Raw genomic sequence first — 45,818 nt, 5'->3', positions numbered from 1 at the left:
AAGGACAATTTGGCATAAATGGAAGGGATAGATGTAGGACACAAATACACAAATGTGTGCGTTTTTAAAGTGTCTACTTGACAGGGGCATGTTCACCCGAGGAAGACGCAGTCACCGCTCATAAGGACGCAGTCCCGCATCCCAAGACGCAATGCGCCGCGAAAACGACGCAGAACTCCCCGAGGAAGACGCAGTCACCGCCCACGAAGACGCAGACCCGCATCCCAAGACGCAATGCGCCGCGAAAACGACGCAGAACTCCCCGAGGAAGACGCAGTCATCGCTCATAAGGACGCAGTCCCTATGTCCAAGACGCAATCCCCGGTGAAAAGGACGCAGAACTCCCCGAGGAAGACGCAGTCACCGCTCATAAGGACGCAGTCCCCATGTCCAAGACGCAATCCCCGGCGAAAAGGACGCAGAATTCTCCGAAAAGGACGCAGTCATCGCTCATAAGGACGCAGTCCCCATGTCCAAGACGCAATGCACCGCGAAAACGACGCAGAACTCCCCGAGGAAGACGCAGTCACCGCTCATAAGGACGCAGTCCCCATGTCCAAGACGCAATCCCCGGCGAAAAGGACGCAGAACTCCCCGAGGAAGACGCAGTCACCGCTCAGGAGGACGCAGTCCCCATGTCCAAGACGCAATCCCCGGCGAAAAGGACGCAGAATTCTCCGAAAAGGACGCAGTCATCGCTCATAAGGACGCAGTCCCCATGTTCAAGACGCAATCCCCGGCGAAAAAGACGCAGTCATCGCTCATAAGGACGCAGTCCCCATGTCCAAGACGCAATCCTCGGTGAAAAGGACGCAGAATTCTCCGAAAAGGACGCAGTCACCACCCACGAAGACGCAGACCCATATCCCAAGACGCAATGCGCTGCAAAAAAGCCGCCATCCCCAATTAAATGGGAAGGGCGGCCAGTATATACAAAATCCTAAAATTTTAAGCTCCGATGTGCTGTTCTCCGTCTACGGATGTGTACACACCCGAATCTAATTCTTTGGTAACCTTACTTGTAAGCAGTCCTGCGGTCATGCTTCCGCTGACATTCAAGGTGGTTCGGCCCATATCAATGAGCGGTTCAATTGAGACGAGCAATCCCACTAGTGCGACGGGCAGGTTCATTGTTGATAAAACAATCAACGCTGCGAAGGTTGCGCCGCCGCCGACACCTGCGACACCTAATGAACTCAGAGCGACGACAACGATCAATGTTAGAATAAATGACGGTGTTAACGGATCGATTCCCGCTGTTGGTGCTGCCATAACAGCAAGCATGGCCGGGTAGATGCCGGCGCAGCCGTTTTGGCCAACCGATAATCCGAACGATCCTGCGAAGTTCGCAATCCCCTCAGGAACACCAAATTTCTTTGTTTGTGTACTTATGTTTAACGGTAAGGTACCTGCGCTAGATCGGGATGTGAAGGCGAATGATAACGTCGGCAATGCCTTCTTAACATAAGTCAGCGCACTTAAGCCTGTTCCTTTAATGATAAGTAAATGAACAATGAACATAACGATTAAGGCAACATAAGAGGCAATCACAAATTTGCCCAATTGCCAGATAGCATGGAGATCACTTGTCGCCCCGATCTTTGCCATTAAGGCCAAGATACCAAATGGCGTTAATCGCAGGATCAATGTTACGACTCTCATAACAACGGCGTAGACCGCATCAATCATCTTAGTAAAAGTCTCCGCTTGTTCGGGCTGCTTTCGCCTGACGCCGAGAAAGGCAACCCCCAGGATAACGGCAAAAATAACAACAGCAATAGTCGAGGTCGGGCGAGCACCAGTGAGGTCTAAGAATGGGTTGCCTGGAAGCAATTCCAAAATCTTTTGCGGCGCCGTCATATCCTTGATGTCGTTCAGCGATTGATCAACATCTTTAATTCGCAGCATCTCGGCATCACCCTTGTGCAGATCAATACCGTCTAGATTGAACAAGAATGCAGAACTAATACCGATGGCCGCAGCAATAGCCGTTGTGACAAGAAGCGTCCCGATCACCAATCCGCCAACTTTGCCCAAATTTTTCGACAGCTTTGTTTTTATAAATGCTGTTAGAATTGAAATGAATACGAGCGGCATCACAATCATCTGCAATAATTTCACATAGCCATAACCGACAAGATTAAACCAATCGGTGGAATGGCTGATAATATCAGATGTCGGACCGTAAATCAATTGCAGAATAAGCCCGAAGACAAGACCGATGCCTAATGCGGAAAAGACACGTTTAGAAAAAGAAATGTGCTTTTTTTGCATGACATATAAAGCAATGATAAATAAGAGCAAAATAACAATGTTTAATATAACTAATAGTGTCAACATTTTCTTCTCTCCCTTCGTTTTATAAAATATATTTTAACTATTCCTATGTGTCAAGTAGGAATTTGGTGAATTAATGCAGTGAACAGAATTTTTTGTAATCTTAGCCGGCTAAGGTTCATCATATGCTATTCTTATTAATGCCGAAATATTCCAACCGTTTAAAGCTTAAGCCAAAGTCATTCCTTTTTTCAAACAGCATATTTTTTATAAATTTATTTTGTACATCGGCCCAAGGTTCCTGCCCTTTTTGCTCCATCCGGGGCATTTAATTTTTGTTAGGAACAAGCTATAATAGTGTCATGCTATGACAGGATGTGAAAAATAAATGGCCAACAGGTTGACAAAACTTGACGAAGAAAAAGTGTTTAAAGACCCCGTTCATCGCTACATCCATGTCAAAGACGGCTTGATTTGGGAGCTGATTGGCACGGCGGAGTTTCAGCGGCTGAGGCGAATTAAGCAGCTTGGAACAACGTACCTGACCTTTCACGGGGCCGAGCACAGCAGGTTTGGCCATTCGCTCGGGGTTTATGAAATTACCAGAAGAATCATTGATGTCTTTGACGATCATCCTCATTGGGATCCTGATGAGCGGCTGCTTTGTTTGTGTTCGGCACTCTTGCATGATGTCGGCCATGGGCCATTCTCGCATTCCTTTGAAAAGGTTTTTGACACCGATCATGAGCTGTTCACCCGTGATATTATTTTGGGAGACACCGAAATAAATGCGGTTTTGAAGAAGGTAGATCCAGCCTTTCCGAAAAAGGTCGCTGAAGTGATTGGCAAAACCTATGAAAATAAACTCGTTGTCAGTCTCATTTCCAGCCAAATTGATGCTGATCGGATGGATTATTTGCTAAGGGATGCTTATTTTACAGGAGTCAGCTACGGCCAATTTGATTTGGAGCGGATCTGGCGGGTCATGAGGCCAAGGGATGACCAAGTTGTTATAAAACACAGCGGGATGCATGCCGTCGAGGATTATATTATGAGCCGCTATCAAATGTACTGGCAGGTCTATTTTCATCCTGTTACGAGAAGCGCGGAAGTTATTTTATCCAAGATTTTACATAGAGCGAAAGCATTGTATAAAGCGGGCTACAACTTTGAACATCAGCCGCTTCCGCTCCTCCCATTATTCAATGGGAAGCTCTCATTAGAAGATTTTCTTAGGCTTGATGAAGCGGTTTTTCTCTTCTATTTCCAAATATGGCAGCAGGAAGATGATGCTATTCTAAGTGATTTATGCAGTCGTTTTGTTAATCGCCGTCTGTTCAAATACATAGAATTCAGCCCGAATACGAATTTCAATCTTTACTCCGACTTGCGCGAGGCTTTTAAGGACGCGGATATTGACCCGGAGTATTATCTTTCCGTAGACTCATCTTCGGATTTGCCGTATGACTTTTACCGTCCCGGAGAAGAGGAGGAGCGGCTGCCGATTCATTTGCTCATGCCCGGCGGAGGCTTGAGGGAGTTGTCGAGGGAGTCGGCTGTTGTTGAGGCGATTTCAGGAAAAAAGCGAACAGACCACAAGCTTTATTTTCCAAAGGATTTTATTACAGATTTGTCCATAAACAAAGCTGCAAAGGAAAAAATCAGGAAGCTGTTAAAATTTGAAGGAGGAAGCGGCCATGCTTGAAGATCATGCCAAACTCGTATCTTTGTTTAAGCAGGCAGGCGTTGTTGTCGGCAGAAAGAAGCTGCAAAAGATCATTTATATATTAAAAAAGATGGATATGCCTTTTCAGGAAAAATATCATTTTCATTTTTACGGGCCTTATTCTGAAGAATTAACATTAAGAGTTGAAGAGCTTTGCAATCTTGGTTTTATTAATGAAGTGAAGGAGGACAAGGGGGGCTATCACCAATACCGCTATACTCTGACTGGAGACGGTGAGACCTTCTTGTCCCATTTTGACGTTATTTTGCCTGAATGCGATTCGCTCATTACCGATTTGAATGAGCAGAATTCAAAATTTCTCGAGCTCGTTTCAACGATTCTTTACTTTGATGATTTAACGAAGGATGACATCATAGCTAAAGTCCAAGTTGTTAAAAAGAAACAGAATTACAGTGAAGAGGACATTCTTCAGGCTTTTAGATATATTGAGACATTGCAACAGGCAAAACAAGTTAATTAACGAAAAATAGAAGCACGAACATCAATGGCATTTACTGTGCACAAGATTAGCTTACAGTGATGCCATTTTTGTATATAAGAATAGGGGGAAAATAGAAGATGTTCACATTTGAAATCGATAATGAAATAGAACTGAAACTGCTGGAAAGGGATGATGCAAAACCCCTGTTTGCATTGGTTGACAAGGATAGGGCCTATTTGCGCGAATGGCTGCCATGGGTCGATAAGTCGACATCAGAAGAAGGCTACCATCCCATTATCGACAGCTGGCTAAAGCAATTCATGGATCATGATGGTTTTCAGGCTGGCATTTAAGTTAGTGGTATAAAGTGGATTTGACAATCATTTAATATGCACTTATACTTAAACGCACAAAAGCATAAAAGTATAAAAGTGATGAGGTATACGAAGTAGCATGTCGCAGGATCAGCAACAAGAGACTTAGTGGTTGGTGAAAACTAAGGATGCGCGTTATGTGAATTACATATACTGAACTGGAGTGTTCCCGGCCAAACCGTTATCTGCTAGAGTGAATCATGAGTGAGATGTGATTAATTTTGGGTGGTACCGCGACAAAGTTCGTCCCGATCGATTAGGATCGGGGCTTTTTTAGTTTTAGAAGCTTCTTAGAAGGGGAGAACATCATGAAGAAAATGCCAAAGGTTTGGTCTGTTGCATTGTTAATGGTTATATTGCTTGGGGTGCTGATGACATGTTTAATTTTTCTGAAAGTACAGCCGCATATTCCATTAATCGGATGTACAGTCATTTTAGTTTTGTTTGCGTTAATGCATGGGGCACGCTGGCTTGATATAGAAGGTGGATTGGTTGAAGGGATCCATAAAGGGCTCAAGCCAATTATGATTTTGGCTTTGGTCGGGGTTGTCATCGGGGTTTGGATGGCAAGCGGAACGGTACCGTATCTTGTTTTCATTGGTTTTGAACTCATCAATCCAAAGTGGTTCTTAGTTACCGCACTCATTTCGACAATGATCGTCTCAACATTCACCGGAAGCTCTTTTACAACGATCGGTACGGTTGGGGCAGCTCTTATGGGGATCGGTATGGGGTTTGGAATTGATCCCGCTGTATGTGCCGGGGCAGTGATATGCGGCGCATGCTTTGGTGATAAGATGAGCCCGTTGTCTGACACAACGAATTTCTCGCCGGCCGTAGCAGGTGTTGATATATTTACCCACATTCGTCATATGATGTGGACGACGGTTCCAGCGGTTCTGGTAACGTTTATTATCTTCGTATTTTTAGGCCGAAATACCGCAGCTGACGTCTCAATGGCGGATATTACGGCGGCCAAACATGCACTTGAGAGCAGTTTTAATCTCAGCTGGCTTGTGATGGTGTCACCGCTTATAGTTGTAATCATGGCTTTCCTTAAGAAACCGATCATTCCCGTTCTTATTACGGGGATTGTGACGGGAGCAATTACGGCGCTCTTCATGCAGAATGGCATGACCGTTTCATCTCTAATTAAAACAATGCAAAACGGTTTTCATTTGAAAACAAGCAATGATCTCGTCTCGAACATCGTCAATCGGGGCGGCCTGCAATCGATGATGTCATCGATTTCGTTAATCTTTATTGCTTTAGGTTTCGGTGGTATTGCGCAAAAGGTCGGTTTGATTGATATCATGATTCAATGCGTTATCAAAAAGATTCACAGGAAAGGACACTATGTGACAGCCGCGGCATTATCGTCAATCGGCGTCAATATTATGACCGGTGAACAATATTTATCGATCCTTCTGCCGGGACAGGCTTACCAGAAAGTATTTGACAAAAAGGCGATACCGAGAAAAACGTTGTCACGTACACTAGAAGATGGCGGAACGCTCGTTAACCCGCTCATTCCTTGGGGGGTAAGCGGAGCATTCTTCACCCAGGCCCTTGGCGTTCATGTCACTGAATACTTGCCTTTTGTCTTTTTCTTATATCTCTCACCGTTGTTCACGATTGCAATGGCCTACTTGCCAAAGCTGAGAAACGTCACGCTAAACCATCAATTGGAAAAGGTATCCTAGTTAAAATGAAAGGGGCCAGGCCCGGGACTAAAGCCCCAGGTCTGGCCCCTTAAAATTAATTATAATAAAGATATTTACAGAAATGAGGGGATATCATGAAAGTAACAGTCGTAGGTGCCGGTGCACTCGGAGGCTATTTTGGTTTAAGGCTTCTTGAGGCGGGTAATGATGTTAACTTTTTGGTTAGGGAAAGACGTGGCGGGCAATTAGAAGAAGAAGGCCTTGGTCTAATAAGTCCATATGGAGACTATAAGGCCGATCATTTGCAAATTTATACTAATGCAGACCAAATCAAAGAATGTGACCTCGTCTTTTTGTCAGTGAAGGGTTACCATTTGCAGGGTGTTTTGCCGCAACTGAAAATTTTAGCTGCCAAAGGAGCGTATATCCTGCCGGTTTTAAATGGTATTGAGCACCTCTCTATTCTGCAAGAAGCCTGCGGCGAAGATAAAGTGCTTGGCGGGCTAGCCTTTATCATTGCCACACTTGATGATAAAGGGCATGTTTGTCACACGAGCAGTCAGCATGATTTTATTATCGGCGGGCTTGATGAGAAGCAAAGGGCAGTCTGTGATCGTCTTGCAAAGGCTGCAGAGCAGGCCAACATTAACGTAGCTGTCAGCGCAACGATTTTAACTGAGCTTTGGAAAAAGTATACATTCATTACTGCCTTCTCGGGTATAACAACAGCGAGCCGTTTGACGATCGGGCCTATTCGGGAAAACGAGGCCCTCACAAATTTGAGCATCGAGGTTTTACAAGAAATGACCCAGCTTGCCAAAGCTTATCATGTTGATTTGACGGATATCATGCCTCAAGCAGGGGCGGAGCAGATTAAATCCTTCCCTGATGAGGCAACATCCTCCATGCATCAGGACTTCCGCAAAGGCCTGCCTTTAGAAGTGGATCACTTGCTAGGCGGGGCATTGCGCCTGGCAAATAAGCGCAGCCTTAAGATCCCGCATATCGAAACCATCCATGCCCTGCTAAAGCCTTATGAGCATGGCCGTCAAGAAAGGACTGCTATAGATATTTAAAGTCAAATTAGCGAAGGAGAAGGGACCTGCTTGGGCCGTCACCTGAGCAGGCCTTTTCCTTTTTGATAAAAGCGGTCCATGCCGCCTTCGGGCACAAGGTTTCCCCCTGTTGACCAGGCGATATGGGCAGATTTGCCCATTTTATCATCTAAACGGTGTTTTTTTATAAAGCTTGCGCCGGCAAGTTTTGCCGGTCCCATGAGTCCTGCTGCGGCGGACGGTTCAACACGAATCCCTTCAGAATCAGCGAGTATCGCCAGAAGCTTATATAGGTCATCATCCTCAATCGTGAAAATACCACTTATGAGATGACGGCTGATTTCTGATGCAAAGCTTGATGGCCGGCCGACAGCAAGGCCATCCGCTTCCGTGCGATTATCAATGCCAAAGTCTTGAACGGATACCTTATCTTCTTCGCCGGTCATTAACCCAATCAAGACTGACGGTGAATGGGTGGGTTCAACAAAAATACAATAGACATAATCACCAAAGATTTGCTTTAGCCCAAATGCAATTCCCCCTGGAGAACCGCCAACACCGCATGGCAGATAGACAAATAGCGGGTGGTCGCGGTCAACCTTAACGCCTTGTCCCAAAAGCTGTTCCTTAAGGCGTAAAGCGGCGACACTATATCCGAGGAACAGGTCTTTTGAATGCTCATCATCAATAAAGTAGCCATTTGGGTCTTCCAATGTCTGCTTTCTTCCTTCAGTAATTGCTTCGCTAAAGTCTCCATTATATTCATAAACGTTAACGCCTTTACTGCGAAGAAGCTCCTTCTTCCATTGTTTTGCATCACCGGACATATGGACGTTAACATTGAATCCCAACTTCGCACTGATCGTGCCAATGCTTAAGGCAAGGTTGCCGGTTGATCCGACACCGATTGAATACTGGCTGAAAAAGGATGTGAAAGCTGGATCAGTAAAGATCTCATAGTTATCATCCTTCTTTAACAAGCCGTTCGCAATCGCGAGATCTTCCGCATGCTTTAAAACCTCATAAACCCCGCCGCGAGCCTTAATGGAGCCTGCTACAGGCAGTTCATTATCACATTTTAAATAAAGATTCCCTTGGAAAGGCTCATTGTAATAATCCTTAAGCCTTTTCTTCATATGGGGGATATGGCGTAAAGGAGATTCAATTAATCCTTTAGCCGCTTTTGTTTCAGGAAAGGCTTTTTCAAAAAACGGGGCAAAGCGCTTCCAGCGTTTATCCGCCTCGATAATGTCCTCACGTGTTACTGGCAATGGCGGAACTTCCTTCATTGGCAGCTGTTTGCCATTCGTCCAAAAGACAGGATGTAAATCCATAATGTTTTTTAAAAGAGGGAATTCAGCTTGCCATTCCGTTAGCGATTTCCCATGTACGTTTTGTTTCAAAAAAATACCTCCTTTAAAAACAGCTAATCTTTGTTTTCCCCATCCAGATCATGATTACACATTTTCAGGCGATAGACCGGATAGACCTGCTCAAGAAGAGGGGACTTCTTTTATGCACTTTAGCATATAATATGCAGTTTTTCATAATGGTGTAAGCAGAAAGTCAGGTTTTGCAAAGTGGGATCAGACTCATCTAGCACTATAAAAAGGTTATGATTTAAAGCAAAACAATGCTTTCAGTAAGTTGTATCGAGAAAATTGAATGGTTTTATAAAGTTGGCATTGTCCTTGCATTAAGTTTCAATGGTAGCCTAAAAAGTTGAGAGGTGATGTAGGGATGAATAGCTAAGGGGGGTCATTCATGAGTTTATGCTGTCAATTAAAAAGTGCGGTTATAATTATCCGAATATTATGAAATAATATTTGCAAAAGGAGAGATGATAGTGTCGGAAAAAAACACGCTTAAGCGCTCATTGGGACTTTGGGCAATAGTTGGATTGGGATTGGGCTATATGACTCCGACGGTTGTATTCGATACGTTTGGCATTGTTTCAGAAGAAACAAATGGCGTTGTTCCGCTTGCTTACCTTGCTGCACTGGTAGTGATGCTGTTTACGGCCATAAGTTACGGAAAGATGGTGAATGTTTTTCCTAGTGCGGGTTCAGCTTATACGTATACAAGGGAAACCATGAATCCATACCTGGGATTTATGGTCGGCTGGGCGGCGCTTCTCGATTACTTGCTTCTCCCAATGGTCAATGCTTTAATCATACGGATTTACATGGTGTCTATATTCCCGGATGCTCCCGCTTGGATTTGGGTTGTCGGTTATGTCGTCATCATCACTGCTATTAACTTATGGAGCATGAATTCAACTTCCAACTTGAATTCGCTGCTTGTTATTTTTGAAATTGTCTTGATCGCAGTTTTTCTTGTATTGGCTTTTGTTAAATTCACCCAAGGCATGGGGCAGGGGACCATCTTGACCACGGAACCGCTTTTTCATTCGAATGTCCATTTTTCTGCCATTTTAACAGGTGCCACTGTGGTATGCTTCTCATTTATTGGGTTTGATGCGGTGACAATGTACACTGAAGAAGCTGTTGACCAAAAGACGATGCCGAGAGCAATTATCCTGACAGCTCTTATTGGCGGATGCATTTTCTTTATAGCTAGTTATTTCGCACAGGCTTTGTTTCCTGATGTATCACATTTTAAAATGACCGATGATACACTCCCTGAAATAGGATTGTATGTCGGCGGAACGGTTTTTAAACTTATTTTCATCGCAGGCGCTTTTGCAGCTACGGTCGCTTCGGGGCTGGCATCTCATGCAAGTGTATCTCGCTTGTTATATGTCATGGGACGTAATGGGGTCCTTCCGAGAAAATTCTTCGGCTACATCCATCCGCGCTTTCGGACGCCAGCCTTTAATGTCGTACTTGTCGGAGTGGTTTCGCTGCTCGCCATTTCTCCTAGCCTCGAATTGATTTCTTCAGTCATCAACTTTGGCGCATTAATCGCCTTTACATTTGTGAACTTATCGGTTATTGCTCATTTTGTGTTCCGAAAGAAAAGGTATAAAACAACAAAGGATCTTTTTTCTTACTTAATAATGCCACTAATAGGAGCTGGTTTGACAGGGATTTTGTGGTACAACTTGCAAGGTGATGCACTCATTGGCGGCCTTGTATGGAGTGCGGTTGGATTTATCTATATGCTTTTTCTAACAAAATTCTTTCGAACCAAAATATCTCATTTCGAATTTGAAAAAGCCGATGTACCAACTGAATTGAATGGGTAATGAAAGGTTTACTAAAAAAAGGAGAAGGGAACAAAGGTTCGTTTTTACTATTTAAAAAATGGAGAATTGTGTTATCATAAAAGTCACAGCGACTTCTTAGACATTAAGCGGCAGTAGGATCCCCCAAGGGAAAGGGGGTGTGACTTACGCCATGACGGCTTATGAAACGTTAATCCTTATGATCAGCTTTGGATCTCTCATCGTTATCCTTATGAAGGACAATAGAAAAAAGTAACCCCCGTCCAACACCAAGTCGGACAAGGGTTACGTAACTCGCATTGCTCCTTAAGAAGCGCTGTAAATCAGCCATGGCGTGCCAGCGCTCTGGCTGTATTTTTATTATTTTCCCATACATTAAATTATATCATATTCAATTCCCTGAACAACAGTGCGAAGTATATCACTTCCCATTTCTCTAGGGAATTTTGTATGATAAAAATAGCATATGGTAAACTATGACGAGGAGGGGTTAACGTGGATATTTTTGAAAACAACAAGAAAGGTTCGGGTTTTAATATCCTTGGCGGGGACTCGACATCCGGTCACGGCGGCTATGGTGTCGGTGTAATTAATCTTGATAATATATCTCCGATCATTGTGGACCCTGAAGAAGGGGAAGCGTTTGTCGATATGGGAGCGCTTCATGCAAGAAGCCAAGTGGAAAGAAGAATTCGTTTCAAACCGGATAAGGCCAATGTGGAAGGTGGAGGCAAGCTATATTGGCTTGTTTGGCTAAACACTGAGCGAGGCACTGACGGACCATTCTACTCAGGTGCCGGTGCGGCAGACATGATTATCAATCGTGAAATTCGCCGGGGCTATAAGGTTCTTCCCGATCATGTGAATAAAATGGATAAGGCATTAAAAGGAAAAGTTGAAGTGGGACATATGGATGATAAATCCAAGGGAATTCTGCGTGGCTTTCTGAAAAGTCACGATGAAGGAATGTGGGAGCGTGCCAATGAGGAATTGAAAAGGCAGCTTGACGAATAAAAAGCTAGGCGCAAAAAATATGAATGAATTATGAATCTTTTGTGACTATTTTTTGATCAACTTGTGTCATGCTCTAAAAAAATTTAAAATAATATTAAACACACATGTATTACTAGGATAAGGCAAATGCCCCGGGAAGCGGCCCGGGGCGTTTGTTGTGTTTTCTTGAGGGTTCAAGCAGAAATGGCACGTGCCCCACTCGGAGCCCCGGCTTCTAATCAAATAAATTCAGGAGCCTGTTAAAGAAGCCGCCTTTGTCTTTGCTGTTGTCCTTATGCTGATCTTTTTTGTGGCTATGCTCGCCTTTGTGTTTGTCGCAGTATTCTTGAGGCTCGGTGCCTTTTAAATAATATGTCATTCTGGCGTTTGGGCACGCCTTAGTTGCAAGCTTTCCGGTATCAGGGTCAACGAGCACGCCGACGACGCCTTTTGGCGGCTTGAAACCATTCTTCGGTGCGCCTTCTAAGGCTGCCTCCATAAAGTGGGTCCAAATCAGCTTGGAATACCCTGTCTCAGGATAGGTGCTTAATGATTTACCTTTGTCATAACCGATCCATACTGCCGAAACAAGCTTAGGTGTGAAGCCGACCATCCAGCTGTCTGCGGCAGTTGAGCCTGTTTTTGCCGCCATTTTATGCGTGAGCATCTTGCTTACCGTAGAGCCAGTTACTTTAGAGTAATCATTTAGCTTAGAATCAAAGACCCCGGTCATCAACTGTGACAGGACAAATGTTGTCGGTTTGTCCAGCACCTGCTTTTTCTTCGGCTCCCACTCGTAGATGACCTCACCTTTTTGGTTCACAATCTTTGATATATAATGCGGTGTGACCCTTGCACCGCCGTTGGCAATCGCGGAATAGCCCCTCGCCATCTCCGCCACGCTGACGGGCTTTGTTCCCAATGCCAGCGATGGGATTTTACCAAGCGGACTAGTAATCCCGACCTTTTTGGCTGTTTTAACCAACTTGTCCATCCCAATTGAAAGATGGGTTTTCACAGCATAAATGTTGTCGGACAATGCCAGTGCCTGGGCAAGTGTAATAGGTCCATAGGCGTAGTAGCCGCCGAAGTTGCTCGGTGAATATTTTTCCTTACCGTCATCAAAGCGAAAAGTTGTCGGTTCACTTTTGAGAGCGGTGGAAGGCGTGAAGCCATTGCGAAGCGCCGCATAATATAAAAAGGGCTTAAACGACGAACCAGGTGAGCGCTTTGCTTGAACCGCACGGTTATAAGAGCTTTTTTTATAATTGCGTCCGCCGATCATCGCTTCCACAGCACCGCTTTTTGGATTCATCGCAACCATTGCTGTTTGAATGTCTGACTTCGGATCAATAACTTGCTTGACCCAATACTCCGCCTTTTTCTGCATATCGGAATGGAGTGTCGTATACACTTTCAGCCCTCCGGTTGCCAGAGTCTTTTCATCTATATGCAGCTTATGCTTCAGAACATATTCCACGGTATCTTGGAAATAAGGTGCTACCCTTTTTGGCGTTTTATGTTTTTTCACAAGATGGATGGGTTGTTCAAAGGCGTTGTCAGCCTGCTGCTTCGTAATATAGCCGCTTGACACCATCGAATTTAGAACAATGCGCTGGCGGTGCTTTGCCTTGTCAAAGTCATTATATGGCGAATAATAGCTTGGACCTTTTGGCACGCCGGCAAGCATGCTCGCTTCAGCAAGTGACAAATCATCGGCATCTTTATTAAAATAGTACTTGGAGGCTGCTTCAATGCCGTATGCACCACGTCCGTAATAGATAGTATTAAGATAGCCTTCTAAAATCTCGTCTTTTGAATAATTCATTTCGAGTCTCATCGTATAAAATGCCTCGGCTAGCTTTCTGGTCCATGTCTTATCATTGGTAAGAAAGAGATTCCGGGCGTATTGCATTGTAATTGTACTTGCGCCTTGTTCCTTTGACATTGACTTGATATCGGCAACGACAGCTCCGGCCAAACGGCGCAGATCAAAACCATGATGCTTATAAAATCGTTTGTCCTCTACGGCAACCGTCGCTTGTTTCAGCGGGTCAGCGATATCATCCAGCTTGACCCAATAGCGGTTTTGGTTCTGATGTTCCATTTTCCCGATTTGATGACCATCCGCATCATAGAATCTTGTTGTTTGCGGGACTTTCACGGGCGGCGGCCCCTGAATTTTTGCAAATACCCATAGACTTAAGATAAAGAAGGCCATCAGCAGCAAAAATAATAGAGACAGCTTTAGAAGCAAACGTACGACTTTTCCTTTCTTTTGGTATCGCGTTGCCGGATCCATGGGCACACCCCCCTCAGTTTTATCTATCATTAGTATGGTGAATTTGTGTCTCTTCTAAACATAATTTCAGTCAATCGGCAGGCAAATTTGCCTCTTGCATTTTCAAAGTATTCCACTATACTTTTTTTGTATGTATTTATTATTGTTAAAGTCTCACAAAAGTCTTGGTTTAAATCATATAATCGAAAGAGATACTTGTTTTAACAGGGCGTTTGGAATGACTGCCCCTAGCCAACCGGCGTTATAGAAAGGATGTTAGAAATGGATTTATGGTATACAGAAAAACAAACTGATCATTTTGGTATAACAGCGAAAATAAAACGTTCATTACATACAGAACAGACACCGTTTCAAAAGCTGGACATGCTTGAGACAGAGGAATTCGGCAATATGCTGACGCTTGATGGCATGGTCATGACAACGGAACGCGATGAATTTGTCTATCACGAAATGGTTGCTCATGTCCCTCTGTTCACTCACCCAAATCCGAAGCATGTGCTCGTTGTCGGCGGCGGTGACGGCGGGGTTTTAAGGGAAATTATTAAGCACCCAAGTGTCGAAAAGGCAACGCTCGTTGAAATTGATGGGAAGGTTATAGAGTACTCGAAAAAATATTTGCCTACCATCGCATCAGCTTTTGATGATGACAGGGTTGAGGTGATTGTTGGCGATGGTTTCATGCATATCGCCGAAAGCCGTGATGCTTATGATGTTATTATGGTTGATTCGACTGAACCAGTCGGGCCTGCTGTGAAGCTTTTTGAAAAAGGCTTCTATGAGGGAATCTCAAAGGCTTTGAAAGAGGATGGCTTATTCATTGCCCAAACCGACAACCCGTGGTTTAAATCCGATTTGATCGCAAAGGTTTACAAGGATGTTAAAGAAATTTTCCCTGTGACAAGTCTGTATACAGCTAATGTCCCAACTTACCCAAGCGGTCTCTGGACCTTCACAATCGGCTCGAAAAAATACGATCCGCTTGCAGTGGCTGAAGAACGCTTCCACCCGATCGATACGAAGTATTATACAAAGGAATTGCACAAGGCATCGTTTGCTCTTCCGAAATTTGTTTCTGATATTATTAAATAAGGGAAGGGTGAAAGTGGATGACATTTGATGAAGCTTACTCAGGTAAAGTCTTTATCATGAGCAGAAAGGATTATGATGCTGCAGATGTTGTGATCTACGGGATGCCGATGGATTATACCGTCAGCTTCCGGCCCGGCTCACGGTTTGGTCCGAATCGGATTCGCGAAGCCTCAATCGGCCTTGAGGAATATTCACCGTATATGGACAAGCATTTGGAAGAAGTCAATTATGTTGATGTCGGCGATATGCTCTTCCCATTTGGCAATGCGGGCAAAAGTCTTGATATTATCGAAAAATATATCGATAAGCTGCTTGCGGACGGCAAGTTTCCGCTCGGCCTTGGCGGGGAACATCTCGTTACATGGCCTGTCATAAAGGCCATGCACAAGAAGTATCCAGACATGGCTCTCATTCATATTGATGCTCATGCTGATCTCCGTGAGCAGTACGAAGGTGAAGTGCTGTCACATTCTACACCTGTCCGGAAAGCCTGTGATCTAATCGGCCCTGAAAATGTCTATTCTTTCGGGATACGTTCAGGCATGCGTGAGGAATTTGAGTTTGCAAAACAGTCAGGCATGACAATGGAAAAGTTCAATGTTGCCGAGCCGCTGAAAAAGCATTTACCGAAGCTTGCCGGCAGACATGTCTACGTGACCATTGATATCGATGTGCTTGATCCTGCCTTTGCACCTGGCACAGGTACAGCTGAAGCCGGCGGCATTACATCTAAGGAGCTGCTCGAAGCTATTATGCAGATTGCCAAAGCGGATTTAAAAGTTATTGGTGCGGATCTTGTTGAAGTCGCTCCGGCTTATGACCCGACTGAACAAACATCTATTGCAGCAAGTAAATTTATAAGAGAAATCCTCTTGGGCTGGACGACGTAAAAAAAGGGGTTAAAAAAGGGGTCTGACCCCTCGGGGTCAGACCCCTAAAAAAACAAAGGTGATTAATATGCAAGACGTGATGATACATTTCCAAAGCAGAATGATTTATAAAGAGGATCAAAGTGTGGAAGAGCAGAAGGCAACGTTCCAGGGGCAGGCTGCAATCAAGAATGGGTCTTTATTCTTGCGTTATCAAGAGGTCATGGAGGAGCTTGGCGAGGTAAGCCATACGATTAAGATCATGGGTGACCAGGCCACGATCTTGCGTCAGGGGCCGATAACAATGAGGCAGCCTTTGGAACAGGGTGCCAGAACAGAAGGGACCTACCGAAGTCCATACGGCCGAATGGCAACAACGACGAAAACGAATGTGCTTCGCAGCTCTTGGAACCCGGAAATCCCGTCAGGCAGCATTTACATAGAATATGAATTAGCGATGCAAGGTCAAGAGGTCGGGCTTTGTCAACTAACGTATAATTTAACAGGAGGTTTATCATGACAGTTGTTGAAAAGGTCAAACAGCATTTAAAAAGAGAAATAGCACATGCGGTCGTTAAAGCAAATATAGCTCGGGAGTCGGAACTGCCTGAAGTCATTTTAGAGTTGCCCAAGGATAAAGCCCACGGTGACTTTGCAACAAATATGGCGATGCAGCTTGCAAGGATCGCCAAAAAGGCTCCGAGGCAAATCGCTGAAGAAATGGTCAAACATATTGACCGGGAGAAAGCCCATATTAAAGACATTGAGATTGCAGGTCCGGGCTTCATTAACTTTTTTCTAGATAACAGTTATTTAACCGACCTCATTCCAATGATTCTGAGTGATGCTGATGGGTATGGCGCTACGCAATATGGCAGCGGCAGGAAGGTGCAGATTGAGTTCGTTTCCGCAAACCCGACTGGCAGCCTCCACCTTGGGCATGCACGGGGTGCGGCAGTTGGCGATACGCTGATCCGCATTCTTAACAAAGCCGGCTACAACGCGAGTCCGGAATATTACATTAACGATGCAGGTAATCAGATAGATAATTTGGCACGGTCGATCGAGGCGAGATACTTTCAGGCATTAGGTATTGACAAGGAAATGCCGGCAGACGGCTACCAAGGCAAAGATATCATTGCTTTAGGCCAGCAGCTTGCAGGTGAACATGGTGAGGCTCTGACTCAAAAGGATAGTGATGAACGCATTACATTCTTCAGGAATCTGGGTGTCAATCAATTGATTGAGAAGATTAAAACGGATTTAAGCGATTTCCGCGTCACATTTGATGAATGGTTTTCCGAAACATCATTGTATAAATCCGGTGAAATTGATAAGGTACTGGAAAAGCTTAAAGGAAACGGCCATACCTATGAGAAAGAGGGAGCGCTCTGGTTTGCTTCAACTAAGTTCGGTGATGACAAAGATCGTGTGCTGATCAAAAGCGACGGTTCTTATACGTACCTCACACCAGATATCGCCTACCATTTAAATAAGCTTGAGCGCGGCTTCGACCAATTGATCAATATATGGGGTGCGGATCACCACGGTTACATCCCTAGAATGAAAGCAGCGATCGAAGCGCTGGGATTTGAACGGGACCGCCTGGAAGTTCAGATTATCCAATTGGTTAATCTGTTTAAAGACGGTGAGAAGGTTAAGATGAGCAAGCGGACAGGCAAGGCTGTGACACTCCGTGAGCTAATGGAGGAAGTCGGCGTTGATGCCATGAGGTATTTCTTTGCGATGCGCTCTTCCGACAGTCACCTTGACTTTGATATTGACCTGGCAGTGTCACACTCGAATGAAAATCCCGTCTACTATGTACAATACGCCCATGCACGGATTTGCAGCATGTTAAGGCGGGCGGGGGATTATGATACTCAGTCTAGCGATAATCTCGATTTCAGCACGATTCAGACTGAAAAAGAGATTGATCTGCTTAAGAAAATAGGAGAGTTCCCGGAAGCTGTTGCAGATGCTGCGGATAGACTTGCCGTTCAACGTGTGACAACTTACGTTTTCGAACTCGCATCCACCTTGCACAGCTTCTATAATGCGGAAAAAGTGCTTGATGAGACGAATCTGGAATTAAGCAAGGCCCGCGTCGCATTGATGAAGTCTGTTAAGGCGACCTTGAAAAACGCTTTGACACTAATCGGTGTTTCTGCACCGGAAAAAATGTAATGAGTAGCCAAAACCTCTGTCCCTCTTTTGGGATAGAGGTTTTTTTGTATGGTACGCACCCTTTTTGATGACAATAAGAATAGAAGGGGGGCAGGTTATGAAAGTTATACTTCTCGCCGTATTAACTGGATTAATTGTGGGGTTTATCTTTTCTTTGTTAAGATTGCCCATACCAGCACCGCCTGCTTTCCCTGGAATCGCAGGGATTGTCGGGATCTATCTTGGATTCAAATTATACAATTGGATCGCTCAGTGGTTATTTGGATAAAAATTTTAGTTTGTTTGGAGGGAATGGTGTGGCCTGCTTTGAAACAAACTCAGGGGTTAAACTTTTTTACGAAAAATCCGGTGAAGGGCGGCCGATCATATTTGTCCATCCCCCATTGATGGGCCATGTGGTCTTTCGTTACCAACAAGAGTTAAGCCGCGGCCATCAGGTTATCTTTTATGATTGCCGGGGCCACGGGCAAAGTACATATAACAAGCCGGAAGATGTGATTGAAACACATGTGGCTGATCTCCGGGAATTGATCTTACATTTAAAATTGGAAAAACCGATTGTTGCTGGATATTCAAACGGCGGAGAAATAGCGCTGTCATACGCTCTCGCCTATCCAAACGACATTGGCGCCCTCATCCTATCCGGGGGCTACCCAAAAGTATCAACCTGGGTGTTACAACAGGAATACAATGCAGGGATATGGCTGATGAAGCGGGACATGAAGGGATTCTTAAGCGGTGTCCTTGCCAAAACCCATAAAGTAACCGAAAGCGATGAGCGATTGCTTTATGATTACATGCTAAAAGCACGTACAGAAGCCGTTCTCGAACTTTACGAAGCAGGAAAAGCTTTTGATGTGCTGGCTGATTTGGCCAAAATCAAGGAGCTGCCAACTTTGGTTTTGTACGGTACAAAATCAAATTATATTAATAAATATTGTAAAATATTTGAGGCGCATCTTCCCAAGGCCCAAATTGCTTTCATCGATGGCGGGACACACCAGCTGCCAACGCGTTATCATAAGCCATTCAACAGCGTTATCACCGAGTTTTTAAAGGGACCAGGCCCTGGACTTTAGCCCAGGGCCTGGCCCAAATTCTATAACAGCGGTGAAAACATCGAGGACAATGGAGTCTTTACCTTCTCAAACCAGGATCGATTATTTAGATCCTTTAATGTCATTTCTGTAGATCGGTTCTCCAAATCAAGTCTGACCATCTCTTTAACTTTCTGCGTAAAAATCGGATCCTCAATAAAGCCGCTGAGCTCGTCATTCCAAAACAAACTCCGCTTGTCAAAATTGGCGGTGCCAATGTAGCAGCTGCTATCATCAATAATGAATGCCTTGGCGTGATAAAAGCCTTCATAAAAGTGAAAGAGGCGGCAGCCTTTTTCAAGCAGAGGTTTTAAATATTTATAGGAAGCCGGTTTCACAAGAGGATGATCCTTTTTCATCGGAAGCAAAATGGTGATTTTTACGCCGGCATCCAGTCGGTTAAGAAGGGCTTCTTGGAGCCGTTCACTTGGGATAAAATACGGCGAGCCGATGATTAATGTTTTGTTAGCCTTATTAATATGATCTATGAAAGGCTGTTCCAAGTGCTTGCCGTTGGTTGACACCAATGTCATGTCGAAGCTGCCTGTTGTTGCCGAAGGAAATAAGCCATCCTGTTGAATATTTTCCTTCGTCGCACGCTTCCAGTCATTCAAAAATTGCTCTTGAAGCGTGTGGACATTTTCCCCAATCAGCCTCAAATGATAATCGCGCCAAACACCTAGTTCAGCTTTCTTACCCAAATATTCATCACCAACATTGTACCCGCCGAAATAACCGATTGTCCCGTCAATGACAGTGATTTTTCTATGATTGCGCCGGTTAAGGTGATAAAAATAGAAGGGGAAAGAGGGCTTTGCTGTCCAAGCAAAGTGCACGCCCGCAGCCTCTAATTTCTGGATCTCCTTTTTCGGAAGCTCGCGGCTTCCGACGGCATCAACAAGAAGCCGAACCGTCACACCTGACTGAGCCTTTTCCTTAAGAAGCTTAAGGAAGGCTTTCCCTAATTGGTCATCTCTGAATATAAAAAATAAGATGTGAACATGATTCTTGGCCTGCTGGATATCCTCCTTTAAAGCTTTAAAAAAAGGCCGGCCATCCATAAAACATTCCATATCGCTTCTGCCAGTCTTAGGTTCAAAGACTGGTATACTTTGGTGTTTCGTTTTATAACCAAAATAGAGATCAAGAAGGCCCCCTATAATAAGTACGAACAGCAATATAACGATAATCATTATTATCCAAAAAATAACCATGCCTATAGTACCCCTTTCGGAAACATACCTGCAAATTAGCTTGCCCAAAAATATTCAATTTAGCAAGTTGGACACTCAAGAAAAATTTTAAAAATTCACCCGACTGAATGCTCACTCATTTTCAAATTGTGTTATAATTAAAAACAGAAAATTAATCCCATTCAGAAATGTAATGGCTTTCAAAGATTTTAGAGAGGAGTGGAATAATGAATCCTTTACTTTTAATTAACTGGCTGGCATTTTTGGCTGTAACCGCTTACGGCATTTATTTATTTTATCATGTGGTGAGAACCCGGTATGAATTTATCAAATTGGGCAAAAAAGCTGATTGGGATCAAACGGTTAAAGAAAGATTGCAAAATGTATGGATCAATGTCTTCGGACAAAAGAAGCTGTTAAAGGACAAGAAAAGCGGCGCAATTCACGTCATGATGTTTTATGGCTTCCTTCTTGTGCAATTTGGTGCAATTGATCTGATTTGGAAGGGGCTCGCACCCGGATCACACTTGCCCCTGGGGCCAGTCTACCCGATTTTTAAATTTTTCCAAGAGATTGTTACCTTTATGATACTCGTAGCTGTTGTCTGGTCTTTCTACCGCAGATATGTAGAAAAGCTTGTCCGGCTGAAACGGGGATTTAAAGCGGGGCTTGTGCTTATTTTTATAGGCGGACTGATGTTATCCGTTCTCGTTGCCAACGGTATGGAGATCATTTATCAGCATGCCGATTATTCAGGCTGGGAACCGCTGGCAAGTATTGTAGCCTTTATTTTTCAGTGGCTGCCTGATGGCGGCGCCCATGCGATTTTCTATGTCGCTTGGTGGGCTCACCTATTGTTTTTACTGACATTCCTTGTGTATGTCCCACAATCTAAGCATGCACACTTAATTTTTGGTCCGACCAACGTCTACTTGGGGCGTACACATGAGGTTGGCCGTTTGAAACCCATTGATTTTGAAGACGAATCGGCGGAAACATTTGGTGTGAACAGCATCGAGGAGTTCACACAAAAGCAGTTGGTTGATTTGTACGCTTGTGTAGAATGCGGACGCTGCACCAATATGTGCCCGGCAACAGGGACGGGTAAAATGCTGTCACCGATGGATTTGATCATAAAATTGAGAGATCATTTGACAGAACATGGCGCTGCGGTTACGTCCAGAACACCTTGGATGCCTGCGTTTGCATTCTCCAATACGGCAGCCAACCAAATCGCATTCAATGCTGCGGGGCAAGGCCAGAAGGAATCAGCGGCGGCTGGAGCACCGGCAAGTGAAATCATCGGCAACGTTATAACCGAAGAAGAGCTTTGGGCTTGTACAACTTGCCGAAATTGTGAAGATCAATGTCCGGTTATGAATGAACATGTCGATAAGATCATCGATTTGCGCCGGTATCTTGTTCTTACAGAAGGGAAAATGGATCAAGATGCGCAAAGAGCGATAACAAATATAGAGCGCCAAGGCAACCCTTGGGGACTTAATCGCAAAGAGCGTGAAATTTGGCGTGACGGCCGCGATGATATCGAAGTTAAGACGGTTAAGGAAATGGAAAAAGCGGATGAATCTTTTGAATACCTGTTCTGGGTCGGTTCCATGGGCTCATATGACAACCGGAGCCAAAAAATAGCCCAGTCTCTTGCCAAGGTGATGAATGAGGCAGGTGTGAGTTTCGCGATTTTGGGCAACAAGGAAAAGAACTCCGGTGATACACCGCGGAGAATTGGCAATGAATTCTTATTCCAGGAGCTTGCTCAAAAGAACATTGACACCTTCAATAAGCATGGCATTAAGAAGATTATTACAGCTGATCCGCATGCTTACAATACATTCAAAAATGAATATCCCGAATTCGGCTTGGAGGGTGTGGAGGTTTACCACCATACCGAGCTGATCTATCGATGGATTCAGGAAGGCAAGATAAAGCCGACATATGAGGTTAAAGAACGGATTACGTACCATGATTCATGTTATCTCGGCCGTTACAATACGGTATACGATCCGCCGAGGGAAATTCTTAAGTCGATTCCTGGTGTGGAACTGATCGAAATGGAGAGGAATCGGGAAACCGGCATGTGCTGCGGCGCCGGCGGCGGTATGATGTGGATGGAAGAGCGGACCGGCAACAGGATGAACGTAGCCAGGACCGAACAGGCCTTGGCTGTCAATCCAACAATCATCAGCAGTGGATGCCCTTACTGCCTAACAATGATGAGCGATGGCACGAAGGCAAAAGAGGTAGAGGATACCGTTAATACTTTTGATATCGCTGAGCTTGTTGAAAGGTCGATTACAGCGCCAAACGAAGAAAAGGCGAGCTAACTAAAGCGGTGCCAGAAAAATAAGTCTGGCACCATTATACCGACATAAAACCGAGCGAGCGTTCAATCAAAACAGGGGTCTGACCCCTTGGGGTCAGACCCCTTAAAAACAAAAGGGGGAGAATCAAATGGCAAGAACGGTGATTGTCAGCAGTGCCAGAACACCCTTTGGGAAATTTGGCGGGGGCTTGAAGACGCTGACTGCAATGGAACTTGGGGGAAAGGCGATAAAAGAAGCCTTGAAACGCAGTGGAACAGCGCCTGAACGGGTCGATGAACTCCTAATGGGAATGGTGCTCCAAGGCGGGCAAGGACAAATTCCATCGCGTCAAGCAGCGCGTCATGCAGGGCTTCCATGGTCTGTTAGAACGGAAACGATCAATAAAGTCTGTGCTTCGGGCCTCAGAAGTGTAACCATTGGCGACCAAATCATTCGGGCGGGTGATGCTGAAGTCATTGTAGGCGGCGGCATGGAATCTATGAGCAAGGCACCTTATTTTATGCCAAAGGCAAGGTGGGGCAACAAAATGGGCGATACACCGCTTGTTGATTTAATGATACATGATGGTCTGACGTGTACATTTAATCATATTCATATGGGTGTCTATGGCAGTGATACAGCCAAGAATTACGGCATATCGAGAGAAGCGCAGGACGAATGGTCACTTCGCAGTCACCGGCGGGCAGGAGCTGCCATTGATCAAGGTAAATTTGCTGAAGAAATTGTTGCTGTTGACATTCCGCAGCGTAACGACGGCTCCATTACGATTGACACAGATGAATCCGTGCGCAGAAATACCACACTCGATAAGCTTGCAGCCCTCAAACCGGCCTTTAGCCCGGATGGAACAATCACTGCGGGTAATGCCCCAGGTGTTAATGATGGTGCCTGTGCCCTAGTGCTAATGGAAGAAAGCGCAGCGGAAAAAGCAGGCAAAGCACCACTCGCCTCAATTATTGCCCATACGGCTATAGGCGTCGAAGCCAAAGACTTTCCAGAAACACCTGGCCTTGTTATTAAAGAGCTGCTAAAAAAGGCAGACAAAAAAGTGGAGGACATTGACCTTTTCGAAATCAATGAGGCCTTTGCAGCTGTGGCACTTACCAGCAAGAAGCTAGCCGGCATTGATCCTGAGAAGATTAATGTTAACGGGGGGGCTGTGGCGCTTGGTCACCCGATTGGCGCCAGTGGAGCACGGATTTTGATGACGCTCATTTATGAATTAAAGCGCCGGGGCGGAGGCCTTGGCATTGCCTCAATCTGCAGCGGCGGCGGCCAAGGTGACGCGATTTTAGTTGAAGTATAAAATGTCGAAAATGCGAGTGAAATAGGGGAGGAGAATCTGTATGACAATAAATAAAGTGATGGTGATCGGAGCCGGACAAATGGGTGCCGGCATTGCTCAGGTGTTCGCTGTTTCAGGCTATGATGTGCTCTTGCATGACGCAAACGATGAGGCGCTTGACCGGGGAATTAAAGGGATTGAAAGGCGTTTGGCCCGTGATGTTGATAAGGGACGCATGACTGAAGATGAAAAAAATGCTTCAACTCTAAAGATAAAAAAGTCAACAAAGTTAGATGATGCCGGAGCTGCTGACTTAGTTATTGAAGCGGTGATCGAAAATATGGATGTGAAAACAAGTATCTTCCGTGAGCTTGATAAAATAGCACCGGAGCACGCTATTCTCGCGTCTAATACATCATCATTGCCAATTACCGAAATTGCGGCGGTTACGAATCGTCCGGAAAAAGTGATCGGCATGCACTTTATGAATCCGGTTCCGGTTATGAAGCTTGTTGAAGTCATTAGAGGTCTGGCGACTGCAGACGACGTTTTTGAGACGGTCAAAGAGACAGCGGAGTCGCTTAAGAAGACGGCCGTAGAAGTCAATGATTTTCCGGGCTTTGTATCTAACAGGATCCTGATGCCGATGATAAATGAAGCTATCTATACCCTTTTCGAAGGTGTTGCCGAACCTGAAGCGATCGATGAAGTAATGAAGCTTGGCATGAATCATCCGATGGGACCACTGACTTTGGCTGATTTCATTGGATTGGATACATGCTTATATATCATGGAAACGCTGCATGAGGGTTTTGGGGACGACAAATATCGTCCATGTCCGTTGCTAAGAAAATATGTAAAAGCCGGATGGCTTGGCAAAAAGTCGGGCAGAGGCTTTTATCAATATAACTAGGGGGACGAGTGCTGCATGAACGTTCATTTTACAGAAGAACAAGACATGATGCGGCGAATGGTCCGGGACTTTGCCGAGAAGGAAATTGCGCCGGCTGTTGAAAAAATCGATCGGGAAGATGTCTTTCCATTAGAGATTATTAAGAAAATGGGCGGACTCGGATTGATGGGCATCCCAATTCCAGAAAGCTATGGCGGTTCTGGCATGGACTTTACGTCCTATGTCATCGCCATTCACGAGATAGCAAAAGTCAGTGCGACAGTCGGCGTGATTTTATCTGTCCACACGTCAGTCGGCACTAACCCGATTCTCTACTTTGGTACAGAAGAACAGAAACAAAAATACGTGCCGAAACTGGCATCGGGCGAATACATCGGCGCCTTCGGCTTGACTGAACCAGGTGCGGGCTCTGATGCGGCAAGCTTAAAAACGAGAGCTGTCAGAAAAGGCGGTCATTATGTGTTGAACGGCTCAAAAATATTTATTACAAACGGGGAAGCCGCAGACACTTTTATCGTCTTTGCGTCAACAGACACGAGCAAAGGCAAGGATGGCATTACCGCTTTTATTGTTGAGAAAGATACTGAAGGCTTTTCGGTCGGCAAATCAGAGAGAAAAATGGGGCTGCATGGCTCAAGCAGTGTGCCGTTGCAATTCGACGAAGCCAAAGTTCCGCTCGCAAACCGGCTGGGTGCGGAAGGCCAAGGCTTTAAAATTGCCATGGCTAATTTAAATAACGGCCGGATAGGCATTGCTGCCCAAGCGCTGGGCATTGCTGAAGGCGCTTTCAACCATGCCAGGCGCTATGCTAATGAACGGGTTCAATTTGGCAAGCCTATCGGGCTGCAGCAAGGTGTTGGGTTCAAGCTGGCTGATATGGCGACTAGTGTTGAGGCGTCAAAGCTATTAGTCTATCAGGCGGCTAACCTCGTTCAAAGCGGCAAGCCTTGCATTAAGGAAGCCTCGATGGCAAAGCTGTTCGCTTCCCGCACCGCCGTTAATACAGCAATCGAGGCAGTCCAGATCTTTGGGGGGTACGGCTATACAAAGGACTGCCCGGTTGAACGCTACTTTCGTGATGCGAAAATATGCGAAATTTATGAGGGAACAAGCGAGATCCAACATCTTGTTATCAGCAAACAGCTGATGAAGAATTAGAGATATAGAAACGTCGTTCATAGTGTTGATGAAAGCCCAAAGGCGGTAAAAAATCGTGCTTGAGGTCGTTCATAGGGTATAGATTCCAGAGATGGATTGATGGGGAGAAACAGAAACCGTACGGAGAGAGAATTAAAAAAGAGAAACCAAACTAGATGCGGAAGGAAGAATCACATGAATTTTCAACTGTCTGAAGAACATGCCATGCTAAGAAAAATGGTCCGTGATTTTGCAAAGAAAGAGGTCGAACCGACAGCAGCAGAGCGGGATGAGTCAGAACGATTTGACCGGGGTATTTTTAATAAAATGGCTGAGCTCGGTTTAACGGGCATTCCTTGGCCTGAGGAATACGGCGGCATCGGGGCTGACTATTTGAGCTATGTCATCGCAGTCGAAGAGCTTTCCCGAGTTTGTGCATCAACGGGTGTAACGCTGTCTGCCCATACGTCGCTTGCCGGTTGGCCGATTTATAAATTTGGTTCCGAGGAGCAAAAACAAAAGTTTCTGAGACCAATGGCGGAAGGCGAAAAGCTTGGTGCTTATGGCCTGACTGAACCAAGCTCAGGTTCTGATGCCGGCGCGATGAAAACAACTGCCAAGAAAGACGGCGATGATTACATTCTTAACGGTACGAAAATTTTTACAACAAATGGCGGCGAAGCGGAAATCTATGTTGTGTTTGCCCTGACAGATCCGGAGTCCAAACATAAAGGGACAAGCGCCTTCATTGTTGAAAAGGGAACACATGGGTTCTCATTCGGGAAAAAGGAAAAGAAACTCGGTATTCGCTCATCCCCGACGCTGGAATTGATTTTCGACAATTGCCGCGTGCCAAAAGAAAACCTTCTTGGAAAAGAAGGTGAAGGATTCAAAATTGCCATGATGACTTTAGACGGCGGCAGGAATGGCATTGCAGCTCAGGCAGTTGGCATAGCTCAGGGGGCGCTCGATGCAGCTGTCAGCTATGCAAAAGGCCGTGTCCAATTCGGTAAGCCGATCGGTGCGCAGCAAGGGATCGGGTTTAAGCTCGCGGATATGGCGACGAAAGTTGAAGCGGCCAGACTTTTAACTTATCAGGCGGCATGGCTAGAGGGTGAAGGCGAGCCATACGGCAAAGCTTCAGCGATGTCGAAGCTGTTTGCCGGTGATGCCGCCATGGAAGTGACAACTGAAGCTGTTCAGGTGTTTGGCGGTTACGGTTACACAAAAGATTATCCTGTTGAACGTTATATGCGTGATGCAAAAATTACACAAATCTATGAGGGCACAAATGAGATTCAAAGAATGGTCATTTCAAGATATTTAACAAAAGATTGAGGCTTTAAAAGGAGGGCTTTAGCATGCACCCCCTGGCAGAACGGATAGCAAAACAGGATATTAGAGCATTGGCAAGGGCGATCACTTATGTTGAAAGTGACCATGAAGAAAAGCTTGATTTGCTTCAGTCAATATACCCAATGACAGGGGGCGCGCATTATATCGGCATCACGGGTGCACCAGGTGCCGGCAAGAGCTCACTTGTGAATCGGCTCATCGACTTTTTAAGGAAAAAGGACCTTCTCGTAGGCGTTGCCGCAGTTGATCCGACAAGCCCATTTAGCGGGGGGGCAATACTTGGAGACCGTGTAAGGATGAGCCGCCATTTTACCGACCCGGGGGTCTTTATTCGAAGTATGGGCACACGCGGCAGTCTTGGCGGTCTCTCTCGTACGACGAAGGAGGCGGTTCGGCTGATGGATGCTTTTGGCTTCGATGTCATTCTCGTCGAAACGGTCGGAGTCGGACAATCAGAACTTGATATTATGAAAATCGCCGATACAACGGCGGTTGTTCTCAACCCCGGCAGCGGCGATGTCGTCCAGGTATTTAAGGCAGGGATCATGGAAATTGCTGATTTATTTATCATCAATAAGGCGGATCTGCCGGGTGTCGGGAAGTTGAATGGCCAGATTAACAGTTTGCTTGATTTAATCAAGCAGTCGAAGCCATGGCGCCCGCCGATTGTTCGGGTCACTGCTACGAAAAATGAAGGTCTGTCTGAATTATGGGACGCTGTGACCAGCCATCGTGACTTCTTAAGGCGAACGGGGGATAAAGAACAGCTTAGACTTGAGCGGTTCAAAAATGAGGTGCTGGAAATTGTCCATTATGAACTGATGACCAGATTAAGTGAACAAATAGAATCAGGTGAAGAGTGGTCAAGGGATAGGGCAGCGGCAGACCCGTATACAACAGCCAAGGCGATCATCGAGAGGCGGCTCCCTTCGATGAAGAACGGCGTAAAGGGGGGGATGAACGATGGATAAAAAGAGTGTTGAAACGTCCGTTAAAAATGAAGAGCTTATAAGAAAAAGACGTGACCAAATGGTTAAAGCCGCTGTAAAGCTTTTTACAGAAAAGGGTTTCCATAGGACAACAACGCGTGAAATTGCCAAAGCGTCAGGCTTCAGTATAGGGACGCTTTATGAATATATCCGGTCGAAGGATGACGTCTTGTATCTTGTCTGTGATGACATCTATCGTCAAGTTAACACGAGGATTAAAGAGAAGATTGATGTCAAAGGGGACGGTTTGGCATGCTTAAAGGACGCGATAGCGACTTACATCAAAATTGTTGATGAGATGCGAAGCGAAATGCTCGTTATGTACCAGGAGGCAAAATCATTATCCAAGGAATCACTGCCTTATGTCTTAAATAAAGAATTAGAAATGGCCGGTGTCTTTGAAGATATTTTAGGGCTATGTGTTCAGTCTGGACAGATTGGGCTTGCCGAACCGGAAGTTCGCTTTTTCGCCCAACACATCATCGTCCAATGCCAAATGTGGACTTTCAGACGGTGGGCGCTGCGCGGCTATACCTTAGAGGAGTTCACCCAAATGCAAATTAATGCCATTATGGGCGGCCTAACGTCTATTAATAAGGCGGAACTTTCGGTTTAGTTAATAAGAAAGTATAAACTTTCTGACGCACATAAGGGCACTGGCTAAAGACGTAACATCCTGTTACAACGCCAGTACTAGCACGCCTGTGCGTCGCAACTAAGCCTCTGGCTACGCCTATTAAAGGCTTGCCAATCGGCAAGTTTTCTTTAGAAAGGAGTAAAACAATGGCGGAAAAACTATATAAACCCAAAAATCATGTCCGGTTTGTGACAGCATCAAGTCTTTTCGACGGGCATGATGCTTCCATTAACATTATGAGAAGGATTCTGCAATCCGGTGGTGCCGAAGTCATTCATCTTGGGCATAACCGGTCGGTGGAAGAAGTCGTTCAAGCGGCGATCCAGGAGGATGTTCAGGGTATCGCTATTTCTTCTTATCAGGGCGGACACGTAGAATATTTTAAATACATGTACGATTTGCTTGAGGAAAGAGGCGCATCACACATTCGCCTCTATGGGGGCGGCGGCGGTGTCATCATCCCAAAAGAAATTAAGGAGCTCCACGATTATGGGATCGCGAGAATTTTTTCTCCTGATGATGGAAGAGATCTTGGCCTTCAAGGCATGATCAGTGTCATGCTCGAGGAATGTGATTTCCCGACTGTGACAGAGTTGCAGGATGATATTGAACGGGCAAAAAAAGGTGATTATCAGGCGATTGCCCGGCTTATTACTGTTGTGGAAGAGAGCCATCATGTCCCTGAAGAGGTTTCCGCAACACTTGAATCGGTTAAAGCGGCCGTTCAAAACACAGAAGAACACAGGGTGCCTGTTATTGGTATAACCGGAACAGGCGGCGCGGGTAAAAGTTCATTAACCGACGAATTGGTCCGTCGTTTTATCAATCAGTACCCGGATAAGTTGCTCGCGATCCTCTCTGTTGACCCCACAAAGCAAAAAACCGGCGGGGCGCTGCTAGGTGACCGAATCAGAATGAATGCCATTCATCATCCGAACATCTATATACGTTCCTTAGCAACAAGGAAATCAAAGACGGAACTGTCATTAGCTATTCGCGACTGTCTGCAAATTGTGAAGGCCGCGCCATTTGATTTGATCATCGTCGAAACGAGCGGGATTGGTCAAGGTAATGCTGAAATCACCGAGATTTCCAATGTAGCGATGTATGTTATGACAAGTGAATTCGGTGCACCATCACAGCTTGAGAAGATTGATATGATCGATTTCGCCGATCTCATTGTTATTAATAAATTTGACCGCAAAGGATCAGAGGATGCGCAAAGGGAAGTGCGCAAAGCCTACCAGCGCAGCCATATGCTGTTCGATGCACCGCTTGAAGAGATGCCTGTATACGGCACGATTGCCAGTCAATTCAACGATTATGGCACGAATAGGCTTTTTCATGCACTAATGGAAAAGGTCAATGAGAAGAGCGGCGCAATGCTTGATGTCCCTTCTACCGAAAGCCTTACCGTAAAAAGAGAGAATGTCGTCATCCCCGCCGATCGCATCCAATATATGAATGATATTGTGCGTACGGTTAGAGGCTACCATGATTTTGTAAAAGAACAAGTGACAACAGCCCGCCGCAGCTTCCAACTCCATGGCGCCATTGAAGCGCTTAAAGAGGATGAAGGAAATCAAGAAGAGATTCAACGCCTTGTGTCCTTAAAGGAAAAATGGCTTGATAAACTTCATCCCGAATCCAGGAAAATTTTGGCCGGCTGGGATGAACTGCGGAAGAAATATTCACAAAAGACATTCACATCGGTCGTTCGCGGTAAAGAGATCATAACTGAATTAACGACCCAGAGTCTTTCGGGACTTGATATTCCTAAAGTCGCATTGCCAAAATATGAAGACTGGGGCGAAATACTGAAATGGGTATTAAAAGAAAATGTTCCGGGCGCTTTCCCCTTTACCGCAGGTGTCTTTCCTTTCAAACGCAAAGGTGAAGATCCAAAAAGGCAGTTTGCCGGGGAAGGAACACCTGAACGAACCAACCGACGGTTCCATTACCTTTCAAAGGATGATGATGCGAAGCGCCTTAGCACAGCCTTTGATTCGGTGACGCTTTACGGTGAAGACCCTGACCGCCGGCCTGATATATATGGTAAAGTCGGGGAAAGCGGTGTCAGTATTTGTACACTCGATGATATGAAAAAGCTTTATGACGGTTTTGATCTCTGCAGTCCATCCACTTCAGTCTCTATGACGATTAATGGACCGGCACCGATCATCCTCGCCATGTTTATGAACACCGCGGTTGAACAGCAGCTTAAAATTTTTGAAGAAGAGAATGGGAGGAAGCCGAATGCCGAGGAAGCAACAGAGGTTAAAGACAAGACGCTCTCGACCGTCAGAGGCACCGTTCAGGCGGATATTTTAAAAGAGGACCAAGGCCAGAACACTTGTATCTTTTCAACGGAATTTGCTCTCAGGATGATGGGGGATATTCAGCAATACTTTATCGATCATCAAGTGAGGAATTATTATTCTGTCTCGATTTCCGGGTATCATATTGCTGAGGCGGGGGCCAATCCAATCTCGCAGCTTGCTTTTACACTAGCCAACGGCTTCACTTATGTCGAATATTATCTGAGCCGCGGTATGAACATTGATGATTTTGCGCCAAATCTATCCTTCTTTTTCTCCAATGGCCTTGATCCCGAATATACTGTGATCGGCCGCGTCGCGCGCCGCATTTGGGCGACGGTTATGAAGAATAAATACGGTGCGAATGAACGGAGTCAGAAGCTGAAATATCATGTTCAAACCTCTGGGCGTTCTTTACATGCCCAGGAAATTGACTTTAATGATATTCGTACGACACTTCAAGCGCTTTTAGCGATATATGATAACTGTAACTCGCTTCACACCAATTCTTACGATGAAGCGATCACAACGCCTTCAGAGGAATCGGTGCGCCGTGCGATGGCGATCCAAATGATCATTACAAAAGAATTTGGGTTGACCAAAAGTGAAAACGCATTACAAGGTTCCTTCATCACAGAAGAACTGACTGATCTTGTTGAAGAAGCCGTTCTCCGTGAATTTGAACGCTTGAATACCCGCGGCGGTGTGCTGGGATCCATGGAAGTTCAGTATCAGCGCGGCAAGATACAAGATGAATCAATGCTTTATGAAATGAAAAAGCATTCGGGTGAGCTGCCGATTATTGGCGTGAATACTTATTTGAATCCGAACAAGCAGGAGGAAGAGGAGTTCGATCTGCAACTTGCCAGAGCAACAAAAGAGGAAAAGGAGCAGCAGATCAAGCATCTCAAAGATTTCCATGGGATCCATGCTGATGAGACTATTGCTGCCATTTCCAAGCTAAAGGAGGCTGCTTTAAGCGGCGGCAACATATTCGAGGAGCTTATGGAAACGGTCAAATCTGCAAGCCTTGGCCAAATCACTCAGGCGCTATATGAGGTGGGCGGAAAATATCGTCGCAATATGTAGAATAAAACAGCTTGATTTTAAGAAGAAAACCGATTATTGTATTGAGAGGAACGGGGTAATCCGTTTCTCTTTACTAATTTAATACTGGCATAAATGATATTATTTTGTTTATACTGTTATAAGCTGATTTGTTGCTGATATGGCATTATTACTGATAAGGCATTAACAAATTTTAATAGATGTTAGCATACGGATGGAAAGGGTGTATATGTTGTGACTGCACAAGATTTGTCGGAAAAGAAACCGATGCTTGAGAAGGTTTTCGAGGCTTTACAAAGCAATAAACAGCCAAAAACATTTTATGAGCTGGCTGATCAAGTTTTCACAGAAGACATTACGGATGAGGAAAAAGCTGAAGAACTGGCGCGGTTATATACGAACATGAACATCGATGGCCGTTTCTTAAGCATTGGTGACAATTTTTGGGGCCTAAAGCGGTGGTATCCTATCGAACAGCGTGAGGAAGATGTTGCCGTAACACTCGCACCAAAGCGGAAGAAGAAGAAACAGGAAGACGATTTTGATGATTATGATGAGCTGGATGAAGACATTGATGAGCTTAACGATGATTTCGATGATCCTGAGGCTAGTGATGATTACGATTACGATGAAGATGATGCCTTTGACGAAGATGATGAAGATGTTGAGGAAATAGATGAGGAAGATGAAGACCTTGACGAGGAAGATGAAGATAAATAACAAGCACCCTTATCGCATATGATTTAATTTTGGGCTTGTCACTGGTCGGCATCTTTGGTAAAATCACTTTTGGGCTATTAAAATAAAGAACGTTTATAGCAAAAATTTTCACGAAGCAAAGGTGAAGCCCTCTCAGTATAGGGAGCGGTGTCACCTTTGCTTTTTTTAATTTGTATTAAAGCATTTGTTCATAATAAAACATGAAGGAGGATCATGGGCATGACAAAATATATTTTTGTTACCGGCGGTGTTGTATCGTCTTTAGGGAAAGGCATTACTGCGGCCTCTCTTGGCCGTTTGTTAAAAAATAGAGGGTTAAAGGTGACCATTCAAAAATTCGATCCTTATATTAACGTAGACCCGGGCACAATGAGCCCTTATCAGCACGGAGAGGTTTTTGTTACCGATGACGGTGCGGAAACAGATCTGGATTTGGGCCACTATGAACGTTTTATTGATATTAATTTGAGCAAATACAGCAATGTCACAACCGGTAAGATCTATTCAACCGTGATCAGCAAAGAGCGCCGCGGCGATTATCTGGGCGGAACGGTGCAGGTCATCCCCCATATCACTAATGAAATTAAAGAACGTGTTTTTAGAGCCGGGAAAGAAACCAGCGCTGATGTTGTTATTACTGAAATCGGCGGCACGGTCGGTGATATCGAAAGCCTGCCGTTTCTTGAGGCAATTCGCCAAATCAAGAGTGATGTCGGAATTGAGAACGTCATGTACATTCATTGCACCCTTGTGCCATATCTTAAAGCAGCGGGTGAGATGAAAACCAAGCCGACACAGCATAGTGTAAAAGAATTGCGCAGCCTGGGCATCCAGCCAAATGTGATTGTCGTCAGAACGGAAGTTCCAATTTCACAAGAGATGAAAAGCAAAATTGCTTTATTCTGTGACATCGATGAAAAAGCTGTGATCGAGGCTATGGACGCCGATACATTATATAAAGTGCCATTGGAGCTGCAGAGTCAGCACCTTGATGACATTGTGTGCAATCATTTACATCTTGAGTGCCCTGAAGCAGACATGACGGAATGGAAGCAGCTGGTTGATAAAGTCCTGCATCTCAAAGACAATGTAACCATTGGTCTTGTTGGGAAGTATGTTGAACTGCCGGATGCCTATATTTCCGTTGTCGAAGCCTTGAAACATGCGGGCTATGAATTTGATGCAGATGTCAAAATTAAGTGGATTAATGCTGAGCACATGGCGGAAAACAATGTGAAAGATGAACTTCATGATGTTGACGGGATTCTTGTTCCTGGGGGCTTTGGCGACCGTGGGATCGAAGGCAAGATTTTGGCGATTCGTTATGCGAGGGAAAATAAAGTGCCTTTCCTTGGCATTTGTCTTGGCATGCAGCTGGCATCGATTGAATTTGCCCGTAACGTTCTCGGTTATTCCGGAGCGAACTCGGCAGAAATCGATCCTGTAACACCTTATCCAATCATTGACTTGTTGCCTGAACAAAAGGATATTGAGGAATTGGGCGGCACATTGCGCTTAGGCTTATATCCTTGTAAATTGGAAGAGGACACTCATGCTTATAAAGCATACGAAGAACCGGTGATTTATGAGCGTCACCGCCACCGCTACGAATTCAATAATGAATTCCGGAAGGCGATGGAGGAAAAGGGATTTAAATTTTCAGGTGTCAGTCCTGATGGCCGCTTGGTAGAAATTATAGAAATCAAAGACCATCCTTGGTTTGTGGCTTCCCAATTTCATCCAGAGTTTAAATCAAGACCTACAAAGCCTGAACCATTATTCAGGAACTTTGTCGGTGCTGCTTTAAGTAAATAGATCATTAGGGGTTAGGTTGTTAAGGCGGGAAACGCTTTTATGTTAGAGGACTGAGATGGGGATTATGATATCACTCTGGAATAAATGGGAAGCCATTTTGAGGGGGTAAATTCCCTTCGATGTTATAATTCTCCTTAAATTTCGAAAATCCTTCAAATTTCCTAAGAAATTTACAAGATTCGTAAAAAATCTTGTTCGTCGAGGATCTCCATAATGGTTAAATAGAGAATATAGTAGGTATAAAGGGCTGCCACGGCGGATGGCTGCCCTATTTTTTTATGATCATTTAATGGTACAATAGGGCTATTTTTACCGTAGTTAAGATGAACATCGACGATATCCTTAAAAAGGCTCTCACCTTCAGCTTCACAACCTGAAATGCCTATTACTGTACAGCCTTTTTCCTTAAGTTGTTCAGTTAGAATCAGGGCATTGTGTGACTCGGCGGCATCCGTTGAAATAATGACACAATCCGCCACATCCACTTCAGCGGTATACCCCTCTTTAATCAGCAAATCAGTTTTTGGCAGCCGGTTTTTTCCTGAAACGGCCTCACCGGCAATGCCGTGGCTTATGCCGCATTCATGGACGTAAACTTTTCCCTCTGATATAAGTGTTTGAGCGATTAATCTTGCGCTATCTTCAATTTCCATTTCGTTGTTTGCTTGAATGGTATTGAAAACCCCAAGCAACTGGGTGGTGAAAATTTTTAACAAGTGGCTACCTCCTTATTTTTTCTCTAGATCAAAGTTTAACATAATTGACAATATAGGGCTTTCGACATTATTTATTAAAATTGTCCGCTCTTCGGCAGGATATTGCAATTTCTTTAACGAATAAACTTCCTTAACGAGTAAAATGTTAGTTAAGGTCAAAAAGGAACTATCTATCGATTGGCGAGCCTTTGGCGAAGACAGAGGCGCCGTTGCGACGCACAGGACGTGCTAGTACTGGCGTTGTAACAGGATGTTACGTCTTTAGCCAGTGCCCTTATGTGCGTAAGGAAGTTTATACTTTCTTATTAACCTAAAAATTCCTTTCGGGGACTTATTTATAATATAAAAGATAAATGTAAATGACTTGATTTGGTGAGGAGAGCTGGATAATGTCTAATAACAACCCAAGTAAAAGCACCAGTAAAATTCTAATTGTAGATGATCAGTTTGGTATAAGGATTTTATTAAACGAGATTTTTCAAAAGGAAGGTTATAGAACATACACCGCAGCAAATGGCGTGCAGGCTTTGGAAATTGTTGAAAAGCAGGCGCCGGCGCTCGTCATTCTTGATATGAAAATCCCTGGGATGGATGGATTGGAAATTTTAAAGCGTATTAAAATGAAAACGAAGGAAGTTAAAGTGATCATTATGACGGCATACGGAGAATTAGATATGATTCAGGAAGCTGTTGACCATGGTGCCATCACCCATTTTTCCAAGCCTTTTGATATCGATGATATTTTGGATGCAGTAAAAAAAGAATGCCCGCTGTAACAAGCTAGAATCCTGATGATTTGAGAAAGCGCTGTCAAAGAAAAATGCGGCAAATCAAGGCTTTGAAGGATATTTTCCTCCTCTAATATGGTATGCTATACTTGTTGTGATTTAGAAAAAGTAACCTCTTTAAAAAGGCGTTCATGCCTTTAAAATATTTTGGCAAGTATGACAAAGGAGGAATAACTTATGCCCTTAGTATCAATGAAGGACATGCTTGAAAAGGCAAAAGCAAACCAATATGCAGTTGGTCAATTTAATATTAACAACCTGGAGTTTACACAAGCTATTCTCCAAGCAGCAGAGGAAGAGAAGTCCCCAGTTATTTTAGGTGTGTCAGAAGGTGCTGCAAGATATATGGGCGGCTTTAAACTGACTGTTGCCATAGTTGAAGCGCTTATGGAGGAATATAATGTAACTGTTCCGGTTGCGATCCATCTTGATCATGGTTCATCTTTTGATAAATGCATGCAGGCGATCAATGCCGGCTTTACATCCGTGATGATCGATGCGTCACATGATCCGCTTGAAGAAAACATCGCATTAACGAAAAAGGTTGTCGATGCAGCGCATGCCGTTGGTGTATCTGTAGAAGCTGAGCTAGGACGCGTCGGCGGTCAAGAGGATGATCTGATCGTTGAGGATGCTGAAGCTGCCTACGCTATTCCTGCCGAATGTGACCGGCTTGTTAAAGAAACGGGCGTTGACTGTTTTGCTCCGGCATTGGGATCTGTTCACGGTCCATACAAAGGCGAACCAAATCTCGGTTTTGACCGTATGGAAGAAATCGATAATCTTGTAGGTGTACCGCTTGTATTACACGGTGGGACAGGAATTCCAACAAAGGATATCCAAAAAGCCATTTCTTTTGGACATGCCAAAATTAACGTCAATACGGAAAACCAAATCGCTTCATCCAAGGCCGTCCGCCAAGTGCTTGAAGAAAAACCGGAATTATATGATCCGAGGAAATATTTGGGGCCTGCCCGCGACGCCATCAAAGAAACTGTCATTGGCAAAATGCGTGAATTTGGGTCATCGGGTCAGGCGTAAACATACTTATTATGTAATAGAAAAAGGCATAAGACCGTCATGGCTGTTATTGTGACTGGTTTTATGTCTCTTTACATGGAATAAGCCGTTTTTTCACAAACTAATTTGGATAAGGCTTTAATTAGGAGGAAGGATACAATGAAATTTTTTATTGATACAGCGAATGTAAATGAAATTAAGGAAATTAATGAACTTGGTGTGTTAGCCGGGGTAACAACAAATCCGACCCTGGTGGCTAAGGAAAACGTTGATTTTCATGATCGATTGAAAGAAATTACCTCAATCGTATCAGGGCCAGTCAGTGCTGAAGTCGTATCGACGAAAGCCGAGGAAATGATTGAAGAAGGAAAACAGCTCGCAGCCTTGGCGCCAAATATTACCGTTAAAGTCCCGATGACTGAAGAAGGATTGAAGGCTGTTCATGCCTTTTCTAATCAGGGCATTAAGACGAACGTGACATTGATTTTTTCAGCGAATCAGGCCTTACTAGCTGCACGGGCCGGAGCAACATTTGTTTCCCCATTTGTCGGCCGTTTGGATGATATCGGTCAAGACGGTCTTCAGCTCGTAGCGCAAATTTCGGCATTGTTCGATATGTACGGCATTGATACCGAGATAATCGCCGCATCTATCCGCCATACCTTGCATGTCACACAAGCTGCAGAAAGCGGATCAGATATCGCCACCATTCCATTTAAAGTCTTCAAGCAAATGATGCAGCATCCGTTAACGGATAAAGGTTTAGATGCCTTTTTATCTGACTGGGAAAAGTATAAAAATAACCATTAGGAAGGTTATCGGGAAGAAGTGTCTCATTTACCTGAGGCACTTTTCTTTAGATTTTATGACATACCAGGGTTACATGATGCGTGCAAAAATGTTTATAATAAGAATATCGTGTCCAAGAACGTAAAAGAAATGGGTTGACCCTGGGGTAATAAAATCTTAAGGAATGACGCAGAAAAGGAGTTAATCATGGAGAAATTAATGATTGAAGGCGGTCATCGCCTTAAAGGTACCGTGCAGGTAAGCGGAGCGAAAAATAGTGCCGTAGCTCTAATACCGGCAGCAATACTAGCTGATTCCACTGTGACAATTGAACAACTTCCAAATATTTCCGATGTCCGGATTCTCTCTGAATTACTTAAGGAAATTGGCGGGGATGTTTCTTTTGAAAATAATACATTAACGGTTGATCCGTCTGAAATGATTGATATGCCGCTGCCAAATGGACGGGTGAAAAAGTTGCGTGCGTCTTATTACCTAATGGGGGCCATGCTTGGCCGTTTTAAACAAGCAGTTATTGGCCTGCCCGGCGGATGCAACCTTGGCCCGCGTCCGATTGATCAGCACATTAAGGGGTTCGAGGCCCTTGGAGCTAAGGTAACTAACGAACAAGGTGCGATTTATTTACGTGCAAAAGAACTCCGCGGTGCCCGAATTTATTTAGACGTAGTGAGCGTGGGTGCAACGATTAATATTATGCTGGCAGCAGTCAAAGCAAAGGGACGGACAATCATTGAGAATGCTGCGAAGGAACCTGAAATCATTGATGTTGCAACATTGCTATCTAGTATGGGCGCGAAAATCAAAGGAGCGGGAACAGATGTTATCCGGATTGAAGGTGTGGATACCCTGCATGGCTGCAGACATTCCATCATTCCGGACCGGATTGAAGCGGGAACATATATGGTTATCGCCGCAGCAATGGGTGACCGTGTTTTGATCGATAACGTCATTCCGCAGCATGTAGAATCTCTGACGGCTAAGTTAAGGGAAATGGGGATTACCATCGATACATACGATGAACAGATCGCTGTCTCCCGCCAGATTGGCTCATTTAAGAATGCCGATATTAAAACATTGGTTTACCCCGGGTTCCCAACCGACTTGCAGCAACCATTAACAAGCCTTCTGACACAGGCAAAAGGAACGAGCATTGTAACAGATACCATCTACGGATCACGCTTTAAGCATATAGACGAGCTGCGGCGGATGGGTGCAGAGGTAAAAGTTGAAGGCCGATCCTCAATTGTTTCCGGTCCGAACCGCCTGCAGGGTGCAAAGGTCAAAGCAACTGACCTGAGAGCGGGGGCATCCCTGGTTGCTGCCGGATTAATGGCAAACGGGATAACGGAAATTATGGGTCTTGAGCACATTGATAGGGGCTACAGTCAACTTGTGGAGAAATTGCAGGGCATTGGTGCCAAAATTTGGCGCGAGGACCTAGGTGTTGAAGAACGTGAAGATGCCAAAGTGGGCGATTAACAAAGTTTTATTTAGTTAATCAGAAAGTATAACTTTCTGACGCACATAAGTGCAACTACGCCTCTGTCTTCGCCTTTTAAAGGCTTGCCAATCGGCAAGTTTTCTTTAACAACAATTGTCGTGTAGAATAGGGTAAGGAAAAGCAGAGATATAGTGAAAGCGGGGAAATGCGAAATGGAAAGAAGTCTTTCGATGGAGTTGGTCAGAGTCACTGAAGCAGCAGCACTTGCTTCTGCAAGATGGATGGGCAGAGGCAAAAAGGAAGAAGCTGATGATGCAGCGACATCTGCCATGCGAAATGTTTTCGATACGGTGCCGATGAAAGGCACAGTTGTCATCGGTGAAGGTGAAATGGACGAAGCACCGATGCTCTATATTGGCGAAAAACTTGGTACAGGCTATGGCCCAAGGGTGGATGTTGCTGTCGATCCTTTAGAAGGAACAAATATTGTGGCTGCGGGTACTTGGAATGCTCTCGCTGTCCTTGCTGTTGCGGACCATGGCAACCTATTGCATGCACCGGACATGTATATGGATAAAATCGCTGTTGGCCCGGAATCGGTCGGGAAAATCGACATCGATGCACCGGTTATTGATAACCTGAAAGCGGTCGCAAAGGCAAAGAATAAGGATATTGAGGATCTTTGTGTCATCATCCTGAACCGCCGGCGCCATGAAAAAATCATCCACGAAGTCAGGGAAGCAGGAGCGCGGATTAAACTTATTCAAGACGGTGATGTTGCCGCAGCAATTCATACGGCTTTTGAGAACACCGGAGTGGATTTATTGTTAGGCTCAGGCGGCGCCCCCGAAGGTGTTTTGGCTGCCGTTGCACTTAAATGCCTTGGCGGAGAACTTCAAGGTCGTCTGCTTCCGCAAAACGATGAGGAACGGGAACGCTGCAAGAAAATGGGGATTGAGGATACAAACCAAGTCCTCTATATGGATGACCTTGTCAGCGGTGATGATGCGATTTTTGCCGCTACAGGTGTCACCGATGGCGAACTGCTCCAAGGTGTCCGTTTTGCCGGTATAAAAGGTACGACACAATCCGTTGTCATGAGGGCAAAGTCAGGAACAGTACGATTCATTAACGGCTCCCACAGCCTTAAGAAGAAACCTAATTTAGTTATACGTGAAGATTAAGAAAGGCGAAAGCGCCTTGGTCAGACCCGAAAAGCACTGGTCGACTAAAACGCCGCAGGGGGACTGAAGTGACTCGAGGGGCTAGGCGAAAGCTAGACAAAGCCTCACAACTTTTATACTTTCTTACCCTCAGGTGGAAAAAGGGCACTGACAAAAAGTCGGTGCCTTCTTGAAATTTATAGAGCATAGGCGTATAATAAGTCCCGCAAACAATCATGACTAAAGGCATTTGATTAAATTATAGTAATATGGTAAGAATAAGTAGTGAGTTCGAAGAGAGACAAGCCACGACCTCCACTTATCAAACAACGTTTTGACAAAGCGGCCTCTACGACCTAATTAGAAAAGATTCAAGTCCTTCATATTTTATTTAAAAAGAAGCAGAGGAAAATTAATGAAAGAAGATTAATATTAGGTATTTTGCTAAAAATTTTAGCGTTGCCTATTTATAATAAAATCCAGCAGTTCCTTAACTCCCTAATTTCTTCATTATTTAAAGCCCTTTCAAGGACAAATCAATCGAACATTATTTTAAGTTTTTTAAATTTATTGAAGTGTGGTGTCATAATGAGCGTTACATTAGCAGAATTGGAAAATATGAAACTTAAAGATCTATATGAGAAAGCACGCGCTTATAAAGTTTCGTATTACAGCAAGCTCACAAAACGCGAGCTCACCTTTGCGATTCTTAAAGCACAGGCTGAGCAAGATGGATTATCATTTATGGAAGGCGTTCTTGAGATCATTCCTACAGAAGGCTTTGGTTTCTTGAGACCGATTAACTATTCGCCAAGTTCCGAAGATATTTATATCTCAGCTTCTCAAATCAGACGTTTCGATCTTAGAAACGGTGATAAAGTATCGGGAAAGGTTCGACCGCCGAAAGAAAATGAACGGTATTACGGTCTCCTCCATGTTGAAGCCGTAAATGGCGAAGATCCCGATACGGCAAAAGACCGTGTTCACTTCCCGGCTTTAACGCCGCTCTATCCTGAAGTGAAAATGTCCCTTGAGACAAACGCCAAAAGCTTATCTTCACGAATAATTGATATGATTTCCCCTGTCGGTTACGGACAGAGGGGATTAATTGTCGCACCGCCAAAAGCGGGCAAAACAATCCTTTTAAAAGAAATTGCAAACAGCATAACAACCAATCATCCTGATGCGGAACTTATTGTCCTTCTAGTCGATGAACGTCCGGAAGAGGTAACAGATATCGAACGTTCCGTTAAAGGTGATGTCGTAAGCTCAACCTTCGATGAGGTGCCGGAGAACCACATTAAAGTCGCGGAACTCGTTCTAGAGCGGGCGATGAGATTAGTCGAACACAAAAAGGACGTCGTTATCCTTATGGACAGCATTACTCGGCTGGCTCGCGCCTATAACCTTGTAATTCCGCCGAGCGGAAGAACATTGTCAGGCGGGATCGACCCTGCGGCATTTCACCGGCCAAAGCGCTTTTTCGGTGCAGCCCGAAATATTGAAGAGGGCGGCAGTCTAACGATCCTTGCGACTGCTCTTATCGAGACAGGTTCCCGCATGGACGACGTGATCTACGAAGAATTTAAAGGTACCGGCAACATGGAACTTCACCTTGACCGCCGCCTTGCAGAACGGAGGATCTTCCCGGCCATTGATATCCGCCGTTCCGGTACGCGTAAAGAAGAAATGCTCATTGAGAAGGACCATCTTGAGACGTTATGGGCAATGCGCAAGACGATGGATGATTCGGCCGGTTTTGTTGAACATTTCTATAAGCGCTTGAAACAAACGAAGTCCAATGAGGAATTTTTCAAGCTATTTGAAAAGGAAAAAAGCGGCACATCAGCGAGTAGATAAAGCTGCTTGAAAAAATAAGATAAGCTTGTTATAATAAACGCTGTGTTACAAAACTCTGGTTTGAAATAAAATCAGGGCGAAAAGGAGATGAATGAATTGAAAACAGCAATCCATCCAGAATATAAAAAGGTATCTGTCAAATGTTCTTGTGGCAATGAATTTGAAACAGGTTCAATTAAAGAAGGGCCACTAAGCGTCGAAATTTGTTCCGAGTGCCACCCGTTCTACACTGGCCGTCAGAAATTTGCTGACAAAGGCGGACGTGTTGATCGCTTTAAGAAAAAATATAACCTTAAATAATTTAACAACAAAAGCACAGGCAAGCTTCCTTGCCTGTCTTTTTTATCGTTGAGGTAATTATAAAATGTCGACTTTTGGATATGAACGCCCGAAGCCGATAAAAAATTAGGTAAAATGTCTTTCATGAGGGCGATGAAAGACAAAAGGGAGCATAACAGTGAGTGAAATGTCTTTCATAAAGGCGATGAAAGACAAAAGGGAGCATAACAGTGAGTGAAATGTCTTTCATAAAGGCGATGAAGGACAAAAGGAAGCAAAACAGAGAGCGAAATGTCTTTCATAAAGGCGATGAAAGACAAAAGGGAGCAAAACAGAGAGCGAAATGTCTTTCATAAAGGCGATGAAAGACAAAAGGAAGCAAAACAGAGAGCGAAATGTCTTTCATAAAGGCGATGAAGGACAAAAGGGAGCAAAGCAGAGAGCGAAATGTCTTTCATAAAGGCGATGGAGGACAAAATGAAAAAAATTGTACTTGTACTCCTATTTATAGATAAAGTTACTAAATGTGGTATTTTTTTTGCTCTGTAATGAAATTTAAGATGGGTAAAATAAAAACCAATTTAGGCGGAAAATGCCTGCTGGATAGGCGTAATCGGCTGCTGACAAAACCACTCAGAAGCGAGGTATGCGCAAATTGCCGCAGGTGAACAAGACTGTCCAACAATTAATGATACATAGCATAGTAAGAAAGGATGCGTTGGCATGCAATTGACAAACCAGACAGGCTGGATTGAATGTATTTGCGGCAGCATGTTTTCCGGAAAATCAGAGGAGCTGATTCGCCGGGTCCGCAGTGCCAGCTTCGGCAAGCAGAAAATCCAAGTTTTTAAACCGGCCATTGACAACCGATATAGTGACGAAGCAGTTGTATCACACACAGGCAATGCTGTGAAAGCCTTATCTGTAAAAACATCAGATGAGATCTTGAATAGTGTTGAAGAGGATACACGGGTTGTTGCTATTGATGAAGTGCAGTTTTTTGATAATGGCATGGTTTCGGCTGCTCAAAACCTTGCGAATAAAGGCATCCGCGTCATTATAGCAGGGCTGGATATGGATTTTCGCGGTGAACCGTTTGAACCGGTGCCAAAGTTAATGGCTGTCAGTGAAAGCGTTACAAAGCTTAATGCGGTATGTGTTGTCTGCGGTTCTCCGGCGAGCCGGACACAGCGCCTGATTGAAGGGGAACCGGCATCATACAACGATCCTGTCATTCTTGTCGGCGCATCGGAATCTTATGAAGCAAGATGCCGTCATTGTCACGAAGTTCCAGAAAAGCCCGCCCATAAGGCAGGGGCCGATTCAGTGGGAAAAGTGACGAGTTAAATTTAACTTTTTTGAGCGGACGAAAAGCGAAAAGCTCTTATTCGTGCTTATATGGAAAAAATTTAACAAGTAAAACACCTCCGCAAGTGAAAAACTATGTCACAGGAGGTGTTTTTTGTGGCTTATACGAAACTGATTATTTCAGGTGTTATGCTGCTTATGACAGCTGCTGGATGCAGCGCGGGACCTCCTGAAAAGCACCAAAGTGCATCACCGTATCAAACTGGTGTCGAAACGAGGACGGTTCGCGATAGATATTTTGGTATGGGGCCTGTCACTAACTACACTCAAATCTCCAGTAATCGGGAGTCAGGCGCATCATATCTCGGGAACCAGACCGGTGAATTCCACAATACGAACCTGAAGCATCATAATCTTGGCCATGATCAAGATATGATGCGGTATACCGTTAATAATACGGCTGGTTTTAAGGCGCGGTCTATTTCGATTATCGGAAATAATGCCTTTGTCAATGCCACTTATACCGGCAACGATAAGGCTTACAAGCAAGCGGTTAACAACTTGAAGAATAAGCTTCAGGCCCAGATGGTGCGCTACGACATTAACCTCGATGTCAAAAACAAGTGAGGAAGGCAGTGCATGGATGAAAAATCTATGCACTGTTTTTATTTAGTTAATCAGAAAGTATAACTTTCTGACGCACATAAGTGCAACTACGCCTCTGTCTTCGCCAAAGGCTCGCCAATCGGCGAGTTTTCTTTATAGTATCAGAATTTATAAGTTGAGGCAGATTTATGTGTTGTCTTTTTTGGATTTGGGGTATATAAGAGTTATGGAGACAAATATTTTGCGACGTATATTTTTTGACCAACATCAACACTGGGAAAAATTTATTAACAAACATCATAGGAACCTTCGACCTATTGTGTTAAAAGAGGTGGAGAAGTTTAAGAACTGTGGGAATCCGAAAAATGGGTTCAAACTTTTTGTGTGCGAAGGTTGCCATGATGTGAAGCGAATTCCGTACCGATGTAAGGGAAGGTTTTGTACAACCTGCAGCAGTGGGGAAACGGAAGAATGGAGTCGATTGCTTCAGGAGGAAGTTTTTCAGGTCAATCATCGTCATGTTATTTTTACGATGGACGAAGGGCTGAGAGAGATTTTCCTAAAACACCGAGAGCTGTTGAAACCCTTAATGGACGAGGCTGTTCAAGTGATTCAAGATTGGTTTAAAAAGAAATTCAAGGTCACTCCTGGGGTAATTGCTGGGCTACATACGTTTGGCTCCCGTGTGAATTTTAACCCGCATGTGCATATGTTAGTGACGATGGGAGGCATGAAAAAGAACGGTGAATGGAAAAAATATGATTATATCCCTTTTGCCATGTTGCGAAAGCA

At 44.5% G+C, this 45,818-nt stretch carries 39 protein-coding genes and 1 other annotated feature; of the genes, 34 read left to right on the top strand and 5 right to left on the bottom strand.

Going from position 1 to position 45,818, the window contains the following annotated elements; translation table 11 throughout:
• Positions 1-948: 948 nt before the first annotated feature.
• Positions 949-2,340, bottom strand: coding sequence for an L-cystine transporter (locus tag EV207_RS17555; protein ID WP_132747456.1), 1,392 nt, complete (start codon positions 2,338-2,340; stop codon positions 949-951).
• A 325-nt stretch (positions 2,341-2,665) separates the two neighbouring features.
• On the opposite strand from EV207_RS17555, the gene EV207_RS17550 reads away from it, so the two are divergent.
• The 5 genes from EV207_RS17550 to EV207_RS17530 all read left to right on the top strand — a co-directional run bounded on the left by EV207_RS17550 (position 2,666) and on the right by EV207_RS17530 (position 7,559).
• Positions 2,666-3,982: an HD domain-containing protein gene (locus EV207_RS17550; RefSeq protein WP_132747455.1), complete on the top strand. Its 1,317-nt coding sequence runs from the start codon at positions 2,666-2,668 to the stop codon at positions 3,980-3,982.
• Positions 3,975-4,484 (top strand): YwgA family protein, encoded by a 510-nt coding sequence (locus tag EV207_RS17545; RefSeq protein ID WP_132747454.1) that lies wholly within the window; start codon positions 3,975-3,977, stop codon positions 4,482-4,484. Before EV207_RS17550 ends, EV207_RS17545 begins: the two co-directional genes overlap by 8 nt.
• A gap of 98 nt (positions 4,485-4,582) precedes the next feature.
• Positions 4,583-4,798: a hypothetical protein gene (locus tag EV207_RS17540; RefSeq protein WP_132747453.1), complete on the top strand. Its 216-nt coding sequence runs from the start codon at positions 4,583-4,585 to the stop codon at positions 4,796-4,798.
• 72 nt (positions 4,799-4,870) lie between these two features.
• Positions 4,871-5,073, top strand: a binding site (T-box leader).
• Between the two features lie 54 nt (positions 5,074-5,127).
• Positions 5,128-6,522: a Na+/H+ antiporter NhaC gene (gene nhaC / locus EV207_RS17535; protein ID WP_132747452.1), complete on the top strand. Its 1,395-nt coding sequence runs from the start codon at positions 5,128-5,130 to the stop codon at positions 6,520-6,522.
• A 95-nt stretch (positions 6,523-6,617) separates the two neighbouring features.
• Positions 6,618-7,559, top strand: coding sequence for a ketopantoate reductase family protein (locus tag EV207_RS17530; protein ID WP_132747451.1), 942 nt, complete (start codon positions 6,618-6,620; stop codon positions 7,557-7,559).
• Between the two features lie 38 nt (positions 7,560-7,597).
• On the opposite strand, the gene EV207_RS17525 is transcribed toward EV207_RS17530, so the two are convergent.
• Complete coding sequence (locus tag EV207_RS17525; protein ID WP_424511383.1) at positions 7,598-8,941, bottom strand: D-serine ammonia-lyase; 1,344 nt, start codon at positions 8,939-8,941, stop codon at positions 7,598-7,600.
• Positions 8,942-9,378: 437 nt separating this feature from the next.
• Between EV207_RS17525 and EV207_RS17520 the strand changes: the two genes are divergently transcribed.
• The 3 genes from EV207_RS17520 (at position 9,379) to EV207_RS17515 (ending at position 11,739) form a co-directional block, all read left to right on the top strand.
• Positions 9,379-10,746, top strand: coding sequence for an APC family permease (locus EV207_RS17520; protein WP_132747449.1), 1,368 nt, complete (start codon positions 9,379-9,381; stop codon positions 10,744-10,746).
• A gap of 151 nt (positions 10,747-10,897) precedes the next feature.
• Entirely contained in the window at positions 10,898-10,981 is an 84-nt protein-coding gene (locus tag EV207_RS23960; protein WP_424511384.1) for a putative holin-like toxin, read from the top strand.
• Positions 10,982-11,220: 239 nt separating this feature from the next.
• Positions 11,221-11,739 carry a YwhD family protein gene (locus EV207_RS17515; protein ID WP_132747448.1) on the top strand — a complete coding sequence of 173 codons (519 nt, stop codon included), beginning with the start codon at positions 11,221-11,223 and terminating at the stop codon, positions 11,737-11,739.
• Between the two features lie 214 nt (positions 11,740-11,953).
• On the opposite strand, the gene EV207_RS17510 is transcribed toward EV207_RS17515, so the two are convergent.
• A complete protein-coding gene (locus tag EV207_RS17510; RefSeq protein ID WP_132747447.1) occupies positions 11,954-14,020 on the bottom strand; it encodes a transglycosylase domain-containing protein in 2,067 nt (688 codons plus the stop codon).
• Positions 14,021-14,281: 261 nt separating this feature from the next.
• On the opposite strand from EV207_RS17510, the gene speE reads away from it, so the two are divergent.
• The 6 genes from speE (at position 14,282) to EV207_RS17480 (ending at position 19,244) form a co-directional block, all read left to right on the top strand.
• The gene (speE, locus tag EV207_RS17505; RefSeq protein ID WP_132747446.1) at positions 14,282-15,109 is read left to right on the top strand and encodes a polyamine aminopropyltransferase; all 828 of its coding nucleotides are present in this window, start codon (positions 14,282-14,284) and stop codon (positions 15,107-15,109) included.
• Between the two features lie 17 nt (positions 15,110-15,126).
• Positions 15,127-15,999 carry an agmatinase gene (speB, locus tag EV207_RS17500; protein ID WP_132747445.1) on the top strand — a complete coding sequence of 291 codons (873 nt, stop codon included), beginning with the start codon at positions 15,127-15,129 and terminating at the stop codon, positions 15,997-15,999.
• 67 nt (positions 16,000-16,066) lie between these two features.
• A complete protein-coding gene (locus tag EV207_RS17495; protein ID WP_132747444.1) occupies positions 16,067-16,498 on the top strand; it encodes a YwiB family protein in 432 nt (143 codons plus the stop codon).
• Positions 16,495-18,165, top strand: a complete 1,671-nt coding sequence (argS, locus tag EV207_RS17490; RefSeq protein ID WP_132747443.1) for an arginine--tRNA ligase — start codon at positions 16,495-16,497, stop codon at positions 18,163-18,165. The genes EV207_RS17495 and argS overlap by 4 nt, the downstream gene beginning before the upstream one ends.
• 97 nt (positions 18,166-18,262) lie before the next feature.
• Positions 18,263-18,433: a XapX domain-containing protein gene (locus tag EV207_RS17485; protein ID WP_132747442.1), complete on the top strand. Its 171-nt coding sequence runs from the start codon at positions 18,263-18,265 to the stop codon at positions 18,431-18,433.
• Between the two features lie 28 nt (positions 18,434-18,461).
• Positions 18,462-19,244: an alpha/beta fold hydrolase gene (locus EV207_RS17480; protein WP_132747441.1), complete on the top strand. Its 783-nt coding sequence runs from the start codon at positions 18,462-18,464 to the stop codon at positions 19,242-19,244.
• A gap of 20 nt (positions 19,245-19,264) precedes the next feature.
• Here EV207_RS17480 and cls read toward each other — a convergent pair whose 3' ends face one another.
• On the bottom strand, positions 19,265-20,476 hold the full coding sequence (cls, locus tag EV207_RS17475; protein ID WP_132747440.1) for a cardiolipin synthase: 1,212 nt from the start codon (positions 20,474-20,476) through the stop codon (positions 19,265-19,267).
• 206 nt (positions 20,477-20,682) lie between these two features.
• On the opposite strand from cls, the gene EV207_RS17470 reads away from it, so the two are divergent.
• The 10 genes from EV207_RS17470 (at position 20,683) to EV207_RS17425 (ending at position 35,035) form a co-directional block, all read left to right on the top strand.
• Complete coding sequence (locus tag EV207_RS17470; protein ID WP_132747439.1) at positions 20,683-22,797, top strand: (Fe-S)-binding protein; 2,115 nt, start codon at positions 20,683-20,685, stop codon at positions 22,795-22,797.
• Between the two features lie 127 nt (positions 22,798-22,924).
• On the top strand, positions 22,925-24,103 hold the full coding sequence (locus EV207_RS17465; RefSeq protein WP_132747438.1) for an acetyl-CoA C-acetyltransferase: 1,179 nt from the start codon (positions 22,925-22,927) through the stop codon (positions 24,101-24,103).
• Positions 24,104-24,143: 40 nt separating this feature from the next.
• Positions 24,144-24,995, top strand: coding sequence for a 3-hydroxybutyryl-CoA dehydrogenase (locus EV207_RS17460; RefSeq protein WP_132747437.1), 852 nt, complete (start codon positions 24,144-24,146; stop codon positions 24,993-24,995).
• 15 nt (positions 24,996-25,010) lie between these two features.
• Entirely contained in the window at positions 25,011-26,153 is a 1,143-nt protein-coding gene (locus EV207_RS17455; protein ID WP_132747436.1) for an acyl-CoA dehydrogenase, read from the top strand.
• Positions 26,154-26,327: 174 nt separating this feature from the next.
• Complete coding sequence (locus EV207_RS17450) at positions 26,328-27,470, top strand: acyl-CoA dehydrogenase (protein WP_132747435.1); 1,143 nt, start codon at positions 26,328-26,330, stop codon at positions 27,468-27,470.
• A gap of 23 nt (positions 27,471-27,493) precedes the next feature.
• On the top strand, positions 27,494-28,459 hold the full coding sequence (gene meaB, locus EV207_RS17445; protein WP_132747434.1) for a methylmalonyl Co-A mutase-associated GTPase MeaB: 966 nt from the start codon (positions 27,494-27,496) through the stop codon (positions 28,457-28,459).
• Positions 28,452-29,093, top strand: coding sequence for a TetR/AcrR family transcriptional regulator (locus tag EV207_RS17440; RefSeq protein WP_132747433.1), 642 nt, complete (start codon positions 28,452-28,454; stop codon positions 29,091-29,093). Before meaB ends, EV207_RS17440 begins: the two co-directional genes overlap by 8 nt.
• Positions 29,094-29,260: 167 nt before the next feature.
• Positions 29,261-32,521 carry a fused isobutyryl-CoA mutase/GTPase IcmF gene (icmF, locus tag EV207_RS17435; protein ID WP_132747432.1) on the top strand — a complete coding sequence of 1,087 codons (3,261 nt, stop codon included), beginning with the start codon at positions 29,261-29,263 and terminating at the stop codon, positions 32,519-32,521.
• 213 nt (positions 32,522-32,734) lie between these two features.
• A complete protein-coding gene (rpoE, locus tag EV207_RS17430; RefSeq protein WP_132747431.1) occupies positions 32,735-33,220 on the top strand; it encodes a DNA-directed RNA polymerase subunit delta in 486 nt (161 codons plus the stop codon).
• 219 nt (positions 33,221-33,439) lie between these two features.
• On the top strand, positions 33,440-35,035 hold the full coding sequence (locus EV207_RS17425; RefSeq protein WP_132747430.1) for a CTP synthase: 1,596 nt from the start codon (positions 33,440-33,442) through the stop codon (positions 35,033-35,035).
• A 170-nt stretch (positions 35,036-35,205) separates the two neighbouring features.
• On the opposite strand, the gene EV207_RS17420 is transcribed toward EV207_RS17425, so the two are convergent.
• The gene (locus tag EV207_RS17420; protein WP_132747429.1) at positions 35,206-35,751 is read right to left on the bottom strand and encodes a DUF2529 family protein; all 546 of its coding nucleotides are present in this window, start codon (positions 35,749-35,751) and stop codon (positions 35,206-35,208) included.
• Between the two features lie 389 nt (positions 35,752-36,140).
• Here EV207_RS17420 and EV207_RS17415 point away from each other — a divergent pair, with 389 nt between their 5' ends.
• The 10 genes from EV207_RS17415 to EV207_RS17365 form a co-directional block, all read left to right on the top strand.
• A complete protein-coding gene (locus tag EV207_RS17415) occupies positions 36,141-36,527 on the top strand; it encodes a response regulator (protein ID WP_132747428.1) in 387 nt (128 codons plus the stop codon).
• A gap of 189 nt (positions 36,528-36,716) precedes the next feature.
• Positions 36,717-37,580 carry a class II fructose-1,6-bisphosphate aldolase gene (fba, locus tag EV207_RS17410; protein WP_132747427.1) on the top strand — a complete coding sequence of 288 codons (864 nt, stop codon included), beginning with the start codon at positions 36,717-36,719 and terminating at the stop codon, positions 37,578-37,580.
• Between the two features lie 138 nt (positions 37,581-37,718).
• Positions 37,719-38,369: a fructose-6-phosphate aldolase gene (gene fsa, locus EV207_RS17405; protein WP_132747426.1), complete on the top strand. Its 651-nt coding sequence runs from the start codon at positions 37,719-37,721 to the stop codon at positions 38,367-38,369.
• Positions 38,370-38,555: 186 nt separating this feature from the next.
• The gene (locus EV207_RS17400) at positions 38,556-39,848 is read left to right on the top strand and encodes a UDP-N-acetylglucosamine 1-carboxyvinyltransferase (protein ID WP_132747425.1); all 1,293 of its coding nucleotides are present in this window, start codon (positions 38,556-38,558) and stop codon (positions 39,846-39,848) included.
• A gap of 174 nt (positions 39,849-40,022) precedes the next feature.
• On the top strand, positions 40,023-40,994 hold the full coding sequence (gene glpX / locus EV207_RS17395) for a class II fructose-bisphosphatase (RefSeq protein WP_132747424.1): 972 nt from the start codon (positions 40,023-40,025) through the stop codon (positions 40,992-40,994).
• Positions 40,995-41,561: 567 nt separating this feature from the next.
• On the top strand, positions 41,562-42,833 hold the full coding sequence (gene rho, locus EV207_RS17390) for a transcription termination factor Rho (protein WP_132747423.1): 1,272 nt from the start codon (positions 41,562-41,564) through the stop codon (positions 42,831-42,833).
• Positions 42,834-42,929: 96 nt separating this feature from the next.
• Entirely contained in the window at positions 42,930-43,133 is a 204-nt protein-coding gene (rpmE, locus tag EV207_RS17385; RefSeq protein WP_132747422.1) for a 50S ribosomal protein L31, read from the top strand.
• A gap of 702 nt (positions 43,134-43,835) precedes the next feature.
• Positions 43,836-44,459, top strand: a complete 624-nt coding sequence (locus EV207_RS17375; protein ID WP_132747421.1) for a thymidine kinase — start codon at positions 43,836-43,838, stop codon at positions 44,457-44,459.
• 117 nt (positions 44,460-44,576) lie between these two features.
• Complete coding sequence (locus EV207_RS17370) at positions 44,577-45,047, top strand: hypothetical protein (RefSeq protein WP_132747420.1); 471 nt, start codon at positions 44,577-44,579, stop codon at positions 45,045-45,047.
• 205 nt (positions 45,048-45,252) lie between these two features.
• Positions 45,253-45,818, top strand: a 566-nt coding sequence (locus tag EV207_RS17365) for an IS91 family transposase (protein WP_243647127.1), incomplete at its 3' end; no start/stop codon positions are given.

It is taken from the genome of Scopulibacillus darangshiensis (assembly GCF_004341035.1).
GTDB classification, from domain to species: Bacteria; Bacillota; Bacilli; order Bacillales; family Sporolactobacillaceae; genus Scopulibacillus; species Scopulibacillus darangshiensis.
This window is presented reverse-complemented; position numbering and strand designations above follow the sequence as displayed.

Coding starts and splice junctions, on each gene's coding strand:
- EV207_RS17530 (WP_132747451.1), top strand. CDS start 6,618: ATGAAAGTAACAGTCGTAGGTGCCGGTGCACTCGGAGGCTATTTTGGT.
- speB (WP_132747445.1), top strand. CDS start 15,127: ATGACATTTGATGAAGCTTACTCAGGTAAAGTCTTTATCATGAGCAGA.
- cls (WP_132747440.1), bottom strand. CDS start 20,476: ATGGTTATTTTTTGGATAATAATGATTATCGTTATATTGCTGTTCGTA.
- icmF (WP_132747432.1), top strand. CDS start 29,261: ATGGCGGAAAAACTATATAAACCCAAAAATCATGTCCGGTTTGTGACA.
- EV207_RS17555 (WP_132747456.1), bottom strand. CDS start 2,340: ATGTTGACACTATTAGTTATATTAAACATTGTTATTTTGCTCTTATTT.
- meaB (WP_132747434.1), top strand. CDS start 27,494: ATGCACCCCCTGGCAGAACGGATAGCAAAACAGGATATTAGAGCATTG.
- EV207_RS17520 (WP_132747449.1), top strand. CDS start 9,379: ATGATAGTGTCGGAAAAAAACACGCTTAAGCGCTCATTGGGACTTTGG.
- EV207_RS17470 (WP_132747439.1), top strand. CDS start 20,683: ATGAATCCTTTACTTTTAATTAACTGGCTGGCATTTTTGGCTGTAACC.
- EV207_RS17460 (WP_132747437.1), top strand. CDS start 24,144: ATGACAATAAATAAAGTGATGGTGATCGGAGCCGGACAAATGGGTGCC.
- EV207_RS17485 (WP_132747442.1), top strand. CDS start 18,263: ATGAAAGTTATACTTCTCGCCGTATTAACTGGATTAATTGTGGGGTTT.
- EV207_RS17455 (WP_132747436.1), top strand. CDS start 25,011: ATGAACGTTCATTTTACAGAAGAACAAGACATGATGCGGCGAATGGTC.
- EV207_RS17440 (WP_132747433.1), top strand. CDS start 28,452: ATGGATAAAAAGAGTGTTGAAACGTCCGTTAAAAATGAAGAGCTTATA.
- rho (WP_132747423.1), top strand. CDS start 41,562: ATGAGCGTTACATTAGCAGAATTGGAAAATATGAAACTTAAAGATCTA.
- argS (WP_132747443.1), top strand. CDS start 16,495: ATGACAGTTGTTGAAAAGGTCAAACAGCATTTAAAAAGAGAAATAGCA.
- fsa (WP_132747426.1), top strand. CDS start 37,719: ATGAAATTTTTTATTGATACAGCGAATGTAAATGAAATTAAGGAAATT.
- EV207_RS17425 (WP_132747430.1), top strand. CDS start 33,440: ATGACAAAATATATTTTTGTTACCGGCGGTGTTGTATCGTCTTTAGGG.
- EV207_RS17495 (WP_132747444.1), top strand. CDS start 16,067: ATGCAAGACGTGATGATACATTTCCAAAGCAGAATGATTTATAAAGAG.
- EV207_RS17545 (WP_132747454.1), top strand. CDS start 3,975: ATGCTTGAAGATCATGCCAAACTCGTATCTTTGTTTAAGCAGGCAGGC.
- EV207_RS17450 (WP_132747435.1), top strand. CDS start 26,328: ATGAATTTTCAACTGTCTGAAGAACATGCCATGCTAAGAAAAATGGTC.
- EV207_RS17540 (WP_132747453.1), top strand. CDS start 4,583: ATGTTCACATTTGAAATCGATAATGAAATAGAACTGAAACTGCTGGAA.
- EV207_RS17400 (WP_132747425.1), top strand. CDS start 38,556: ATGGAGAAATTAATGATTGAAGGCGGTCATCGCCTTAAAGGTACCGTG.
- EV207_RS17550 (WP_132747455.1), top strand. CDS start 2,666: ATGGCCAACAGGTTGACAAAACTTGACGAAGAAAAAGTGTTTAAAGAC.
- EV207_RS17465 (WP_132747438.1), top strand. CDS start 22,925: ATGGCAAGAACGGTGATTGTCAGCAGTGCCAGAACACCCTTTGGGAAA.
- EV207_RS17375 (WP_132747421.1), top strand. CDS start 43,836: ATGCAATTGACAAACCAGACAGGCTGGATTGAATGTATTTGCGGCAGC.
- EV207_RS23960 (WP_424511384.1), top strand. CDS start 10,898: ATGACGGCTTATGAAACGTTAATCCTTATGATCAGCTTTGGATCTCTC.
- nhaC (WP_132747452.1), top strand. CDS start 5,128: ATGAAGAAAATGCCAAAGGTTTGGTCTGTTGCATTGTTAATGGTTATA.
- fba (WP_132747427.1), top strand. CDS start 36,717: ATGCCCTTAGTATCAATGAAGGACATGCTTGAAAAGGCAAAAGCAAAC.
- EV207_RS17510 (WP_132747447.1), bottom strand. CDS start 14,020: ATGGATCCGGCAACGCGATACCAAAAGAAAGGAAAAGTCGTACGTTTG.
- speE (WP_132747446.1), top strand. CDS start 14,282: ATGGATTTATGGTATACAGAAAAACAAACTGATCATTTTGGTATAACA.
- EV207_RS17415 (WP_132747428.1), top strand. CDS start 36,141: ATGTCTAATAACAACCCAAGTAAAAGCACCAGTAAAATTCTAATTGTA.
- glpX (WP_132747424.1), top strand. CDS start 40,023: ATGGAAAGAAGTCTTTCGATGGAGTTGGTCAGAGTCACTGAAGCAGCA.